This window comes from Catenulispora sp. GAS73, assembly GCF_041262085.1.
Classification (GTDB): Bacteria; Actinomycetota; Actinomycetes; order Streptomycetales; family Catenulisporaceae; genus Catenulispora.
The window spans coordinates 1-57,671 of sequence record NZ_JBGCCM010000051.1; the positions used below are offsets into that span (position 1 = coordinate 1).

The 57,671-nt window shown below is 71.5% G+C and carries 37 protein-coding genes (1 of these 37 running past the window's edge); 15 read left to right on the forward strand and 22 right to left on the reverse strand.

The genetic code is table 11. The annotated features are described in order from the left end of the window. Positions 1–531: 531 nt before the first annotated feature. Positions 532–1,197 (reverse strand): response regulator transcription factor, encoded by a 666-nt coding sequence (locus ABH935_RS45765; protein ID WP_370384284.1) that lies wholly within the window; start codon positions 1,195–1,197, stop codon positions 532–534. 163 nt (positions 1,198–1,360) lie between these two features. Here ABH935_RS45765 and ABH935_RS45770 point away from each other — a divergent pair, with 163 nt between their 5' ends. The 6 genes from ABH935_RS45770 to ABH935_RS45795 all read left to right on the forward strand — a co-directional run bounded on the left by ABH935_RS45770 (position 1,361) and on the right by ABH935_RS45795 (position 10,219). Continuing rightward, positions 1,361–3,643 carry a fibronectin type III domain-containing protein gene (locus ABH935_RS45770; protein ID WP_370384285.1) on the forward strand — a complete coding sequence of 761 codons (2,283 nt, stop codon included), beginning with the start codon at positions 1,361–1,363 and terminating at the stop codon, positions 3,641–3,643. 143 nt (positions 3,644–3,786) lie between these two features. Next, entirely contained in the window at positions 3,787–4,716 is a 930-nt protein-coding gene (locus ABH935_RS45775; protein ID WP_370384330.1) for an AAA family ATPase, read from the forward strand. 2 nt (positions 4,717–4,718) lie between these two features. Further along, positions 4,719–5,879: a DUF58 domain-containing protein gene (locus ABH935_RS45780; RefSeq protein WP_370384286.1), complete on the forward strand. Its 1,161-nt coding sequence runs from the start codon at positions 4,719–4,721 to the stop codon at positions 5,877–5,879. Beyond that, positions 5,855–8,062 (forward strand): DUF3488 and transglutaminase-like domain-containing protein, encoded by a 2,208-nt coding sequence (locus ABH935_RS45785; RefSeq protein WP_370384287.1) that lies wholly within the window; start codon positions 5,855–5,857, stop codon positions 8,060–8,062. The genes ABH935_RS45780 and ABH935_RS45785 overlap by 25 nt, the downstream gene beginning before the upstream one ends. Positions 8,063–8,069: 7 nt before the next feature. Then, positions 8,070–8,930, forward strand: coding sequence for an SseB family protein (locus ABH935_RS45790; RefSeq protein ID WP_370384288.1), 861 nt, complete (start codon positions 8,070–8,072; stop codon positions 8,928–8,930). Between the two features lie 8 nt (positions 8,931–8,938). Continuing rightward, positions 8,939–10,219, forward strand: coding sequence for a S8 family serine peptidase (locus ABH935_RS45795; protein ID WP_370384289.1), 1,281 nt, complete (start codon positions 8,939–8,941; stop codon positions 10,217–10,219). Between the two features lie 52 nt (positions 10,220–10,271). Here the strand turns inward: ABH935_RS45795 and eccB are convergent, their stop codons facing one another. Both eccB and eccD read right to left on the reverse strand, forming a co-directional pair. Then, positions 10,272–11,660, reverse strand: coding sequence for a type VII secretion protein EccB (gene eccB / locus ABH935_RS45800; RefSeq protein WP_370384290.1), 1,389 nt, complete (start codon positions 11,658–11,660; stop codon positions 10,272–10,274). 1 nt (position 11,661) lies between these two features. Next, positions 11,662–13,077 carry a type VII secretion integral membrane protein EccD gene (gene eccD, locus ABH935_RS45805; RefSeq protein ID WP_370384291.1) on the reverse strand — a complete coding sequence of 472 codons (1,416 nt, stop codon included), beginning with the start codon at positions 13,075–13,077 and terminating at the stop codon, positions 11,662–11,664. 167 nt (positions 13,078–13,244) lie between these two features. Between eccD and eccCa the strand changes: the two genes are divergently transcribed. Next, a complete protein-coding gene (eccCa, locus tag ABH935_RS45810) occupies positions 13,245–17,303 on the forward strand; it encodes a type VII secretion protein EccCa (RefSeq protein ID WP_370384331.1) in 4,059 nt (1,352 codons plus the stop codon). On the opposite strand, the gene ABH935_RS45815 is transcribed toward eccCa, so the two are convergent. The 3 genes from ABH935_RS45815 to ABH935_RS45825 are packed head-to-tail and all read right to left on the reverse strand — an operon-like array spanning position 17,245 to position 21,061. Next, positions 17,245–18,267: a hypothetical protein gene (locus ABH935_RS45815; RefSeq protein WP_370384292.1), complete on the reverse strand. Its 1,023-nt coding sequence runs from the start codon at positions 18,265–18,267 to the stop codon at positions 17,245–17,247. The two genes, eccCa and ABH935_RS45815, sit on opposite strands and share 59 nt — an antisense overlap. After that, a complete protein-coding gene (locus ABH935_RS45820; RefSeq protein WP_370384293.1) occupies positions 18,264–19,454 on the reverse strand; it encodes a type VII secretion protein EccE in 1,191 nt (396 codons plus the stop codon). Before ABH935_RS45820 ends, ABH935_RS45815 begins: the two co-directional genes overlap by 4 nt. Then, entirely contained in the window at positions 19,454–21,061 is a 1,608-nt protein-coding gene (locus tag ABH935_RS45825) for a serine/threonine protein kinase (RefSeq protein ID WP_370384294.1), read from the reverse strand. Before ABH935_RS45825 ends, ABH935_RS45820 begins: the two co-directional genes overlap by 1 nt. A gap of 180 nt (positions 21,062–21,241) precedes the next feature. On the opposite strand from ABH935_RS45825, the gene ABH935_RS45830 reads away from it, so the two are divergent. Beyond that, complete coding sequence (locus ABH935_RS45830) at positions 21,242–22,942, forward strand: right-handed parallel beta-helix repeat-containing protein (RefSeq protein WP_370384295.1); 1,701 nt, start codon at positions 21,242–21,244, stop codon at positions 22,940–22,942. Between the two features lie 422 nt (positions 22,943–23,364). On the opposite strand, the gene ABH935_RS45835 is transcribed toward ABH935_RS45830, so the two are convergent. Together ABH935_RS45835 and ABH935_RS45840 are read right to left on the reverse strand one after the other, a co-directional pair. Beyond that, positions 23,365–25,221: a hypothetical protein gene (locus tag ABH935_RS45835; RefSeq protein ID WP_370384296.1), complete on the reverse strand. Its 1,857-nt coding sequence runs from the start codon at positions 25,219–25,221 to the stop codon at positions 23,365–23,367. Continuing rightward, complete coding sequence (locus ABH935_RS45840; RefSeq protein ID WP_370384297.1) at positions 25,218–26,420, reverse strand: hypothetical protein; 1,203 nt, start codon at positions 26,418–26,420, stop codon at positions 25,218–25,220. Before ABH935_RS45840 ends, ABH935_RS45835 begins: the two co-directional genes overlap by 4 nt. A 162-nt stretch (positions 26,421–26,582) precedes the next feature. Between ABH935_RS45840 and ABH935_RS45845 the strand changes: the two genes are divergently transcribed. From ABH935_RS45845 to ABH935_RS45875, 7 genes are all read left to right on the forward strand, one after another. Beyond that, a complete protein-coding gene (locus ABH935_RS45845; RefSeq protein WP_370384298.1) occupies positions 26,583–26,930 on the forward strand; it encodes a WXG100 family type VII secretion target in 348 nt (115 codons plus the stop codon). A 38-nt stretch (positions 26,931–26,968) separates the two neighbouring features. Then, complete coding sequence (locus ABH935_RS45850) at positions 26,969–27,295, forward strand: WXG100 family type VII secretion target (RefSeq protein ID WP_370384299.1); 327 nt, start codon at positions 26,969–26,971, stop codon at positions 27,293–27,295. Positions 27,296–27,368: 73 nt separating this feature from the next. Further along, positions 27,369–27,782, forward strand: coding sequence for a YbaB/EbfC family nucleoid-associated protein (locus ABH935_RS45855; RefSeq protein ID WP_370384300.1), 414 nt, complete (start codon positions 27,369–27,371; stop codon positions 27,780–27,782). Beyond that, the gene (locus ABH935_RS45860) at positions 27,775–28,134 is read left to right on the forward strand and encodes a hypothetical protein (protein ID WP_370384301.1); all 360 of its coding nucleotides are present in this window, start codon (positions 27,775–27,777) and stop codon (positions 28,132–28,134) included. The genes ABH935_RS45855 and ABH935_RS45860 overlap by 8 nt, the downstream gene beginning before the upstream one ends. 34 nt (positions 28,135–28,168) lie before the next feature. Then, complete coding sequence (locus ABH935_RS45865) at positions 28,169–34,738, forward strand: hypothetical protein (RefSeq protein ID WP_370384302.1); 6,570 nt, start codon at positions 28,169–28,171, stop codon at positions 34,736–34,738. Positions 34,739–34,764: 26 nt separating this feature from the next. Next, positions 34,765–35,991, forward strand: a complete 1,227-nt coding sequence (locus ABH935_RS45870) for a sensor histidine kinase (protein WP_370384303.1) — start codon at positions 34,765–34,767, stop codon at positions 35,989–35,991. After that, positions 35,988–37,232 carry a hypothetical protein gene (locus ABH935_RS45875; RefSeq protein ID WP_370384304.1) on the forward strand — a complete coding sequence of 415 codons (1,245 nt, stop codon included), beginning with the start codon at positions 35,988–35,990 and terminating at the stop codon, positions 37,230–37,232. Before ABH935_RS45870 ends, ABH935_RS45875 begins: the two co-directional genes overlap by 4 nt. A gap of 103 nt (positions 37,233–37,335) precedes the next feature. Here the strand turns inward: ABH935_RS45875 and ABH935_RS45880 are convergent, their stop codons facing one another. The 14 genes from ABH935_RS45880 to ABH935_RS45945 form a co-directional block, all read right to left on the reverse strand. Next, positions 37,336–37,923 carry a hypothetical protein gene (locus ABH935_RS45880; RefSeq protein ID WP_370384305.1) on the reverse strand — a complete coding sequence of 196 codons (588 nt, stop codon included), beginning with the start codon at positions 37,921–37,923 and terminating at the stop codon, positions 37,336–37,338. Beyond that, a complete protein-coding gene (locus tag ABH935_RS45885) occupies positions 37,920–38,189 on the reverse strand; it encodes an ATP-grasp domain-containing protein (RefSeq protein WP_370384306.1) in 270 nt (89 codons plus the stop codon). The genes ABH935_RS45880 and ABH935_RS45885 overlap by 4 nt, the downstream gene beginning before the upstream one ends. A 187-nt stretch (positions 38,190–38,376) precedes the next feature. Further along, positions 38,377–39,681, reverse strand: a complete 1,305-nt coding sequence (lysA, locus tag ABH935_RS45890; protein ID WP_370384307.1) for a diaminopimelate decarboxylase — start codon at positions 39,679–39,681, stop codon at positions 38,377–38,379. 6 nt (positions 39,682–39,687) lie between these two features. After that, on the reverse strand, positions 39,688–40,962 hold the full coding sequence (locus ABH935_RS45895) for an acetyl-CoA carboxylase biotin carboxylase subunit family protein (RefSeq protein WP_370384308.1): 1,275 nt from the start codon (positions 40,960–40,962) through the stop codon (positions 39,688–39,690). Positions 40,963–41,009: 47 nt separating this feature from the next. Next, positions 41,010–42,518, reverse strand: coding sequence for a class I tRNA ligase family protein (locus ABH935_RS45900; RefSeq protein ID WP_370384309.1), 1,509 nt, complete (start codon positions 42,516–42,518; stop codon positions 41,010–41,012). Continuing rightward, entirely contained in the window at positions 42,515–42,877 is a 363-nt protein-coding gene (locus ABH935_RS45905; RefSeq protein ID WP_370384310.1) for a cupin domain-containing protein, read from the reverse strand. Before ABH935_RS45905 ends, ABH935_RS45900 begins: the two co-directional genes overlap by 4 nt. After that, positions 42,874–44,280, reverse strand: coding sequence for a lysine N(6)-hydroxylase/L-ornithine N(5)-oxygenase family protein (locus ABH935_RS45910; protein ID WP_370384311.1), 1,407 nt, complete (start codon positions 44,278–44,280; stop codon positions 42,874–42,876). The genes ABH935_RS45905 and ABH935_RS45910 overlap by 4 nt, the downstream gene beginning before the upstream one ends. Before the next feature lie 32 nt (positions 44,281–44,312). Next, entirely contained in the window at positions 44,313–44,744 is a 432-nt protein-coding gene (locus ABH935_RS45915) for a cupin domain-containing protein (RefSeq protein WP_370384312.1), read from the reverse strand. Continuing rightward, positions 44,741–49,003, reverse strand: a complete 4,263-nt coding sequence (locus ABH935_RS45920) for an amino acid adenylation domain-containing protein (protein ID WP_370384313.1) — start codon at positions 49,001–49,003, stop codon at positions 44,741–44,743. The genes ABH935_RS45915 and ABH935_RS45920 overlap by 4 nt, the downstream gene beginning before the upstream one ends. Before the next feature lie 107 nt (positions 49,004–49,110). Then, positions 49,111–54,003, reverse strand: a complete 4,893-nt coding sequence (locus ABH935_RS45925) for an amino acid adenylation domain-containing protein (RefSeq protein WP_370384314.1) — start codon at positions 54,001–54,003, stop codon at positions 49,111–49,113. Beyond that, positions 54,000–55,298, reverse strand: coding sequence for a hypothetical protein (locus ABH935_RS45930; protein ID WP_370384315.1), 1,299 nt, complete (start codon positions 55,296–55,298; stop codon positions 54,000–54,002). Before ABH935_RS45930 ends, ABH935_RS45925 begins: the two co-directional genes overlap by 4 nt. A gap of 481 nt (positions 55,299–55,779) precedes the next feature. Next, complete coding sequence (locus ABH935_RS45935; RefSeq protein WP_370384316.1) at positions 55,780–56,028, reverse strand: hypothetical protein; 249 nt, start codon at positions 56,026–56,028, stop codon at positions 55,780–55,782. Between the two features lie 272 nt (positions 56,029–56,300). After that, the gene (locus ABH935_RS45940; protein WP_370384317.1) at positions 56,301–56,459 is read right to left on the reverse strand and encodes a hypothetical protein; all 159 of its coding nucleotides are present in this window, start codon (positions 56,457–56,459) and stop codon (positions 56,301–56,303) included. A gap of 271 nt (positions 56,460–56,730) precedes the next feature. Then, positions 56,731–57,671, reverse strand: the 3' portion of a protein-coding gene (locus ABH935_RS45945; RefSeq protein WP_370384332.1) for an ROK family protein. Its footprint extends 325 nt past the window's final position; only the last 941 of its 1,266 coding nucleotides appear in the window; the start codon falls outside the window, past its right edge — the gene reads right to left on this strand; it ends in the stop codon at positions 56,731–56,733.

Here is a 57,671-nt window from a genome sequence, read left to right on the forward strand (position 1 = left end):
GTCGGGTTTCGTGCGACTTGACACCACCGGCCCGATCAGCTTGGCTACGCCCGCCGACGCGACGGGGAACCCGGGACAACCCCGCCTGTGGGAAGGATTCCCGCACGTCCCGCGCGCCGACTCACCGCCGCCTGTGGTCACCCAGTGGACCCCGTCCACATCACAGGCGGGGTTGTCCCGGATCCCACAGGCGACCAACACCCAAACCGCCACCGACGCGGGGGTTGGGGATCCCTCAGAGCCTGGAGTGCCCCCGCCGGAGGCGCCCGCTCTTGACTTCAGGCACCCACCACACCCGACGATTGCCGCCCACGCAACGCGTGCGCAGTGACTCGGACCGGTGCGCGGTCGTGCCCAGCACCACCGCCGGCCGCCAGCGCGACACCAGGCACACCACCGAACTGCGCCACCCAGCGGATCCTTCTTAAACCCATGCGAAGCCGTCAAAAAACGCCCTTGACTATCAACCCACAAACAAACCGCACCCACCACCAACACCCACACACAGGCCAGCAGCGCCGAAAACATCCGTCACACCGGCGGAATCCGAAGCGCGGCGAGCGTCAGCTCCGCCTTGTTCCCCAGCTGAAGCTTGGTCCGGATGCGGGCGATGTAGGTGTCGACCGTGCCTTTGGAGATCCCCATCCGGGTGGCGGTCTGCTGGTGGGTGAAGCCGCAGGCGATGAGGCCCAGTGCCTCCTGCTCGCGCGGCGAGAGCGTGTCCTGGTGGCCGGTGGCTCCGCGCAGTGTCGCCGCCTGGATCAGGTCCGCGAGTTGGGCCGACAGGTAGAAGGTTCCCGCGGCGACGGCGCGGATCGCGGTCGCGTAGGCCGATTCCTGCGCGGCCTTCGTCAGGAAGCCGGCCGCGCCGGCGCGGACCGCCGCGAGCGCCACGGCCGGGGAGCGGGAGGCGGACAGGACCAGGACCGGCCGCTGCGCGGACAGTTCCGCGATGACCGGCAGGGCCGGGTGGCCGTCGGCCTGGTACAGGTCCAGGACGACGACGTCGGCGTCCACCTGGCCGTCTTCGCGCCGGGGCAGGTCGCGGGCTTCGGCGGCGGTCGCGACCACGTGCAGGTCCGGGAAGGCCGCGATGATGGCGGCGATGCCGCGCAGCGCCACCGGGTGGTCGTCGACGACCGCCACCCGGAGCGCGCTGTTCGCGGCCTCGGCCGGGTCCGTCTCCACGGTGTCCACGTCAACCCCTGCGTCAGTATCCTGTTATCGCTCACATCATCGTCCCGCGTGCTCGTCGGCCCGTCAACGCCCCTGGCGTCGGCCGTTGAGAGCCGCGCGAAACCCCGCGTCTGCTTTTCACACGACTAGCCCGTCGCCTCGCCCCGCCGCGACGATGTCCACCATGCGAAGAGCTCTGATTCGCACGCTCCGCCGCGACCGCACCGCCGCGACGGCGGCTTTCGCGGCCCTGGCCTTGCTCGCGGTCGCGGTGTTCTCGGCGGCCGGGGCGTGGCGCGCGGTCGTGCCGGCGGTGCGGGACGCGGGGGCGTGGCTCACCGACACGCCGCGAGGTGCCGTCGTCCACGCCAACGGGCCGGCGGGAGTGGCCGACGCGCGCGTCGCGGTCGCCGGCTCCCAGGGGCATCCGCTGCACGTCGTGCAGGAGGGCGGACAGGTGGTGGTGGTCGACTCGGTCACCGGGCGGGTGAGCCGGATCGATCCGTCGCAGCTGACGGTGACGCAGTCGGTGGACTACGACACCGCCGGCGTCCAGATCGTCGCCGGGGCGGGGCTGGCGTACGCGATCGACCCCGAACACGGTGTGGTCCAGCAGATCGACCTGGCCCGGCTCAGCGCGATCGGCGCCCCGGTGCGGCTGGGCCGACAGCTCGGCGCCGCCGGGATCGACGGTCAGGGCACGCTGTGGGTGCCGGTGCCCACGCTGGGACAGCTGGTCCCGGTCGCGAAGGGGACGCCGGGCCCGGCGGTGACCGTCGGGCTGCCCGGGGACCCGGTGGCGCTGACGATCGCCGGCGGCACCCCGGTGGTGACCGACGCGGCCCGCGGCACCATGACGGTGCTGGGCCACGACGGTGGCCGCACGACGGTGAACCTGCCCGCGGCCGCCGGGACGGCGCCGGGCGGCTGGCTGGCGCCGCCGTCGACCGAGGGCACCGTGGTGCCGGTCGTGGTGTCCGGAGGCGGCGAGCTGATCGTCGTGGACACCAGGAGCGGCGTGCCGAGTTCGGTGACGCTGGCCGACGCGGTCGGCGACGACCTCGGAACACCCCAGGCGCTGGGGTCCCGGGTGTATCTGCCCGATGACACCACCGGGCAGCTCATCGTCTACGACACCGCCTCCGGGCAGCTGCTGCCCAGGATCCAGGTGACCGACCATCCGGCCAAGCTGCTGTTGTTCGTCAAGGACGGCATGCTGTGGATCGACGACCCGGACGGTCCGGACGCGGTGGCCGTGGAGGCCTCCGGCGCCGTGCACCACATCGGCAAGGACGGCCCGCATCTGCCGGGCGACAGCACGCCGACCCCGACGTCGGCGAGCGGCTCGGACAGCCCCGCCAGCGCTTCGGCGCCGACGACGACCGGCACCACGTCGCAGGGACCCTCGGCCGGCCAGGGGCCGCCGTCGATCCCGAAGCCCTCCGGCGACTCCGGGACACCGTCCGCCCCGGACCGGCCCAGCTCCCCGTCGCAGCCGCCGAGCGATTCGAGCCGGTCCAGTTCCGTACCGCCGCCCCGGCCGGTCTCGCACGCCTCGACACCGTCGACCCCTTCGAAGCCGTCGACCCCCTCGACGTCGAGCTCGGCTTCCAGTCCTGCGAAGCCCTCGACTCCCCCGGCGTCCTCGACCTCTTCGACCCCGCCGCCGCCGGTGGTGGCTCCGCAGTCGGTGACCGAGACGCCGCAGGCCGGCTCCATCCGCGTCACGTTCACCCCGGTCGGCGCCGGCGTCACCGACTACACGCTGACCGGGCTGCCGTCCGGAGTGTCGGTGCCGCCGGTACCCGCCGGCGGAGCCTCCTACTTCACCGTCAGCGGTCTGACTTGCAGCAAGCCGTACCGGTTCGGCGTCTCGGCGAACTACCCGACCGGGAGCGCGACCACGCAGGCCACCGCCGGCGCGCTGCCCTGCGTGGCGCCGAACGCGCCGCGGAACTTGACGTTCGACACCGCGACGCAGCATCAGATCGGCGTGTCCTGGAGCGCGCCGTCCAGCGACGGCGGAGCATCGGTGACGTACGAAGTCTCCTGGGGCTCGGCGAACGACACCGGGCTGACCGGCACCTCGGACACCATCAGTGGCCTGACGAACTTCCAGAGCTACCTGGTCACCGTCGCCGCGCGCAATCCGGCGGGGCTCAGCCAGCCGCCGGCCGGCGGATCGGTCCGGCTGACGGCCGGACCGTGGCCCGGACACATCACGAACAACTCGCTGTACCCGGTCAACGAGCGCCGGACCCCCCACCTTTCGGCGCCGGTGGTCAACCAGTACCCGGCCGGCAGCAACGCGTCCGTCTCAGTGTCCTGCATCGGCCCGGGCGACACCTGGCAGGACCCGGTGGACAAGACCCTGACCGGCTCGACCTGGTATCAGATCGCCGGCTCGAACGGCTGGGTGGCCAGCGGTTACATCAGTACGGCGACAGGAGTGTGGTCATGTACGTAGCCCCGGAACAGGACACGGCCGGGTCGGTGCGGCCGCCGGATCAGGATGCGCGGGCGTGGCCGGCGAAGCCGCTGGAGCCGCTGAAGCCGGGACAGACGGCACCGACGATCAGCGGCACGGACTTCGCCCTGCGGTTCGCGACGATGGCCGACAGCGTGGAGCGCGTCATCCGAGGCAAGCGCGAGGTGGTCGAGCGCGCCCTGACCTGCCTGCTGTCCGGCGGCCATCTGCTGGTGGAGGACGTGCCGGGGGTCGGCAAGACGACGCTGGCCCGGTGCCTGGCGGCGGTGATCGGCGGCCGGCTCCAGCGCGTCCAGTTCACCCCCGACCTGCTGCCCTCCGATGTGGTCGGGGTGTCGATCTTCCATCCCGGGGAGCGGGTCTTCCAGTTCCACCCGGGGCCGGTGTTCGCGAACATCGTGCTGGGCGACGAGATCAACCGCGCCTCGCCCAAGACCCAGTCGGCGCTGCTGGAGGTGATGGAGGAGCACACGGTGACCGTGGACGGCGTCAGCCGGCCCGTGCCGCGGCCCTTCATGGTGATCGCGACACAGAACCCCGTCGAGTTGGCCGGGACGTATCCGCTGCCGGAGGCACAGCTCGACAGGTTCCTGATGCGCGTCGCCGTCGGCTACCCGGACCACGCGGCCGAGGTCGCGGTGGTGCGCGGGGCGAGCAGCGAGTCGCTGCTGGAAACCCTGAGCTGGCCGCCGACCTCGCCGGCCGACATCGCCGCGATGGCCGAGTACGCCGCCGGCGTCCACGTCGCGGACACGCTGTACGACTACGCCGTCCACCTGGTCGCGGCCACGCGCTCGCTGCCCGAGTTGCGCCTGGGGGCCTCGGCGCGCGCTTCGGTGGCGCTGGTCCGGACCGCGCGGATCCGCGCCGCGGCGCGCGGGCGCGCGTACGTGGTGCCGGACGACTTCAAGGCGCTGGCCGAACCGGTGCTGGCCCATCGTCTGGTGCTGGCTCCCGAGGCCGAGCAGAGCGGCCGGACCGCCTCCGACGTCGTGGCCTCGGTGCTGCACAGCGTGCCGGTCCCCCGCACCGCGGCGCCGGTCGGGGTCTGAGCATGCCGACCGCACGAGGCTGGGGCGTGGCGTGGGCAGCCGTGGTGTGCTGCGGCGCCGGGTGGTGGCTGGGTTATCCGGAGCTGGCGGTTCCCGGGATCGCCGGGATGCTGGCGCTCGCCGTCGCGCTGTTCTGGGTCGTCCGCTCGCCGGGAGTCGAAGTACTCCGGGATCTGGCGCCGGAACGGGTTTCCCGGGGCGACGCGGCGATCGCGGTGCTGACGTGTTCGCAGCGGGGACGCCGGGGTTGGGCCGGCATCCGTGCGGTGGACTGTTTCGGCACGACGGAGGTCTCGGTGCCGCTGCCGGCGCCTCGGCGCGGCGAGTCTTCGACGAGGAGCTACCCGGTGCCCACCACGCGGCGCGGCGATGTGGTCGTGGGGCCGCTGCGCCTGGTCACGGAGGATCCCTTCGGGTTGCTGAGCCGGTCCCGCACGCGGGGCGGAACCCGGACCCTGCGGGTGCTGCCCAGGACGGTGTCCCTGGCCGCCGCGCCCTCGGGGCGCCTGCGCAGCCCGGACGGCCCCGGGGCGGACCGGGCTGCCGGATCAGTGGCCTTCCACACGCTGCGCCAGTACGAGTTCGGCGACGATCTGCGCCAGATCCACTGGCGCACCTCGGCGCGCACCGGGACGCTGATGGTGCGCACGCTGGCCGACACGAGCCTGCCCCGCACCGTGGTCGTGCTGGACACCCGCGCGACCGCCTACGCCCACCCCGACGACTTCGAACTCGCGGTGGACGCGGCGGCCTCGGTGCTGCTGGCCGCCGCCCGGCCCGGCTTCCCACTGGTGCTGGCCTGCGGCGACCAGGTGTTCGTCGAGGGGCACGCGGCCCCGGCGGCGGTGCTGGACCGGCTGGCCGAGGTTCGGCTCAGCGACGCGGCCGACGACCGGTCGCCGATGGCTCTGGTCCGCTCCGCTCGGGGGCGCGGGGCGCTGACGTTCGTGACCGGAGACGCCCACCCGGCGGCCCTGGAGAACCTGGCGGGGATCCGGGCGGAGTTCGACGCGGTGACCGTGGTGACGGTCGGGAGTGCACAGAGGCCGGATTCGCGGGCCGCACCCGGTGCATCACCGGCGGGCGGCCGACAGTCAGACGTTCTGCACGTCACGGATCTGGCCGAGTTCGGATCGGCATGGCAGCGCAGGACGGCGCGATGAGCGTGCTCACGACGCGGCAGCCGACGGTCGGCCGATGGTGGCCGCGCCTCGTGCTCGGGGCCGTTCTCGTCGCCGCCGCGGCCACCGCCTGGGAGCGTGTCTTCCCCGCCGCGGCCGTGCTCCGGATGACCGCGGCCGCTGTTCTGGCACCGGCCTTGCTGGTCGCGCTCGCTCGGGCGCGTCGCGTTTCCCTGTGGCTGACGTTCCCCCTCGGCGTCATCGCGTATCTGGCACTCATCCCGCTCGTGCTTCCGCGCCTGCCCGGGGCGGCCGGACCCTCGCCGAACCCTGTCTGGGTCCTGACTTCCCTCCGGAACTGCTGGTCCGGACTGCTCGCCACGCCACCGCCGATCCCCGCCGATCCGGCGCTGACGATCGGCGTTTACAGCCTGGTGTGGTGCGCGGCCTGGGCGACCGGCGAGGCCCTGACGCGACGCCGGCGGGGGCTGCCGACGCTGGCCTCGCTGGCCTTCAGCTTCGCCGTGCTGGCCGGCGGTGTGGCGCTGGGCACCGGCGGCCGGGGCGTCAGCCTGCTCGCCGCCGGCCTGTACACCTGCTGCGCTCTCCTGCTGCTCGCCGAGGACCGCACCTGGACCCGGCCGGCCGCCCTCGGCGGACCGGCTGCCGTGGCCATCGCCGCGAGCGCCGTGGTCCTGGCCCCGGCCGCGCTCGGCGGCAGGCAGCCCTACGACCCGCGGCACCTTGTCCGCCCGCAGGCGCAGCCCGCCGCGGTCACGGATCTGCTCGACCAGGTGCCGGGGTGGCTGGCGCATCCGGCCACCCCGCTGTTCCAGGTGGCCGCGACCAGCGGGCAGGACTGGCGCCTGGCCGCTCTGGACCGGTTCGACGGCCGGACCTGGTCGAGCTCGGACATGTTCTGGCCGGTCGACACCCGCTTGCCGGGCTCCGGCACGGCGACGGCGGGACATACGCTGGCGCAGCGGTTCACCATCGACTCGTTATCAGGACACTGGCTCCCCGCCGCCCCCACACCTGTCTCACTGAGCTCGGCGAGTCCGTTGGGAGCGCTCGCGGGCGCCACGACCGGAAGCCTTCTGAGCCGCGACCCGGTGCAGCCGGGCCGCTCCTATGACGTGGTGTCACAGATGCCTGACCTGACCGCCGCGGAGTTGCTGGGCGCGGTGCCGGACCCGGCGGCCCGAGCGGACACGGTCCTGCCGGCCGGCCTGCCGCAGACCGTCGGCGACGCCGCCCAGCGGGCGGTGGCCGGGGCTACGTCACCGTTCCAGCAGGCGAACCAGCTCGAACGCTATCTGCGGACGACCGAACACAACGATCCCGGGGCCCCGCCCGGCCACACCTACGGCCACCTCGCCTACTTCCTCGGCGTCAGCCACAGCGGAAGATCGGAGCAGTTCGCGACGGCCTTCGCGGTGATGGCGCGCAGCGTCGGCCTGCCGTCGAGGGTGGTCGTCGGCTTCCAGGAGGGCAGCCAGACGGCGCCGGGCCGGTGGCAGGTCAGCGGTGCGGACGCGTTCGTGTGGCCGGAGGTCGACTTCGCCGGGATCGGCTGGGTCCCGTTCTATCCGACGCCTGGTGCTTCGGCGTCCAGTGCTGACGCCGAGGCACCGGCCCAGGGGCAGACGCCGGAGCGCGCGAAGCTCGACCAGGCGCTTGACGCCGCGCCGTCGCCGGCCCCGCCGGCTGTGGTGGCGAAGGCGGCGGGTAAGGCGGGGGCGGCTTCGGTTGCGCACCGCGGTCGTTGGGCGGGTCTGGCGGGTTGGGCGGGGGTGGCGGTCCTGGTTCCTGTCGGGTATCTGGCTGCCGTACTGGCGGTGCCGCCGCTGCGGCGGCGGCGGGGCCGGCGGCTCGCTTCGGCTTCGGCCAGTGTCGGCGTCGCTTGGCGAGAGACCGTCAATCGGCTGCGGTGGGTCGGCGTGATCGATGTGGAGGCGCTGACGAATGCCGAGGTGGCCGATCGTGCCGGGGTGCGGCTTGGGGAGGCTGCGCTGGCCCAGCACCTGGCGCCGCTGGCGGGGATGGCTGATGCGGCGGCTTTCGCGGGGCCGGGCAGTGGGTCCGGCGTGGGGTCGGGGACGCGCCGGGACGTCCGGGCGTCGGCCTGGGCCCACCACGATCAGCTGGCCGCCCTGATCCGGCGCCAGATCGGTGTGCGCGCAGCCTTGTGGCACACATTACGACCGCGAACTTTGCGGGATTGAGGAACTGATGACGCTTTCGGACCCCCGTCGTCCGACCGGCTCCTGGAAGCCTGCCAACGATGTCGAGGAGTCGATGGCGCAGGCGGCGGCAGCCGGGGACACCGCGGCCTACTTCCGGCTGGTCGAGTCGGCGCCGCTGTATCTGCCCGGCTCTACGGCCGACCGGGCCGCGGGTGTGCAGCGGTTCGTGACCCGGGTGGTGTTCGGCCACACCTACGTGCTGGCGTTCACATCCGTCGAAGGCCTCATGGCCCACGTGGGCGTACTCGCCGACGCCTCGGTGGCCACGACCTATGAGGAGTTGCGCCGCCACTGGCCGGACGCCGGCTGGCGCCTGGCGGTGAACCCGGGGACGCCGGTGGACGCCTATGTGCGGCTGGAATCGGTGGCCGAGGCGGCACGCGGCGGTGTGCGCGTCGCGAGTGCGGCCACGATGGTGGCGCAGGCGCAAGCCGACTTGGCCGGTTCCGGCATGGCGGCGCCGGAACTCGAATCGGCGCTGACTGAGGCGATCCGTACGGCTGACGTCGACGCTTATGTGCACTTGCTGCTCGGCGCGGTGGTCGTGGTGCCCACCACGGAGCCGGTCGCCGGGCCGGCCCAGATCATGGAGGCGGGGTTCCCTTGGCGGATCACGGGAGGGCCGGAGTCGCCGAGTATTGATGTGTTCACGTCGCGCGCTGCTTTCGCGCGGGCTTTTCCGGAGCCGGTGCCGCATGTCGTGGCGGCTTTCCGGTTCGTGCTGACGGCTTGGCCGGACGACTGTGGGCTGGCGGTCAATCCGGACAGTCCTTCGGGGATCTCACTCACGCATGAGATTTTGCAGATGCTGCGGTTGTGGCCCACGTCTGCGTGGGCTGCGAAGTGAGTCGCGTCATGAAGCGCAGAATGGCCATGGTTCTGGGGCCGGTTGTCGCCGCTCTGGGCATTGCCGCGCCGTCGTCGGCGCGCGCCGACGTCCAGTGCGCACCGCCCGGAACGCCGTGGCCCGGAACGCCGTGGCAGCAGCAGGTCCTGACACCCGAGCGCGTGCGGCCCTTCGCTGACGGATCAGGGGTCGTGGTCGCCGTGTTGAGCACCGGGGTGGACGCTACGCAGCCGCAGCTGGCTGGATCGGTGGAGCCGGGGTACGACGCGGTGGCGGGGCACGGGGCGGCCCATGACGACTGCGTCGGCATCGGGACGGCGGTCGCGGGGGCGATCGCGGCACACGCCGGGTCGGGTTCTGGATCCGTGGCAGGCATCGGCGGGGTCGTCGGGCTCGCGCCGAACGCCCGGATCCTGCCGGTGCGGGTGTCGGATGGGAGCGGACAGGCGGATCAGGGCACGGATCCAAGCGTGCTCGCGGCGGGGATCACCTTCGCGGTCCTGCACGGTGCCGCGATCGTCGATGTCGCAGAGCCCGCGTACCGGTCGAGTCCGGAGTTGTCGGCGGCCGTCGCGCTGGCGGCTCAGCGGAATGTGGTCTTGGTGGTCGCGGCTGGTGTGGCGGCGGCTTCGGGGCGGCCGGCGGTCACGCCAGTCCCCGCCTGGTCCGCCGGGTCCAGCGGGATCGGTGGAGCAGGCGGCACCCTGGTCGTAGGTGCGCTGGACTCGAACGGGCGGCGCTGGAGCAGCTCGCCGGTCGGCAGCTTCATCGGACTCGCCGCTCCCGGTGTCGCCACGGTCTGCCTCGCGCGTGGCGGCGGCGTGGCCGCGATCGACGGCACGGATGTGGCCTCCGGCTTCGTCGCGGGCACCGCCGCGCTGGTCGTCCAGCGGCGGCCGCAGGCCTCGGCGGGAGCGGTCGTGGGACAGCTGATGGGAACGGCGACCCCCGTCGCCGGACCGGGCAGTACCGAGTACGGGCACGGCATGGTGAACCCGTATTCCGCGGTCACCGCGGCACTGGTCCCGGCGCGCACGGGCTCGGTGGTGGCGGCCGAGCGCACAGCCCCGCCGCCACCGGCACCCACCGACCGCCACACCCTGGCGCTGGCTCTGACGGCGATCGCCCTCATCGCCGCGCTGACAGTGGCCCTCGGCCGGCCGGTGGCCCTGCGCGGACGACGTAGCCGCTGGCGGGCGTCGACGGCGGGTGGGGAGGCGACGTGGGCGGCGCCCGGGCAGGCGGGGGCGCCGGTGGACCTGTTTCAGGGGTTGGATACGGAGTCCTGATACGAATCCTGATACGAAGTCCTCCGAGGTCTCTTCATGGGACCGCCGCCGCTCACGACCCGCCGGCCACCGCCATCCGCACCGGCTGCACCGCCGCGGTCGGGTCGAGCGCGGGGCCGGAGGGGATGAGCGTGAGCAGCGATGCCGGGACGTCCACCGCGCTCGCCGGGTCGTATCCCAGTGTCCTGAGGACCGTGTCCGACGGGACGAAGTACCGGACGCCGATGTCCGTGATCACGTAGTACGCGCCGGAGGCGGCGTCGGGTGAGGGCAGGGCTCGGACCACCGCCACGTGGCCGGAGGGCACCAGGATCCGGTCGGCGATGCCGGTTCCGATGCCGGAGGGGCCGGTCGGTACCGCGGCGGCGGCGCTCGTCGGCAGGCTAGCGAATGCCAGGGTGGGTGGGGTGTGCGCGTCCCGCCACTGTGCGCAGATCGGGTCTGCGGGTGCGGGTGTTCCCAGCGTCGGTGGGCTCTGCGGCATGTCGGTGGCTGTGGTGGTGGGACCAGGAGTCTGCGATCGAGGCAGGCCGGCGATGTCCGACAAGGCCGCGGCGCTCGGTTCTCCCGGGTATTGCGCGAGGAGGATGTCCTTTTGCAGGGCCGTGATCGGTTGCAGGCCGTCGGGGCGCACGAGGTAGTACTGCGGGCCGGCGCCGGTTGTCGCGACCAGGAGGTCGCCGATGCGGCGCCCCGGAACCGCCGGTGAATCAGCGCCCTGGCCCGGTACGGCGAGCGGCGCGATGTCCGTTCCGGCCGGCAGCGCGTTGAGCCAGGCCGTGGTCACGGGGGTCGGGGTCACGAGTGCGCCGAACAGTGCCGGGACCACGGTCTGCGGCTTCTGGACGGTGTAGCGGCGGCCGTGCCAGAGCAGGAACTCCTGGGTTCCGGCCGGGTCGCTGACCAGCAGCGCCTGATCGGTGGCGGTCTGGGCCGAGCCCACGAACAATGTCAGGGTCCTTGTGCCGGCACCGTCGGGTCCTGAGCACGCCGTCCACGGCATGCCGACGGCGCGGCCGGGTGCGGGCAGCGAAGCGGGGGCGCCGGCGATGCCGATCGTCGCGCCGAGGGGTATCCCGGCCAGCTTCTTGCCGCTGACGACGGACGCCGCGGGTGCTTCCTTTCCGGCGGCGAGCAGGGCGGAGGCGTAGTTCAGGACGGGGTGCAGTCGTCCGCCGAGGAACACATAGTCGGCACCGGTCTCCTTCTCGACGACGACGGTGCCCTCGGTCTGAACACTGGTGGGGGCTGATTTGGTCACCAAGCCGTAGACCCCGAAGCCGGCGGCCGCGAGGACCGCGGCCATCACTCCGGCGAACACCGCGCCGACGCCACGGCGCAGGGGGGAGGTCGCGGGGTCGGTCTCGCGCATGACGAAAGCGGCAATCGTCCGGTGGACCAGGAACTGGTAGGACTGGAGCTGGTCCCGGCGGGATGCCATGTCAGCCGCCGATGCCCGCGAACACGTCCCGCACGGCCTGGTAGACGCCCAGCACCGCGCACGCCAGCGGCACCAGGGCGACGACGGCCGCGACGTCGACGAGGTCCGCGACCCGGCCGACCCGGGGTGTGGGCCGGCGCCTGCTGTACACGAGCCCTGAGGCGAGAACCACGGCCGCCACCACGGCCACGGCGGCGAACTGCCCCAGTCGCCCGGCCTGGTCGTGGGTGGTCCTGGCGATGGCCAGCAGTACGGCGGCCAGTCCCGCGCCCCCGGCTGCCAGCAACGGGATCCGCTGGACCGGACTCGGGAAGAACCGGCCGCGCAAGAGCAGCGCCACGCATCCGGCGGCACACAGCCAGCGCGCTCCCGGGCCCGCGTCGACCAGCGCGATCATCGCGGCGAGGCTGGTGGTCGCGGCGGCGAGGAGCAGACCGGACAGCAGATCGGTGGCGCGCACGACTGTCGCGAAGACATCCGCGCGGGCCGGCAGCGGCTGGTCCTGGACGATGGCCTCGGGCCGGTCGGGAAGTTCTGGCATCGGCAGCCGTCCCAGCCAGGCGGCGGTCAGGGGGTAGCCCGGCAGCAGCCCGATCGCCAGGGCGAGCACGATCGCCGCGGCGCCGGCGGGGGACACCCCGGCCACCGTCAAAGCGGCGCCGCCCGCGGCGAACAATCCGGTGGCGGTGCCGGCGGTGAACATGCTGGTTCCCGCGGCGACGCCGACGTATCCGACGACGCTGAACAACACCAGGGCGCTCGCGCCGAGCAGGAGATCGTGGGCGGTTACCGGGGGGAACGCGAAGCCCCCGGTGGTTGTCTTGGGCTCTGCTGCCAACAACCCGCCGATGAACGCATAAGGCAGAGCGCAGGCCGCCGGCACCGCTCCGGCACCGGCGTCGCCGAACGAGCGCGACACCAGGACGCCGGTCAGCTCCGCGACCAGCGCCACGGCGAGCGCCACCGCGCCGGGGACCCGCCAGGGCGGCCCGGACCAGGCGAGCAGGATCGATCCCAGGGTCAGCACCAGTGCTGTGACGGTCAGGGTGCACAAGCGGGTCGCGGCGCCGTCCCAGGATCTGGCGGCCCGGCGGGCGTCGGCGGCGATGAGGTCCACCACGTCGTCGTAGGCGGGCTCGGGCCAGTCCGCGCGGCGCGGCACCAGGTACAGCACCTCGCCGTCCCGGACCTCCTGGGTACTCAGGGTCCTGCTGTCGTCCAGCGTCGCTCCGGGGCCGCGGCGCAGCGCCCAGCCGCCGTGCGTCTCGCCGGTGTCCGCGAGCTCCCCTCCCGCGTGCCGCAGCAGGTGCGGCAGCAGTTCGCCCACGGTCACGTCGCCCGGTACCGCCACGTCGAGGCGTCGCCCGTCGGTCGCCACGGTGACCCGCGTCAGGCTCAGTCCGGTCGCGGCCACCACCGCCATCACCTCCCGCCCGCGGCCCGGACGGCCGCCGTCGCGGTCACGGTAACACCGCGCGGACCAGGTCCGAACGGCTCCCGGGTGTCCTGTTTTCTCAGGACCTGCGGCGGGGCGGGGATGCGGATTAGCGTGAGAATCCTGACATGGCACGGAGGTGGCCGCTGGTGTCCCTGGTCGTCGTGAAACGCCCGCCGCGCCGGCCGGCGCCGCCGTTGCCGGCCGGCGAGATCCTGCTGGAGGCGCCGCCGGAGCTGCCGGACGCGGCCGGCAAGAGCTGGGCGCGGTTGCTCAGCATGCTGCCGATGGCCGCCGGCACCGCCGCGATGGGCTTGATGATGAGCCAGGGCCGCGGCGGCCCGATCACCTATGTGGCCGGCGGGATGTACGGGGTCTCCACGCTGGGCATGATGGCGACGATGGTCGCCGGGAACAGTGGCCCGGGCAAGCGGGAGATGATCGAGGCCCGTCGCCAGTACATGCGGCGGCTGTCCACGCAGCGCGCGCAGGTCCGCGACGTCGTGCGGCGGCAGCGTGAGGCGGTCCACTACCGGCATCCGGACCCCGGGGCGCTGTGGTCGACCGTGAACAGCGGCCGCCTGTGGGAACGCCGGCGCGGCGACGGCGACTTCGGTGTGGCCAGGCTGGGGCTGGGGCCGCAGGAACTCGCGACGCCGCTGATCCCGCCGCGGACCCGGCCGGTCGATGAGCTGGAACCGTTGTGCGCCAAGGCGCTGCGCACGTTCGTCGCCTCCTATTCGGTGGTTGCCGAGCTGCCGGTGGCGGTGGCGCTGCGCGACTTCTCCCATGTCTATCTGCGCGGCCCGCAGGACGGCTGCCGGGGCCTGGTCCGGGCGGTGCTGGCGCAGCTGGCCGCCTTCCACTCCCCCGACGACCTGCTGGTCGCCGTGTGCGTGTCCGACGAGCACCGCGCGGACTGGGAGTGGGCCAAGTGGCTGCCGCACGCGCTGCACGCGACGAAGTCCGACGCCGTCGGGCAGGTGCGGCTGTTCACGCCGTCGGTGACGGCGCTGGAGGCGATGCTCGACGACGTGCTCGCCGGCCGCGGCAGGTTCACCCCGGCCGGATCGCCGGCCGCGGGCCGGGGTGCCGTACCGCACGTCGTCGTGGTCGTCGACGGCGGCCGGACCGAGGGCTCGGACCACGTGCTGGCCGACGGCGGCGTCGAGGGCGTCACCCTCCTGGACCTGTCCGGCGTCCCGCCGCGGCTGCTCGACGGGACCTCGGTGATCCTGAATCAGGATCTTGACGGCCGGCTCCGGGCGACCACCGCGGAGGGGGGAACGGACCTCGGCCGCGCCGACAGCCTCGGCGTCGGCGCGGCCGAGGTCCTGGCGCGCCAGCTGGCGCCCCTGCGGCTGTCCGCCTCCTCGGTCGCCGACCGGCCGGCCCTCGGTGCGGACCTGGGCCTCGGGCAGCTGCTCGGCCTGGCCGACCCCTACGGCTTCGACCTCGCGGCGCTGCGCGCCGGCCGGCCGACCCGGGACCGGCTGCGCGTGCCGATCGGCGTGGGCCCGGACGGCCGGCCGCTGGAACTGGACCTGAAGGAGTCGGCGCAGGACGGCATGGGCCCGCACGGCCTGCTGATCGGCGCCACCGGCTCCGGCAAGAGCGAGCTGCTGCGCACGCTGGTCCTGGCGCTCGCGGTGACGCACAGCCCGGAGATCCTCAACTTCGTCCTCGTCGACTTCAAGGGCGGCGCCACGTTCGCCGCCCTGGACCGGCTCCCTCACACCAGCGCCGTCATCACCAACCTCGCCGACGAGCTGTCGCTGGTGGACCGGATGCTCGGCGCCATCTCCGGCGAGCTGGTCCGGCGCCAGGAGCTGTTGCGCGACGCCGGCAACCACGCCTCCCAACGTGACTACGAGCGGGCGCGCGCCGCCGGCGTGCCGCTGGAGCCGCTGCCGAGCCTGCTGATCATCTGTGACGAGTTCAGCGAGCTGCTCACCGCCCGCCCGGACTTCATCGACATGTTCGTGCAGATCGGCCGGGTCGGACGCTCGCTGGGAGTGCACTTGCTGTTGGCGTCGCAGCGCCTTGAGGAGGGTCGCCTGCGGGGGCTGGAGACGCATCTGTCGTATCGGCTGGGGTTGCGGACCTTCTCGTCCATGGAGAGCCGCGCGGTGCTGGGCGTTCCGGACGCCTACGAGCTGCCGCGCGCTCCGGGGCACGGCTTCTTGAAGGTGGGCACGGACACGCTGACCCGGTTCAAGGCCGCTTATGTCTCCGGGGTGCAGCACAGCGGCGGCGGACCGGACGACTCAGAGCTCGGGCAAGCGCCCGAGCTCGTCCGGCCCTACGGCACGCACTATGTGCTCGCGGCCGAGGATCGGCGTGCCCTGGAAGCCCCTGAAGCCTCCGCCGCCGAGCAGGCCGCTGAGCAGGCCACCGAGCAAGGCGGACAGGAGGCGGTCCGCGGCGACACACTCATGGACATCCTGGTCAAGCGTTTGGAGGGCCAGGGGCCGGCCGCGCATCAGGTCTGGCTGCCGCCGCTGGCCGAGCCGCCGACCCTGGACCGGATGCTGCCGCCGGTCGCCGTCAGCGGCCGCGGGCTGACCGTCGAGGACCCGGCGGCGCAGGGCGCGCTGCGGGCCGTCACCGGACTCGTCGACCGGCCGTTCGAGCAGCGGCGCGAGGTCATGACGCTGGACCTGGCCGGAGCCGCGGGCAACGTGCTGCTGGCCGGGGCGCAGCAGAGCGGCAAGAGCACGTTCATCAGGTCTCTGATAACGAGTCTGGCCCTGGCCCACACGCCCCGCGAGCTCCAGGTGTACTGCCTGGACTTCGGCGGCGGCGCGCTGCGCGCCCTGGCCGGGCTGCCGCACGTCGGCGGGGTCGGCGCGCGGCGCGAGGGCGACGCCGTCCGGCGGACCGTGGCCGAGGTGCGCGGAATCCTCCAGCAGCGGGAGGCGCGGTTCGCCGAACACGGCGTGGACGGGATGGCCGCCTACCGGCGCGCGCGGCGCTCGGGGCGGTTCGCCGACGACCCGTTCGGCGACGTGTTCCTGGTGGTGGACGGCTGGTCCACGCTGCGCTCGGAGTTCGAGGACCTCGAACCCCTCGTGGTGGAGTTGGCGGCGCGCGGACTCGGCCTCGGGGTGCACGTGGTCGCCGCGTGCGGACGCTGGACGGACATCCGGCCGCAGCACCGCGACTTGTTCGGGACGAAGGTCGAGCTGCGGCTCGGCGAGCCCGGGGACTCGGTCCTGAACCGGCGGGCCGCGGTCAACGTGCCGGAGCTGAGCCCGGGCCACGGGCTGACGCCCGAGGGGCTGCACTTCCTGACCGCGCTGCCCCGGCTCGACGGCCGTCAGGACCCTGAGAGCATCGCCGAGGGGCTGACGGAGCTGGTCGCCCGGGTCCGGGACGCCTGGGACGGGGATCCGGCGCCGGCTGTGCGGCTGCTTCCGGACGTGCTGCCGTACGAGGCGCTGCCGCTGCCCGGCCCCGGCCCCGGCCCCGTCTCACAGGGTCCTGTGACCTCGGCGGTCCCGGTGCGGCGCGGGCGCCTGCCGATCGGCATCGCCGAGATCGACCTGCAGCCGGTGCACGTCGACTTCGACGCCGATCCGCATCTGCTGCTGTTCGGCGACATCGAGTGTGGCAAGAGCTCGTTCCTGCGCGGCCTGGCCCGCGGTATCACGCGGTCCCACACCCCGGCCCAGGCCCGGGTGATCCTGGTCGACCAGCGGCGCAGCCTGCTGGGCTGCATCGACACCGAGCACCTGGCCGGCTACGGTTCCTCGGCCCAGGTGACCGCCGAGCTCGTCGCGGGCGTCGTGACCGTGCTCAGGGAACGGCTGCCCGGACCGGACGTCACCGCCGAGCAGCTGCGCACCCGCAGCTGGTGGAAAGGCGCCGAGGTCTACGTGCTGGTCGACGACTACGACCTGGTGGCCGGAGCCGCCACCAACCCGCTGGCGCCGCTGGTGGAGTTCCTGGCCCAGGGGCGCGACCTGGGCCTGCACCTGATCCTCACGCGGCGGATCGGCGGCGCGAGCCGGGCCATGTTCGACCCGGTCATCGCCCGGATCAGGGAACTGGCGGCACCGGGCATCATGATGTCCGGCCCCCGCGAGGAGGGCGCGCTGTTCGGGAACCTGAAGCCCCAGCCGCTGCCGCCGGGCCGGGGCTGGCTGATCACCCGCCGGGACGGAGCACGGCTGGTCCAGCTGGCGTGGTGCCCGCCGGCCCAGTGAGCGGCGGCCCAGTGAGCGGCGGCCCGAACGCACGGCGCTCGACCGAGGTGGGCGTGAGGTGGACGCGGCGGCTGTCGCCGGCACTGACCAGCAGGAGCGTGTCGTCGAGGTCGGGGCTCTCCAGGAGCAGGAAGCGGCACTCGCCAGCGAGCGCGCGAGCGGACTTGGTCAGGGTTCTGAGTACGGTGAGCCGCGTCTGCCACGCCCCCTGGGGCCCGACCGCGTCAGGACCGCTCGCGCCCAGGTCGTCGACGATCAGCGCGGGCTGGTCGGCCGTGCCGAACGCGGTCACCGGGCGGCCCGCGGGAAGCACCACGACGCGGTCCGCCTCGCCGGTCGCGACTCGCCCGAATCCCTGCCAGGCCCGCGGGTCCGCGGCCGTGATCACGGCGGCGGCGCCCAGGGCGAGGGCCCGGATCAGGATGATCTGGGCCAGGCGATGGCCGCCCACCACGGTGACGCGCGCCGGTTCGGCGGTGAACATGGGGACTGCGACGGCGTGGCCGGCATCGTCGCGGCCGAGGATCAGGCCGCTGTGAAGGGGCGGGGGGCACAGGGCGGTCGCGGCTTCGGATGCCGAGGGCGGCGGGGCGTTCCGCAGTCCGGCGCTCGCCCGGACCGACAGGCGCATAGTGTGCCAGCCGAGGCGCAGGCGCGGCGGACGGCCGTGGCGAGAGGATTCGCCGTCCTCGGGCGAGGCGGGGAACCGGTCGTCGTGTGAGGGACCGGCGCCGAAGCCGGGTGGCGCCGGCGGGACAGCGGCGGCAGCGGCGGACGCGCGAGCCGGCGCGGCCGCGGTCAGCGATGCGGTCGCGGCGCGGCCAGCCGTCGTGATCGCCGGGCCAGCCGAGGTCGTCGAGGGCTGATGCGGCCCTCGCGCGTCGGCCCGGTCGAGGTCCTGGGCGGCTAGTGCCGGGGGTTCGGCGGGGTTAAGCGCAGCCGGGTTCGGCGTGGGGACCGTCATCGCGGACCTCCTCCGGTCGGTGCTGAGGCGTAGACAGCGGGTGCCTGTTCGCCGTCGAGTGCAACCACGACGGCGTCCATCGAGTGCGCGGTGGCTTCGAGGTCTTCCGAAGCGTTCGCCAGGTCGCCCGGCTTGGCCGCGACGCGGATCAGGCAACAGATGTCGACGCTGTCGTCTCCGGCGGTCAGAGTGAGAGCGAGGCTGGTCAGGACGGCTGGTGCGGCGGCCAGGCGGTCGAGGAGGGTTGCGACGTCGCGGGACCGCGGCCAGTTTCGGAGCCAGTAGGTGCGGTGGGTCAGAGCCTGGTTTCCAGCTCCGTGGTCGGCGCTCGACGGGCGCCCCGAATGCCAGGCGTCCCACTCTTCGTGCGGTGCCGTGCCGAGTCTCGTCGAGTGTGACAGGGCTTTGACGAGGTCGTCGGCGTCCAGAGCCGTCGCCTTCCAGCCGTGCCGGCTCGCCGCGCGCGCGGCTCGGCGGGCCAGGCCGGCGACGACGGCCGGAGCTTGATCGGCCTGCCGGACTCCGGCGCGGGCCAGGGTTTCGGCGTCGGCGCGCACCGCGAGCCGCAGCGAGCGTTCGGCGGGTACCGGTCCCACCGATCGGATCAACTCGCGGTAGGACACGACCGCGGCGCAGTCCGGGTCGAGGGCCGGGGCCGGAGCGGGAACAGTGTGCGTCACGAGCTGCACGGCCGCTCCGGGGACGCCGCAGTCACGGAGCATCGCGGCGAGATCCGGGAACAGGTGATCGCCGGGAGCCGAGCCATCCGGGTCGTGCAGACCTGCTGGCGACCCGATCCGTATCGGCTGGCAGAACTCTGCGACCGCGAACCAGGCGTCGCCATCGCAGGCCACGCCGATGCCGATTCCGTTAGCGGCGACGGTGCTCACGGTGAGCCCGGGAGCCAGCGCCCTCAGGGCCGTGATCCGGGCGTCCCGATGCGACTGTGGTCGGGCGGCGCGCCGCCGGCGGTACCCGCGCGCCACGATGCGGTGGTCGAGCCACCAGCGACCGTTCCGCCGTGCCAGCGTCACAGCGAGAAGCAGTACCGCGACCGCGCCGGCGGGGCGGGTGCGCCCGGATGCGGCCAGGCCGCCGACGATCGCGGCCTCGGCGACCGCCAGGCGCAGGAAGGAGGAGGTGGGGAAGAAGCCGGGTTGGCGCTTGGGCGCCGGGCGGTCGGACATCAGCGGCCTCCTGAGCCCGCCGCACCCGAGGTGCCCGCCGCACCTGTCGCACCCGCGGTCCCCGCCGCGACCGCGCCGCGCACGCAGGCCGGCGTCGACCACACTTCGGTCGGCGGGTGCCCGGCGTCGCCGAAGCGCAACAGCAGGCCGATCTGGAAGCAGTATCCCGCGCCGGGATCGAGGCTGGTCACGCTGTACGCGCCGGTGGCCGCCGGCAGCGGCAGCGGCGCCGGCCGGGCACCGGAGGCCGGCATCACCTGCACGAGCACCGGGTACAGCTCGACGCCCGGCGGCAGCGTCCAGCGCAGATTCACGGTCGCGCCGGCGTCGACCGCGACGACCGCGGCCGGGGCCGCCACGGACGGCGGCGCGCTCTGGGCCGGGGCGCCGGCCGCTCCGGACGGATCGGCGGCTGCGGCAGAGGTCGAGGACGTGCTCGGCGCCGTGGTGGTATTCGCCGATCGGCTGAACAACAGCGGTGCTCCGACTGCTGCCACCGCTACTGCGCCGACGCCCACAGCGGTCGGCCAGCGGCGCCGGTTGGTTCGTCGGGCCGCGATGGAGGTTCCGCTTAGCGCGGGGCCGCGCGTTTGGAGAAGACCGGCCATGCCAGCGGGTTCGGGCTGGGCGGCGACCCTCTCGAAAGGATCATCCGGAGCGGCCGGTCCGATCGCCATGATCGCGGCGCCGGGTGTCTCAGGCCCCTGTTCCACCGCCCCCGGATCCCCTGCCGGCAGCCACCCGGGATCGTCCACCTCGGCCAAGCCCAGTTCCGCCTGCATCGCCCGCAGGGCGGCGGCGACCGTGAAAGCATCCTGATACCGCTCCCCCGGCTCGCGCGCCATCGCGCGTGCCACCACGGCCGCGACCGCCGGCGGCACATCGGCGCGCACCAGCCGCGGCGGTTCCTCGCTCTGCATCCGCAGCAGCAGGTTCGCGACGCCGCCGCCGGGCCGATACGGCGGGCGGGCCGCGAGCAGCTGGAACAGCGTCGAGCCCAGCGAATAGACATCTGTCGCCACACTCGGCGGCTCGCCGCGCAGCCATTCCGGCGCGCAGTGCGCAGGATCCTCGGCCTGCGTGGGGGCCGGTGCCAACGCCGGGATGACGAAATCCGCCAGTGCGATGCCGCCGTCGGCCGCACGCAGGATGTTCTGCGGTTTGACGCCCTGATGCAGGAACCCCAGCGCGTGTGCGGAACCCAGCGCGGTGGCCGTCAGGACACCGATGTACAGGACGTCGGTGAGCGGCAGCGGCCCGGTCGTCTCCAGCAGGTCCAGGAGCGATCCGTCCGCGAAGTACTCTCGGGCGACATAGGGCAGGCCGCGGTCTGTCAGGCCCGCGTCCAGTGGCGCTGCCGTGTTCGCGTACTGCGCCAGTCGCTCCAGCGCCTCCGCTTCCCGGGCGAAGCGTCGCGCCACCGGTGTCGGTGCGGGCGTGGCCGCGATCCTCAGTGCGACCTGACGCCCGAGGTGTTCGCTGTACGCCTTGAACAGCGTGCTGGTCGCGCCGTGGCGGACCGGCTCCAGGTCGTGGTAGCCGGCCGGTGCCTCGTCACCGGGGGCCGGCGACGGGGCCGTGCGCCGGCTGCCGAGCCTTTGGGTCATGGGAGTCCTCACCGAGCCGCGCCGGAACGCCTGCCGCTCCGCTTGCACGGCACCGTTTCCACGGTAGGCGCGTGAGCGGAGCCGTGGACGCTCGCGGTTGTCCTGTATTTACCTCTCACACCCGGACCGGCCGCCCCCGCATGATGGATGCGATGTCTGCCCACGAGATCCGGCGGAGCCATGACCCAGACCTTGACCGTCTCCCAGGAACCCGGCGCCTATCCGACGATCCAGGACGCGCTGGAGATGGCACCGGACGGCGCCGTCGTGTCGATCGCGCCCGGGCACTACGCCGAGGGCCTGCGGCTGGCCGGCCGGCGCATCAGCCTGGAGGCGGCCGGAGAGGCGGGCACGGTGACGATCGACGCCGGCGCGGCCGGGCGGCCGGCGGTGAGCTGCGTCGGCGGCGCCGTCGTGCTCCGGCGGCTGGTGCTGCGCTCGGCCGGATACCCGGCGGTGAGCGCCCGGGCCGCCCAGCTGTCGCTCGACGACTGCGAGGTCGGCGCCGAGGACCACACCGGGGTGTGGGCGGGGGACGGCACGCGGCTGACCGCGCGGCGGGTGAAGGCGGTCGGCGGGCAGACCGGGTTCGTCATCGAGGACGCGGCCGGCCTGCTGGCCGAGTGCGAGGTCCGGGACAGCGGCGGTGACGGGATCATCGTGCGGCTCGGCGCGGACCCGGTGCTGCGCGACACGATCGTGGCCGGCTGCGGCGGCCGCGGCGTCTACGTGTACCAGGGCGGCCGGCCGACCATCGAGCGCTGCGAGGTCTCCGGCGCGGGCGGCGTCGGCATCGCCGTGGCGCACCAGAGCGCGCCGGCCGTCACCGGCACCTGGGTCCACGAGACCGCGGGCGTCGGGATGCACTTCGGCCGCGGCTGCTCGGGCCTGGTCGAGGGCTGCCGCGTCGAGCGCTGCGCCGAGCCGGGGATCCTGCTGGACGAGGGCGCCACCCCGACGGTGCGCGAGGCCCCGGACGAGGACGGCGCGGCGGGCGTCGGGATCCGCACCGGCGGCGCGGCCCAGGACGCGGACACCGTCGATCAGCTGCTGGCCGACCTCGACGCGATGGTCGGGCTGGCGGCCATCAAATCGGAGGTCCGCGCCCTCATCGACGAGATCCACGTCGACCAGTGGCGCCGCGAGGCCGGCCTGTCGGTCGGCGCGGTGAGCCACCACCTGGTGTTCACCGGAGCGCCCGGCACCGGCAAGACCACCGTGGCGCGCCTGTACGGGCAGCTTCTCAAAGCCCTGGGAATCCTGCCGCACGGCGAGTTCCACGAAGTGGCGCGCCGCGACCTGGTGGGACAGTACGTCGGCCACACCGCGGAGAAGACGACGACGGTGTTCACCGCGGCCCTCGGCGGCGTCCTGTTCATCGACGAGGCCTACACCTTGTCGCGCCCCGGAGGCGGCGGCGCGGACTTCGGCCAGGAGGCGATCGACACCCTGGTGAAGCTGATGGAGGACCACCGCGACGAGGTGGCGGTCATCGTCGCCGGCTACACCGCGGACATGCGGGACTTCCTGGACGCCAACGCGGGCCTGGCCTCCCGCTTCGCCAAGAGCATGGAGTTCGCCAGCTACACCCCGGCCGAACTCGTGGCGATCATCGGCCGCATGGCCACCGCCGGCGACTACGAACCGGCCCCCGGCCTCGACGACGCCCTCCTGCAGTGGTTCGGCCACCTCAAGCGCGACGAGGGCACCTTCGGCAACGCCCGCGAGGCCCGCAAGCTGCTGGAGGGGATGCGCAAGGCCCAGTCGGGACGGCTGCGCACACTCGGGCGCGCGCCCTCGGTCCGCGAGCTGCGGGGGCTGACGCTGGCGGATCTGCTGGCGGCGACGCGGTCGCATGAGGCTCGGGGCGGGGAGTGGTGAGCACGCGACAGGGGCGGTGCGCTGGACCGGCGGGCGCACGCGAGGACGGCCGAGCCCGACAGGTGAACACGCGCGAAGGCGGCCAAGCCAGACTGGTGCGCACGCGACACAGCGGCGGGCTGGACCGGCGGGCGCACGCGAGGACGGCCGAGCCCGACAGGTGAGCGCGCGCGAAGGCGGCCGAGCCGGACTGGTGAGCACACGACACGGCGGTGCGCTGGACCGGCGGGCGCACGCGAGGACGGCCGAGCCCGACAGGTGAACACGCGCGAAGACGGCCGAGCCGGACAAGTAGGCAGGCGGCGCTCGGACGTGAGCTTCGGCGGCGGATCTGCCGGCCGCCACGCGGTCGCATGAGGCTCCGGGCAGGTAGTGGTGAAGCCGGGCGGCGGGCGGCCCCGATACCCCCGCCGTCCCACCGGTCAAGCCTGACCAGCCCGCAGCGCGGGTCCCGGCTTGTCGTCGCCGACGCCGGCACCCTGCGTCGCGAGCACCCCGCCGCCCGGCGTCGGCACGGTCCAGGCCTCCTCGCCCGGGGGCGCCGTCTCCGTGTCCTGATCCGCCGCGCGCCGCCTGGTCCGCGGCAGCGCTGCTTCCGCGTCGAGCGCCGCTGTCCGCAGGCCGACCGAGGTGTCCTCGCTCGCCACGATCTGCGGAGCCGCGTTCAGGACCGGTTCCGACACCCCCTCCAGCGTCTCCTCCAGGCCGAGCCACTCCATCCCCGGTTCGCCGGGCGCGATCGTGCGCTTCTTGCGAGTCGTCTGCCGTCGTCGCGGGTTCCGGCCGGCCTCAGCACCACCGGCCCGCACGGCCGGCGGCTCGCCGAACCCGTCTCCGAGCCCGGCCCTCCCCGGACCCGCGGCACCAAGCCGCGGGCCGGACAGCACTCCCGGAACCGTCCCGGCAGGCGGAACGCTGAACTCCTCCTGCTCCCCCGGCGTCGGCTGCCATACGCGCCGCCGACCGCCTTGCTCGGTCGCGCCCTGCCCACGCGTAGGCGGCGGCTCCTCCATCCCCGCGCCCGTTCCCGACACGGGACGCCCGCCCGCCGCCGTCGCCGACGGAGAACGCAGCGAGGCGACCGGTTCCGTCCCCTCGCCGGGCGCCGCGAGCGGATCCCGCAGAGCGCTGGCGTCAGGGGTCTGCGACCGCCCGAGCCCGCCAGGTTCAGCCAGCCCCAACCCCTCACGGGACAGCACCGCCGGCAGCGCGTCGCCTGTCAGACCTTTGAGAGCATCGACACCGCGCCTGCTCAGACCGGCCGGCTTCGGCTCCGCCAAGCCCCGGCGCGCCGCGGACAGCCCGGGGACCAGCCCCGGCACCAGCCCCGGTGCCAACCCGGCCGCCAGCCCCGGCAAAGACCCGGGTACCCGCGGCGCGCCCAACCCCGGCGGCAGCACCGGCAGCCCCCGCGGAGCCGGAGGCGCAGGCACGCCAAGCACCGGCGGCGGCGCGATCTGCGGCCGAGGCGGCGCGGGAGGCATCGGATGCGGCATCGGAGGCGGCACGGGAGGCGCAGGAGGTGAACCAGGCATCGAAAGCGGCGGTACCCCGATGGCCGACAGCCGCGCGTTCATCGGCTGGAAAGAAGGACCGATCCCGAGCCCCTGGCCCGCGACCCCGTGGTGGTTCAGGATGTCGAAATACGACTCCGCGACCTGCCAGGCCAGAACCCGTGCCCGCTGGCTGTAGTCGTCGTGGACGGCCGCCACCTTCTGCTTCTCGTAGTCCGCCAGCTCGGAGTGGTTGAACGGTTGTGCCGCCCAGTGAAGCAAGTCCTGGAAGTTGGAACGGACGTGGACCCACTTGGCGTAATCGACGTCGTTCAAGTACTGCGACCACAACTTGTCCATGTCGCTGCGCGCCTTCGTCACCATCCCCACCAGCGACCGCAGCGCGTCCCGGTTCGCAGCCGCCGCCGCCTTCCACTGGTCCAGCGCCGCCAGCGTGGTGCCAGGGCCCCGCTTCAGGAACTCCGCCGCCGCCTGAGGCGACTTCCACGCCTCGTCGTGCAACGTCTGGCTCTTCTGCCGGATCTGGTCGCCGAGGCCCGAGAGGAAGTCGTGAAGGTTCTGCCACTGGTCCGCCGCCGCCGACATCTGCTCCGGATGCTGGCTCAGAATCTTCTGGCGGACGGCCTCGATCGGCGTGTTGGGGTCACTCTCCGGCCGCGGTGTGAGCGTCTTCGGCAACGGAGGGAAGGGGTAATAGCCAGCCGTCGGGTTGTGCGGCAGACGCGGTACCGACGCACCCCAATAGTCCGGCGTTCCCATGGTCATTCCACCCCGTAATAGTTGTTGACCGGCATGTTCACGAGCCAGGAGTTGGTCTGGTCGATCTGCTTGTCGGCGTCGTTGATCGTGCTGTCCGAGCCGGCCGGAGCGCTCGCGGTCGGCGTGCCGGTGGTGACCTCGCTGAGCAGGTTCCCCTTGGCGTCGTACTCGGCGGTCGTGGTCGACGGCCCCTCGGGCCCGGTGTACGTCGTCACGACCGTCCGGTGCTCCACCGCGCCGGTGTCGTCCAGCTTCGTGGTGGTGACGACGTGCAGCATCCCGTCGCCGCCGGGCGCCTGTTCGTCCGACGTCACCACTGTCGTGCTGCCGATGATCCGGCCGTCCTGCCGATCGACCGTCGTCTGCGTGTTCCCGACTATCCGCACTTGCGACGTCGTGGTCGTCGTGGTCTTCTTCCCGTTGACGTCATCGACGATCACCATGGTGCTGCCGCCGTCGGGATTGGTGGTGACCGTGATGGTTTGCGTGTGCCCCTGTCCGTCGTCGTTGAACGTGATCGTGGTGTTCCCCGACTGAGTCTGGTGGTGCGTCTTCCACACCGGCGGCATCGCGCCCTGGGTGGCCTGCTTGTTCTCCGCCTGCGCCTGCAGCCAGGTCTTGTCATCCCCGGCGTACCAGCCGGCGGGCCTGGGGACGTTGTCGCCGAAGGCGTAGTCGACGGCGTTGACGTCCGCCGCCGACCAGCCGTCCGTGCCGTTGTAGCAGTCGGCGACAGACTTCGCGGCGAAGGCGATGTTGTAGACCGCGTTGTAGAGGTTCTGCAGGTACTGGACGAACTCCTCGGCGTTGTGCTGGAACTGGTCGAGCGCCCAGGACCCCTCCGGCAACAGGGGCCCGCCCGTCCACGACTTGGCGGTGCTGTCCATCAGCAACTGCATCTGCGCGTGGTCGCGCTCGAAGTCGGCGATGTTCTTCATGTCGATCGCGTAGTCGCCCAGTTTGTGGATGTCGACGCTCACCGGCTGCCGGCCGCCGCCCCACCCGAACTGCGTGGTGGCGTCGGTCTGCGTCGCGTACGGGTTCGGGTCGTGGGACCCGCCCTCCTCCGGGTAGTTCACCGGCTGCGGTTTGGTGGGCACCGCGGTGGGGGCCGGCTGGTAGGCGGGGTAGTCGCTGGTCCCGTTGCCGTTGCCGTTGCCACCACTGCTGCCGTAGCCGTAGACCATGCCTTCCACGGTAGTCACCACGCCCGTGCGACAGCAGGCCCGGCGTCGCGGAGCCCTGTCATGTATTTGCAGGAGTCGTGCCGGCGCGAGGGGACGGTTAGCGTCGAAGTGTCCCGCCGGAGACGGGACCGCCGCGGCGTGGCGATGTCGCCGGCGACGACGTGGATCGGGGTGAGAACCTTGGCATACCTCTCCGGGCTGAGCGCGTCCCAGCAGGCGCTGGACGCCACCGCGCGCAAGTGCGAGACCACCGGGCAGAGCCTGGCGCAGGGCATGGCGCAGCTCATCGGGAAGATCGAGGACCTGGGCGGCGGCGGTATGGCCGGCGCCACGTACGGCGCGCTGTCCGGCGTCTCCGGCCAGCTCGACGACGGCCTGAAGAAGATCCTGCAAGCGCTCAACGACCTCGCCGGGAAGATGAGCGACGCCTCGCTGAAGTACGGCTCGCACGACAGCGACGCCGCCCAGGAGATCAACTCCGTGGCCGCGGGCGCGGGCGGCGACATCGCCAGCCTGCTGCGCGGCTGACCGGCCCCGGCCACCCCTCATCGGAAGGCGACTCACCCGTGACCGGACCCAGCTACGGCAACGACGGCCAGATCACCTACGACTTCGGGCAGATCACCGACGTCGCGCACGCGATCATCACTTACGAGGGCGCCATGGACGGCTCGCTCGCAGACCTCTACAACTCGTTCAAGGTCCTCTTCCACGCCCCCACCGACGGCAGCGCCTGGACCGGCAAGGCCGCGGACGCCTGCGACGCGGCCCAGCAGGCCTGGCAGAAGGGCGTGGACGAGATCAAGCAGGCGCTCGGCACGCTCGGGCAGAAGCTGCACGCCTCGGTGGACAACATGCAGCAGCTGGAAGCGCAGATCGCCGCGAACATGTGAGGCGGCGCGAGGAACCCGGGCACGCCGCCCGCGCGAGACCTCGCGCCTGGAATCCGAGACAAGGAGCCGGCAGATGGAGCGTCCGGACTGGAGCGTCGTCGGCGGCATGCTCGACGAGCTCAAGCGGGCTTACGCAGGGCTCGACGACACCCAGCGCCGGATGGCGGCGGTCACCGGCGCCGCGCGCTCGCCGGACCGTCTGATCAGGGCGACGGTCGGTCCGCGCGGCCAGCTCCTGGACCTGGAGATCGACCCGCGCACGCTGCGCGACCCCGACTCCAGGGCACTGGCGGCCACGATCCTGGCCACGGTCCGCGCAGCCGTCGAGGAAGCCGCCGGCAAGAGCCGCGCCGTCCTCGACGCCGCCGTGCCCGCCGATATGAGGATCGGTGAGACGGGGATGGGGAAAGCCCTGCTCCACGTTCACGACACGGATTTGATGCGGGAGACGGACCCGATGCGGGAGGCAGGCCGGACCGATGGGTGAGTCGATCGGTGTCGACGGCGTGCCGCAGGCCATCGCGTCCGGCGCCAAGCTGGTGCTGCGAGCCGAGCAGCTCCAGGCGGACCTGGCCGCCAAGGTCGCGGAGATCAAAGCGAAAGAGCACCGACAGGACCTGTTCCCGACCCCCGGCGACGAGTTCTCGACGCCCTTCGCCCCCACCTACACGAAGAACTCGCACTCTCTGCAGGAATTCCTGGCCAAGCCGTCCGCCAACCCCGAGGCCGACCCCGATATCGGCGGGGCGATGGTCAACATCGGGAACTACATCACCGACACGTTCTCGGCCGTGTGGGCCACCGACCAGCAGAACAGCCGGAACATCGGTTCCGTCTGACGACCGGCGCGGGGTGGGGTGGGGGTGACGGGCGATGAGTGAGAGCGACCACGCACTGGCAGAGATCCTGGAGTACATCTCAGAGCTCGAAGCCGACATCCCGGGCGTGCGGAGCTGGGTCGGCGGGATCCTCATCGGCAAGATCCCGCTCACCGACGAGGTCACCGTCTACGAGCTCGCGGACTTGTGGGGCGACGTCCAGAACCTCCTGGTAGCGGCGTCGACCGACGCGCAGAACCTGATGGGTCCGGTCCTCGAATCATGGACCGGCGACGCGGCGGCGAAGTTCGGCCTGTGGTGGGAGGGCTACCTGAACGGCCTGAACGGCCTGGTCGACAACGCCGCCCAGACCCAGCAGGGGGTGCAGGACTTCGGCCTGCAGATCGAGACCATGAAGTTCATGGCGGTCCTCGGGCTGATCATGATGCTGATCACGATCTTCCAGCTGATAGCGCTGGCCTGGGGGACGCTGGGGATCTCGGCGGTCGGCATCTGGCCGACCATCAAGGCCACCGGCGTGGCGATCGCGCAGGTGGCGAAGAACGTGCTGGCGAGCATCGCGAAGATCACCTGGAAGGCGATCGGCGAGTTCATCTGGGATCTGATCCGCCTGTCCCCCAGGCAGATCGTGGCCCGCTCGATGGCCGACGCCCTCCTCGCCCAGGCCGGCGAGTTCCTCCCGGACGAGGTCCTCACCGTCCTGAAGGAGATGGCGCCGGAGGGGGTCGGCGACGTGATGGCGCCGGCCATGGCGCAGGTCCGGAACGAGCTCCGGGACGCCCTGGTCCAGGCCCAGCTGCGGGCCTGGACGGACGCCGGCACCTCGCTGGCCACCACCGCCGGCGACGACGTGCTGGGGCAGTGGGCCGGCCGCCAGATCGGCGAGCAGACGTTCGCCAAGGCCATGTGGCTGTACCTGCGGCCGCGGATCCTCAACGGCATCGCCTTCATGGGCGGCGGCAACCTGCTCGCACAGTTGTTCGAAGTGGCCGGCGGCGAGCGCACGGACCTGAACCTCGGCGAGCTGACGATGAGCACGGCGCAGGGTGCGGTGTTCGGCGCCGCCATGTGGGGCAGCCCGGCCGGGCACGTGCTCGGCAGCACCGCGGCCAGCGCCGCGTTCGCCCTGGTCGACGACGCGCTCAAAGGCGGCGTGGACGACAAGGGCAAACCGGTCGACTGGTGGGGCGACGTCTTGAGCGGGGCACGCTCGGGCTTCGAGGCCGGCGTGGTGTTCGGCATCCACTCGGCGCTGCCCGAGATGAACCTCGGAGCCGACCCCGTGATGCCCGAAGGCGGCCGCGTGACCGGTTTCGGCGAGCTCGACGGAGTACTGACGATCAACGTCGAGCGCGACGGCGTGCAGGTGATGGCGCGCCCGGACTACGTGACGGTGTCGGACGCGAACTCGGGCGCGAAGCTCGTGGTGCGCAACGACGGGACGTTCGACAAGCAGGGGGAGTTCTCGGGGAGCACGCCGGAACCGACGGCGGAGCCGGTGGTGGAGAGTGTGGTGGAGGCGGATCCGCCGGGCACGACCTATCAGCGGCCGGCGGCGGCGGAGCCGGTTCTTCAGGAGACTGAGACGCCGGTCGAGACACCAGCCGGAGCTCCGGCCGAGGCGCCGAGCTCGGAACCCGGGACGCAGGCCAAGCCGGTCGTGGTCGAGGCCGACGCACAGCCCAAGCAGGTCGTGGTCGAAGCCGACACACAAGCCGAGCCCGCCCACTTCGACCCCACCAAGCTGACCAGCCAGGCGCGGGTCCCGGTGATCGAGTCGAGAACCGATCCGCCGCACATCGTGAACCAGGCCGAACCACCGCGCAGCGAACACCAGGCCGAGACGGCGCCGATCGGGAACGAGGCCGAGATCCCGGCGTCCGGGCACGGCCCCCTGAAGATCACGCTCGATCCGGAGACCGTGGCGCATCTGGAAACCGTGCTGGGCAGCTTCGACCCGCAGGCGATCTCCGAGCTCGACATCAAGTCCGAAGGGCCGATGATCAGCTTCGGCCCCAAGAGCGGCGCCAACCGCTGGCACATCGTCATCCACACTGAACCGAACCAGCCGGCCCGTATCCTGGAGACCGGCGCGGGCCTCGCCGACCTCTGGCTCGGACTGCCGACCGACTTCGGCCAGACCGGACCACACCCGGATCGCGCGATCCCGGATCCCACGTTGGTGGCCGTGACCCGTACGGACGTCAACGGCGCGGCCAACCGGGTCTACCTGAACGCGGAGGAGAAGATCCCCGAAGAGTTCCAGGGGAATCAGGATGCGATCTTCGTCATCAACAACCGCGGCTACAAGATCAGGATCGGCCTGCTGGGCGAAGCCCTGCGGGACGGCGGCGTGCTCGTCGTCGAGAGCCGGACAGCCGAGGGCAAAAGCGGGGCGAACCCCGACTACAAGGAGTTCTTCCAGGCGATGCTGCGCGAGCAGGCCAACCCCGGCTCGGAGCTGCCGCCGGGCTACCGACTGGTCGACATCAGTCACTGGCCGACCCATCCCGTCAGTGCGGGCAAAGGCAAGATACTCCCGGCCGAGATCACCAGAGGTCCGCGCCCGGAGGAGGTCCTCGGCGACGGGTTCCACACCGCTGATGCCAAGGATCCCAGGGCGCTGGGCTGGCCGAACTCCCGCATCGTCATCGAGAGGGTGGACCAGGGCCGCTCGCCGATCCAGGCCGTCTTCACCTTGCTCGAACACGGATACTCCGCCGACCTGGTCGGCGAGATCGGCACCAAGTACGGCGACCAGAGCTTGGCGGCGGCCGCGACCATGGTCGAACACGGCGTTCCGCAGGACAAAGTCCTGTCGATCATCGCCCGGGCCGCCAACGCGGACGTGGCGCTGCGCGAATACGTCAAGACCGGCATCGCGGAGGGCACGCTCGGGCCGGTCCACGTCGACGTGGACCGCCAAAGCTTCACCAACCTCGTGCGGCGGGCTTTCGACAGCGGCACCATCGTCAACCTGCGGCCACAGCGGGTGGAGGGGCTGGCTCGGGACTTCGCCGCGAACTCGGACGAGGTCGCCAAGGTCCAGGACCTCGGACACCACGCCGAGCTCCGGCGGGCCGTCGAGTTCGCCGAGCAGGGCAAGGCCGTCGGCATCGCCGGGGTCGACTCAAGCCCCTACGACATCAACGGCGTCCGGGCGAAGCTGACCCCGGGCAAAGCCGACGTCACCGTCTATGAAACGCACACCAGCGGAGAGGCGATCCAGCGTAAGACGCCGCCGACACACGATCCGGAGAGCCTGCTCAAGCACCTGAAAGAGGGCATCACACAGATCCGGGGAGAGAAGAAGGAGATACCTCCGGAGAAGTTTCGTCGTGTTGTCGATCTGGAGGTACAGAACCCCAAGAACCCCTTCTACAGCGTCGACCGTGAGGGTTTCCTTCACACGATGGGCCAGTATCCGGACATCGAGATCTCCAGCGAACTGCTGACCAAGAACGGCGAGCCGATCACCATCCGGGTCTTCAACGGCCACGGCACGTTCGAGTTCGGCCCCGCCGACCTCGGCCCCCGGCCGGCGCACGCAGGGGGCGACGTCTTCGCACGCATCGTGGACGTCGAGACGGCGCTCATCGCCGCCCCCGCCCCGGGCGACATCGATCCGCACCTCGTCGACCAGCTCCGGGACACGGTGGACGCCGTCTTGACCGCAAACCACGACCTGACGCCCGAGCAGGTCGGAAGACTGCAGAGCCTCAAGCTCGACCTGGAGGCCGTCAAGGGCGAGTTCACGAACGACCTCGGCCAGAAACTGCGCCCGCTGGACGGCCTGGAGCGCAACCTGCTCTCGGGCACCATGGTCAAGATCGCCCACACCCTGGCCGGCGGCGTCCCCGAAGCCGCCGACGTGTCCTCCTCGCCGCATCAGATCACGTCGATCACGCCGGACACCGAAAAGTTCGTGAACCAGTTCCAGGGCTTCGAGCACGACCACGCGGCCGAAGCCCAAGCCTTCTTCGACGCAGAGAAAAGCCGCATCGAGGACGCGGCGGCCGCCGAAGTGAGGCGCATCGAGAACAGGGCCGCCGCCGAGGTGGCTCATGCAGAGCAGACCATGCACGAAGTCCTGCAACAGGCCGAGAACAACCTCCCCGCGATGAAAGCCGCCCGGGACCAGAGCGACGCGGAGCTGCGTCAGCTGCGGCTGCGGATGTTCGGTGAGGCCGTCCCGCCGGAACCGAAGGTGCTGGCCGCCGAATTGCAGGGCCAACGGACGGCACTGAGTCGGCTCGACGCTCAGCATGCTGCTTCGCTCCGGTTCTCGGCGACGCTCAAGGAGGCCGGCGACGCCTTGACCTTCATGGAACAGCTGGCCCACGCCTACCAGGCCCGCATGGAATCCGCTCGCCAGTACGTGGAACAGTACGACGCCGAGGCCGGGGTGACGCCGAGCAGGGGGCTGTTCCAGGACTCCGAGACACGATGGCGCCAGGTCCTGCTCGACCATCTCGCCGATCAGGCCACCCGCGCGGTCCAGGACGCCCGGGAGCTGCACGCTCTGGTGGAAGAGGCGCTGAACCAGCACCAAGGCGGCACCCCGGACAGACGGCTCGCCGGCCTGTTCGCGGATTTCACCCAGAGCTCGCATCGCGACCAGGCGGTCGCAGCCGTCCAGGACGCGCTGCTGGTTCACCAGCACTTCACCGACAACGGCCTCACACCGCTCCTGGAGGACTCCGATCGTCTGATCGACGCCTGGACCGAGCAGCGCGACGCCCTGGCGCACAGCGTCCGCGGGCTGCGCGCGCAGCTCATCGATCTGGACAGCCGCCGGGACCTGGCAGGCCGCCAGAGAAGGATCACGCAGGTCGGCACCAGCCTGGAGCAGGCGACTGAGGCCCTCCGGGGCAAGGAGAGCGCGCTTCGGGAACGGTGGCTGAAGGACCCCGGCTCACTGCCGACGCGGAAGGCGGTGTTGGAAAGCCAGATCTCTGATCTGCGCGTCGCCCTTCCCGAAGCGTGGCGCCGCGGCGACCAAGCCGCCGTCTGGTCGATCAGCGACGACCTCAACCGGGCCCAAGCCCACATCGCATGGATCGACCAGCAGCCGGCGCATACCCCGACGATTGGCCCTGCCGGGGATCCGACCGCGGCCCGCCAGGCTCTCAGCGCGGCGGCGGCCCCCGCCTTCCAGCAGCGCTACTCCGGTCTCACGGCGGAGGCGCTGCGCACCCATCTTGACGACCAGCTGTCGGCGCACGGCTTGCAGCAAACGTGGCACATCTGGGAGCAGCGCCGGCGCGAAGGCTACGTCACCGGCATCACCGACCTCACCGAAGCCCAAGCCAAGCTCCACGCCCTCCAGAACGACCACGCGACGCCGCCGTCCGACGTCCGGGCCCAGCAAGCTGTCGTGAACGACCTCGCCGCCCGACACGCCGCCTGGCACATCGGTCAGCCCGGCGACGTCCCCGAGCACCAGGTCGGCGCCGGCTTCCGCGACGTGGCCGTCCCCGGGCAGGTGGAAGACCTCACCGCGCTGGGCAATCCGAAAGACTGGCCGGTGACGGTGAGCGTGGAGAAGCTGGAGACCCCCTCGGCGACCTACTACCACGCACATCGCAATGTCCTGAAGGACTTCTTCACCGCGAAGACCGCCGCACCGGACGTCATCGGCGGCCGGCTCCCGATCGAGCTGACCCAGGAGACCGGGCACTGGAAGGTCCAGCTCAACGACGGGACAGTCCTGGACGTGCGAGCGCACAAGCCGGTCTCACTCGTCATCGACAGCGGACCGGCCTGGCGCGGCGGCCTTTCCATGCTGCGCCTGGACGGGGGGCTCGGCGCCGTCGGCCTGCCGGGCCACCTCCCACCGCTGGTCGGGAAGGTGGGGCCGATCGCCGTCATCGGCAGCCTGAGCGGCCGCCTGGGAAACGTCGATCTACAGTACAACCCGGTGCTCCGCCGCGACTTCTACACCTATGAGCACATAGGCGCGCAGACCATTGACATCAAAGTCCTGTCCGATCCGGGCCACAGGTTCCCGAAGAAGTGGCAGATCCAGACGCCGAGCCAAGGCACGGTGCTCGCCGGCGTCGAGAGGACCCTGCAGTTCTACACGAAATGGGGCGTGCAGGCGATCGCCGTGCCGATGCTGCAGTTCGCGTGGGGCGACCCGGCGCACGGGCTGGACTCCCTCGTTCCCTTCCTGCAGGTCGGTGGCGTGGGTGTCGTGCAGATCACCGGGGAGGCGGTGAAGGTGAGGGACGCGGCCACCTTGCGGCCGCTGCGCACCGAGTTGTCGGTCGGCGCCGAATGGCTCGTCGGCGACTTCATCAGCTTGCCGAGCCATATCGGTGGAATCCGGCTGCACCCGGACGTGAGCCGGCTGGCCGGCTGGGACCCGGGACCGGGCACAGTGATGACGAACCATGTGAAGGGCATCGACCTGACGCCTTTCGTCAAGCACCACGGCGCTGCGATCCTGGCCAGGACGCCCTGGCTCGGCGAGACGATCCAGCGGCGCGCGATCGCCCGGCAGCAGGCCGAAGATGCTCGGCTCGCGGCAGTCGCGCAGCACGACAACGAGGTACGTCGGCATTTGGAGATGCTGAAGTACGGATCCGGAGAGCACAGGTGACCACGTCCGGCGGCACGGCGAGGCCCGTGACGGCTTCCGGCCCGCGGTCGGCGGGCACCGCCGCCGCGCGTACCGCCACCGCGCGCACCGAGACGACGTTGGCGTGGGCGTGGAGCGGCTTCCGGGTCGGGGCCGCCATCGTCCTGCTCGCGACCGTCGCGACAGCCGTCCCGCACGGTGCGCGGGTGATACCGGAGACGGCGCTGACCCTTGTGGTCGTCGCCGACTGCGTCCTGATCAGCGCTGTGTGCCTGCGGTCGGGACTGATACCGCTCGTCTGGGCCGGAGTCGACGCGGTCTGCGTCATCGCGGTGGTGGGCATGTCGTCGTGGCCCTCGGTGCTGCCGGGTCCCGCCGGCCAGAGCTACTTCTACAACTTCACCGTCATCGCGGCACCGGCGTTCGGCCTGCCCGCGTGGCGCTCATCGGTCACCGCGGCCGCCGCGGCGGGTCTGGCGTTCACGGACTTCTTCCCGTCTTTGCGACCCGGTTCCTCCTACCCTCGGTGGAACGCACTGCCCGACGCCGTGACGATCGTCGGCGTGGCGGTGCTCGCCGCCGTGCTCGCCCGGCTGCTCCGCAGCTCGGCGGCCACGTTGGACGGGCACCGCCAGGCCGCTGTGGAACGCGCGTCGCTGTTGGCACGGCAGCGAGAACGCCTGCGTCAGCAGGCTGATCTCAGCACGCATCTGACGGCCACGGTCGAAGCCCTCGCCGCCGACGACGCGATCGGCGATCCGGCCATCGCCGAGCGGCTCCGCGTCGAGGCGCGAGCGCTGCGGCGGCTCGTCGAGGCCGGACATTCGGCACCCGGTTCCGGACTGCTCGCCGAGTTGCACGAGGTCGTGACCGAGAAGGCCGCGACCGGCCTGCACGTCGCGTTCGAACCCGGCCAGGACGCGGCGGTGCTCGCGGACGCACTCGCTCCCCCGGTCGCCGGCGCGCTGGCCGCGGCGGCTCGCGAAGCACTGACCAACGTGCGCAAGCACTCCGGTTCCGATCGTGCGGAGCTCATCCTCGCGATCGCCGACGGCGGCGTACTCCTGACGATCGCCGATCGCGGACGCGGTTACGACGCGTCGGCCACCGCCGAGGGCTTCGGTCAGCGCCGCTCACTGCGGCAACGGATCGCCGGCGTCGGCGGAGAGGTCGAGATCGATTCGGCCCCGGGTGCCGGGACCCGGGTCCGGCTGTGGGTTCCGCTGGCAGCCGAAGGCGCCGTGGCGGCGGAGGGAGACACGGGACCGCGATGACTCTGCGATTGTTCCGGCTCTGGTGGCTGCAACGTGTGCCGCCTTTGCATGCCCGGCTCGTTCTGTTGCTGGGCTTGGCGATCCGCTTCTCCGGCATCCTGATGCTCGCCTTCACCCTCCCGGCGATCTGGGGCCACATGGCCCACCCCTGGTGGAGCGCGCTGCTGGCGCTGGTACTGGCCGCCGAGAACGCCGCCGTCGCCGCCTGGTGGCTCGCGCGCCGCCGGCCCGACCCCCGGGTGCTGTGGCTCGATCTGCCGACCGGCGCGGCCGCGATCCTGATCGGCACCTGGCTCGCGCCACGGCACGGCGCCCAGAGCTGGGCACTTTTCGTGTACCCGAACACGGTGCTGCTCAGCTTCGTGACCGGCATGCTCTGCCGCGGCGCCGCCACCGCCTTCGCCGGCGGCGCGCTGTGGGCCTCGGCAGACGTCGCGGCCACGCTCATGTTCCGCGACGCCGCCGTCGCCACCGCGGTCGAGCCGGCGCTGGCCTACCTGGTGAACCCCCTGATCGGCTGGCGCGGCGGCAGTATGCTGCGCCGCAACGAGGAAGCGCTGGCGACCGCCCTGGCCGCCGAGGTACGCGACACCGCGGAACTCGCCGCCACCGCGCAGAAGTGGCGCCTGGCCACGGCGCTGCACGACGGAGTGTTGCAGACTCTTGAGACGCTGCGCCGCAGTACGGACCTGGTCGACCCGGGCCTGCGCGAACAGGTGACCGAACGCGCGACCTGGCTGCGCCGCTACATCGAAACCGGCCACGCCGATCAGAGCTCTGATTTCCGAGTCGACCTGGACGCGGTGGTGACGGCGGCCCGGCAGGCCGGAATCGTCGTCGAGATGAACGCCGCGCGGCTGCTCGCAGCCGAGGACGTCACCGAACACCCGTCCACAGAACCGTCCGCGCCGACGACCGACCGTCCCGACCCCGCCGCCACCACACAGGCCGTCCCACTGCTCGCCGCCCCGCAACGCGAAGCAATGGTCGAGGCGTTGTTCCAGACCATCAGCGCCTTCGGCACCCACCCCACCGGGGTGATCATGGTGCGGGCCGTCCCGGACCGCGGCGGCGTGTTCATGACCGTCCTGTCCACCGGCGACACCACACCCACCGCCTCGGACATCGCGGACGTCGGCACCCGGCTGGAGTCCGCGGGCGGCTGGCTGAAACTGGCGCCGGTACCGTGCGTCGAACTGTGGGTGCCCGGGCCGGACCAGGCAGCGGCGGCAGCGGAGTGACCGCGGCAGACACCCAGAGCGGGCGAGCAGGGGTTATCTGGACTCAGGCTCCCCCCGTGTGACTGACCAATTGCGCTGAGGCGTATCACGATGGAGGGCGCCGTCACCGCCCGGAGGGCCAGCCGTTCGGGGTGTAGGTGAGATGCAGGCCGGTGGGACCGATCCGCCGTGTTCGGCCCGGCTTCCAGCGCGAGGGCCAGATCTCGACGCATTGATACCGGCCCGTCCCGGCGGCATCCCGGTCGGCGGCCGGGAGCTCCTCGACGAAGTGCCGCACCCAGGCGCCTTCTCGCTCGAACGCCGGGCCGCTGCCGACGACGAACAGCGTCTCGGCCGCGGTGGCATAGCGCAGGTGATGAGGGAAGTCCCGGTCGCGCGTCCACGCCGACACGCGGAACTGCATCGAGGCGTGGACGAAGACGACGTCGAGCGGTCGTTCCCGCCACGGATCAGCCTGCGGCGGCCGGTTCGACCGGACCGGTAGGTAGACCAGCGACCGCGGGGACCGCATCGCCAGCGCCCACGCGGCGGCGAAGTCGAGCCCGGCTCCGAGATCCGCCAGGATCTCGTAGTAGGAGCGTCCGGCGTGCACGTAGAGATGCCGAGAGAGCCGCTCGGCACGGATCACCCGAAACTCGCGGCCACCCGAGGCGACGCGCGAGATCCGGGTGCTGAGCGTCAGAGGTCTCATGCCGGGCGCACGAAGTGCAGGTCGCACTCAGCGGTTTCCCAGGCGGGATGCGCCGCAGCCGGCATGACGTCGAGCACGCGGTCCGGGTCGGCGGCATAGGAGTCGGCGAACACCGCGTACCGCGACGCGGTGCGGACCTCGCCGTCCAGCACGAACAGCCGGTGCTCGCGCGCGAAGGTGACGATTTCGCTGACCTGTACCGGGGTCTGCGCCGGGAGCTTGTCCGGTCCGGGCAGACGGGTCCCGTCGGCGTAGACGCCGGCCACGCAGCGTGCGGCTCCAGCACGGCGAGCCCGAGCGCCGGAGCCACCTTGTCGGCGAACAGCGGTCCGCCGTAGTAGTGACTCGTGCCGCCGAGCCTTTCCGGGACGGGGTACGAGACGTCAGCCGTTACCAGCGGGCGGACTGCGCAGCCCAACGTTGAGTCGCCCTGTTCGTCAATTCCGCAGCGCGCTAATCCATCGCCATTTCGGCCGCGAGCAGCTCGGAAATGGTCTGCCGTCGCCGGATCAAGCGGGCCTGCGGACCGTCGACCAGGACTTCCGGAATCAGGGGGCGGGAGTTGTAGGTCGAGGACATGCTGGCGCCGTAAGCACCGGTGTCGTGGAAGACGAGCAGGTCGCCGACCTCGGTGCGGGGCAGCGGGATCGGCTCGACGTCGCCTCCCGCGTTCTGGGTGAACACGTCGCCGGACTCGCACAGGGGACCGGCCAGGACCGTGTCACGCAGGTCGGTGGTGCGCACCTGTCCGCGCGGGTCCAGGACGGACACGCGGTGGGCGCTTCCGTACATCGCCGGGCGCATCAGGTCGTTGAAGCCCGCGTCGCCGAGGACGAACCAATTGGTCCCGACCGGCTTTTGGGCTCGGACCTCGGCGAGCAGGACGCCGGAGTTCGCCACCAGGAAGCGGCCCGGTTCGATCTCCAGTCGGACCGGGTGGCCGAGTTCGTCGGCGAGTTCGCGACGCGCGGCGTCCCACAGGCGGAAGTACCTGTCGGTGTCGACCTCCGGCTGGCCCGGGGCGTAGGGGACGGACAGGCCGCCTCCGGCGGAGATCGCGCGCAGGTCGCGGCCGGCCAGGCGGACTTGCTTGACCATGGTTTCGCAGACGGATTCCAGGTGGCCGTAGTCCACGCCGGAGCCGATGTGCATGTGCAGGCCGATCAGGTCCAGGCCGTGGCGGTCCACCAACTCCAGGCTCTCGGCCAGGTGCTCGTGCCAGATGCCGTGCTTGCTGTGCTCGCCGCCGGTGTTGGTCTTGCGGCTGTGCCCGTGGCCGAAGCCGGGGTTGACGCGGATCCACACCGGGTGCCCCGGGGAGGCGGCCCCGACCTGCTCCAGCATCTGCGGCGAACCGGCGTTGACCGGGACGCGCGACTCGACCACGCGGGCCAGGGCGCCGCGGTCCAGCAGGTCGGCGGTGAAGACGACCGGCTCGTCGTCGGCGCCGACCTCGTAGCCGGCCGCCAGGGCCCGCTCGACCTCGCCTTCGGAGACGGCGTCGACCAGGACGCCCTCCTGCCGCATCAGGCGCAGGATGTGGATGTTGGAGCAGGCCTTCTGGGCGAATCTGATGACGTCGAAGGCCTGCAACTTGGCGATCTGGCCGCGGATGGTGGCGGCGTCGTAGACCCACAGGGGCGTGCCGTACCGGGCGGCCAGGCCGGCCAGGCGCGGTCCGTCGATCGCCCCCGGCAGGGCCGGCGGCTCGTAGTGCGGACCGACGAGCGCAGCCGCGGGCGTCACAGAGGAAGGCATTCGCACTCAGTCCTTCTCGCCGATCATCAGCTTCACGCCGAGATTCTGCTCCAGAGTCCGCAGAATCTGCTCGGCTGCCCGAACCACGGACGGATGATCTTGTTCGCGCAGGATGAACCGGGCCACGACCTGCCCGGCGGCCACCGCTCGGCCCGGGCCGGTGCGATAATCGGCGAAGTCCACGACCTGCAGCACCGCCGGGTGCAGTCGGACGCTTTCGAGCGTGGCGTCCGCACGCAGGGTGCCGGCCTCCAGGGCCATGACCTTGCGACCGCCCACACACCCGTTCGTCGGGCCCGGGAGTCCGACCTTGGCGGCCGGATCGAGGATGTCCAGCAGATGGGTGAAGATGTCCGTCGCGGTCGCGTGCCGGTAGATGGTGGGCAGGGCGCCGCCCATCACCCTCGGGTTGACCTCCACCAGGACCGGGCCCCGCTCGGTGAGGATGATCTCCAGGTGGAACACCCCGAGGTCCAGGCCGATGGCCCGGCAGACCGCGATCGCGTAGGTCTCACACGCCGCCCGTTGCTCTTCGGGAAGGTTGGCCGGGATGTAGGAGCCGAGTTCCACCACCTCGTCGCCGGCCCACCGGAACCGGCCGGAGACGCAGAAGGGGAAGAACTCGCCGTCCCTGACTCCCAGTTCCACCGACACCAGCGGGCCCACGAGGTACTCCTCGACGAGGACGCCGCGCCGGAACTGCTCGCGCCAGCCGGCCGGGACCGCATCCGTTCCCGTCAAGATGCTGTGGCAGGCCGCCGTCGCCTCGGACGGGTCGCGGGCCACGTGTGACAGCAGGCTGTCGCCTCCGGACGGCGGCTTGAGGATGACCGGGTACCCGATCCGCTCGGCCGCCGCCAAGACCTGTTCCTCGTCTTCGGCGAGGGCCCACTGCGCGGTGGCCAGGCCGGCGTGCTCCAGGGCCGCGCGACAGCGGTCTTTGCGCCGGGCGGTCAGGACGGCCTCCGGGCAGGTGCTCCGCAGCCCGAGACGGCGGGACGCCAGCGCCACGGCCTCGGTGCTCATCTCGTGCTGGCTGGTGACGACGTCGATGGCGTGGTCGGCATGACAGTCGGCGAGCGCCTTGGCGACGGCGTCCGCGTCGGTGGTCGCCACGTCGTCGATCAGCCGATCCGCCATGCCGAGGATCCGGAGGTTCCGTTCGGTGCGCGGATACAGCGGATCCGGGGACTGAAGGAAGGTGACCCGGTGACCGGCCTCCTTCGCGAGCCGGACGGCCTCCAGCGCGGCGGGGTTGGAATCTACGAACGCGATATGCATGGGGTCTGCCTTGCGTGGGTGATCGGGGTGCGGGCGTCGCCGCCGCGTCACAGTGCCGTGATGGTCAGGTCGGTCAGATCCGGCACGGTGTCGGCCGCACCGAGCAGGTCGGCGAGCTGTCGCGCCAGGTCTGGCATCACAGGCGCGGTCTGCTCGGCGAAGGCTTTGAGCCCGGTGACGGCAAGCGAGGGGTCGTCGGCGGCCCTGGCGGCCAGCAGGGCGAGCAGGTTGGCCGAGGTGTCGGCGGCCAGCCGCAGCGAGAAGGTCTCCAGGCTGTAGGCACGGCTCATGCGATCGCGATAGCGGACGAGGATCGCGTCGATGGACGGACTGCTCGACGTGCTCTGTCCGATTCGCGGGGCGAGTGCGCTTCGGATCGCCGCCAGCGGCTCGTGCAGACGGGTGCGCACGACGCTGACGAACTCCGGCTCCCTGAAATCAGCCGTCTGATGTTCGGGGTTGGCCAGAGTCAGGTAGAAACGGACGTTGTCCGCTCCGTATTTGCCGACAAGATCGCGCGCCCAGATCAGATGCCGCCTGCTCGTGGAGAACTTCGAGCCCTCCAGGTGGTAGAACTCGTTGGTGATGATCGCCGTCGGCTCGACGAGGCCGCCGTGGGCCCAGACCAGGCCCAGGTGGGCGAAGGCGAAGTAGAAGGTGTTGTCGTAACCCAGGAACTGCACGAGTTCGAAGCCTGAGTCGGCGGCCCACACGTCGGCCGTGCGGTCCGGGAGACGGCGTGCGCGAGCGGTTTCGGTCATGATCCCCAGGGCGGGCAGCATCTCCGCCCAGACGTTGAACACCTGGCCCTCGAAGCCCGCGATCCCGACGGGCACACCCCAGGCAGCCGGATACGTCACGGGGAAGTCCGGAAGCGGGCGGGACAGCATCTCCTCGACGAAGCGAAGCACGTGGGGACGCATGGTCGCGGCCCGGGCACGGTAGAAGTCGACGAACCGCTCGCGGTAGTCCTCCAGCGGCAGGACGAGGATCTCGACCGCGCGCGGCTCGGTCTCCGCGTCCGCGGCGGCGCCGGACGCGGTCGGGTACAGCAGCGAATTGACGTCGTTGGGGTGCCCGCAGCTCTCGCAGATCGCGCCGCAGGTCTCGATCAGGCACTCGGGGCAGTAGCCCGTGGCGAAGGCCTCCACGAGGAAGCGGTCGGTGTCCGCGCAGAAGGGGAAGCTCCAAAGACGCCGCTTCAGTTTCCCCTGGCGATACAGCCCGGCGAAGAATTCCCGGACTTCGGTGCGATACGCCTCATCGGGGCTGGTGAACGCGTCGATGTCGACTCCGGCGAGACCGAGCGTCTCGCGGATCTCCTCGGTGCAGCGTGCCGCGAGCTCTGTCGGCTCCTCACCGAGCCGCTGCGCGGTGGTGACCACATAGGTCTGGTGGTCGTCGCCGCCTGAGGCGTAGAGGACGGTGTGGCCGAGCATCCGCTGAGCGCGAGCGAAGACGTCGGCGCCGAGGTAGGGCCCCGACAGGTGCCCGACGTGCAGGTCTCCGTTGGTGGTGGGCGGGGTGGCGGTGACCAGGAAGTTGCGGGGGCTCACGAGCCACCCCCGAGCGGACCGAGCGACCAGACCGACAGCAGTTCGAGGTCCTCGGTGGTCGAGGTGTTGACGAACCGGTGGACCTGATCCCCTTCGACCACCAGCGCGTCACCTGGCTGGATATCAGCCCGGACACCCTCGACCTCGACGTATCCGCTGCCGCGGATCACATAGAAGTGTTCGAAGTCCTCGTGCGAGTGGGCCGTGGTGGCCGTGTCGGGAGCCACGGTGCAGACACCCATACCGGTGTCCGAGGGACCGGGTCTCCCCCATGGCAGGATGCGGCGGAAATCGCAGCCGTACTCCCGGGCCGTGGGTGCGTCGGCGCGCCGCTGGATTTGGATTCGCAGGTCGCTCATGCGTGGACTCCTTGCGGACGATGATCGGGGCGGGAGAACTCCGTGCCGCCCAGGACGGATGACGGCCCGGGAGGCACGGCGGTGGGACGTGCGGGATGGGACCGCAGGGCGTCGAGGATGTCGCCCGCGCGGTGGGCGAGCAGCGAGAGCAACGTGCTGGCCAGGCCGTGGGTGTGTTCGGCGGCTCCGTGCGCGAACACGCGCGGGGTGAACTCCGGCACCGTGCGGATCGAGTAGTCGCGCTCGATCACGAGCCGGCCCTCCGCGTCGCGTATCAGGTACCGGTCGATGCCGGCCAGCAGACCGCGTGCGTCGCGGAAGTCGTAGCCGGTGGCCAGGACGACGGCGTCGAACTCCTCGACATCGGTCACACCCTCGATGACGTCGCGCACGGTCGCGCGGACCGTTCGGCCCCGGGACTCGCACGCGAGCAGTTCGGTGAACCGGCGCACCTGGAGGCGCCGCGCGCCGGTCACCTGCTGCTCGTACAGCAGCCCGGCGATGGCGTCGATGTCCGCCTCGTCGACGGCCGCGTAGTTGGTGGTGCGCAAGTCGGCGAGGACGCCTTCGCGACGAGACGCCGGAGCCGCGTGGAACATGTCGACCGAAGCCGGGTCGAAGATCGCGTTGGCCAGGGCGCTGCTGTTCGCCGGCATCAGGGCGAAGCCGCGATGGATGAGCGTGACCGTCGCCCTGGGGAACTCCGCGGCCAGGTACTGGAAGATCTCCGCGGCGCTCTGTCCCGCGCCCACCAGCAGGAACCGCAGCGGTGCCTCCCGGCCGGCGTCCCGGAACGCCTGGACGCCGGTGAGGAAGGAACTGCTGTGGAAGACCGCTCCGGTGGCGAGTGCCTCGTCCTCGACGGCGGCCGGGATGACCGGGTCGCCGCCGGGTGCCAGGGACAGATGGTCGGCCGCGACGGTGCCCGGCGTACCGTCAGGGCCCTGGTAGTCCACCTCCAGATGGCTGACGCGTCCGTCCGGTCCGCAGACCGGACGGACGGTGTGGACGCGGCTGTCGTAGCTGACATACGACGCCAGTTGGTCGGCTGCCCACCGGAAGTACTCGACGAACTCGCTCCGGGTGGGGTTGAGCGTGGCCAGGTTGAGGAACTGCTCCAGGCGGCCGTGGGCCACCAGGAAGTTGACGAAGCTGAAGGGGCTGGTCGGCTCGCGGGGGGTGACCAGGTCCTTGAGGAAGGCGACCTGCATCCGGGCGCCGGGCAGCAGCATGGCGGGATGCCAGGCGAAGGACGGGCTGGATTCCAGGAAGTGCAGGTCGGCCGAGGTGTCGGCGGCTCCCAGGGTGGTGGCGTGGAGCGCGGCCATGGACAGGTGCGAGGGACCGAACCCGACACCCACCAGCCGTCGGCGTGGGAGTGCCGCGGTGGAAGCACTGGTCATCGTGGTCGTCTCCACTCTTCGGGGTGGTCGGCTCACGCCGAAGGCTCGGCGGGGCCGTCCGCGGCGACGGCGTTCGCGACCGGAACGGCCGGTCCGCCGGTGGGACGGTAGTGGGCGTAGAACTTCTTGGTCGGCTCCAGGACCTCCCAGGTTCCGGTGAAGCCGGCCGGGACCACGATGGTGTCGCCCGGCAGGAAGGTGCGCGCGTTGCCGTCCTCGTCGGCGATCACCACCTTGCCGTGGAGCATGTGGTAGAACTCGTCCTCCTCGTACACGGCCTTGAACTTGCCGGGCGTGCTCTCCCAGACGCCCGCCGTGAAGGCCCCGTCGGGGCTGGCGAACTGCAGGGTGTTGGTGATCGCGAGCTCGCCGGATATCCAGCGGTCCGGGCCCTTCTTGACGTGGCGCACCTCGCCCGCGGTCTCGCCGAACACCACGATGTCGTCGATCGTCTTACCGGTCACCGGTCTCTCGCCTTCTTGTCGATGTTGTGAATCGTCGGTTCCGACGGTCGTGCCGAAGTGCTGCGCGCCTTTGCCTCCAACAGATCGGCGAGGGTGTGCGCGGCGTTCTCGCGGACGATCGAGTAATGGGTGCCGGGCATCGTGACGACCCGCGTTCCGGACGGGACCAGGCCTGCCGGGTGCGCTGACAGCGGTGTCAGTCCGGGGAACGCATGGGCGTCCTCGCGCTCGGCCCGCACGTACGTCACGGGGCATCTGTCGGGGAGCGGCTGCGGGCGGTGCCGGAGCAGCATTCGGTAGAGGGCGCGGAACTGGCCGTACAGTTCGCGCAGCTCCGCGCTCGACTCGCCGGTCAGGCGTTCGGCGAGGTGGCCGAAGGGATCCCGATGCGCCGCGGGGAGGTCGATGTCGACGGCCGCTGATTCCAGGTCAGTGCGCTGACGCAGGTGGTCGGCGAAGAACGAGGCGGCGGCGGTCCGCTCGTCGGGTTCGGTGCCGGTTCGGCCGAGGTCGTCGGGAGCTGCCACGTAGCTGTCGACCACGGTCACCGAAAGGGGTGCGCGTTCGAGCCGTGTGGCGGTCTCCGCTGCCAGCACTCCGCCGAGTGACCAGCCGAGCAGGTGCAGCGGGGTGCCGAGCGCGTCCAGTGCGGCGGTGTACTCGTCCGCGAGCTCGCCCAGCGTGCCCGGGAGCTCTTCGGCCGGCGGGCTCTGCATCCCGTAGACCGCGAACGAGGCGGGCAGCGCCTCGATGAGCGGGCGATAGCCCAGCAGGTGACCGCCCACCGGATGGACGAGGACCACGATCGGCCCCTCGCCCTGCCGGATGGGCACCAGGGTCCGCTGCGCGCGCCGGTCCAGCAGGAGGCACTGTTCGGCGATCGTCCGAGCTTCGAAGAGGGTGGACAGCGGCAGTCGCACCCCGAACTCGTCGCCGATCAGCCGCAGCAGCCGAACCGCGGACACCGAACTTCCGCCGATCGCGAAGTAGTCGTCGTCGATCGAGCGGACCGGCGCGGTGCACACCTGCTGCCACAGGCGGAACAGACTTCGTTCGCGCTCGTTGCGCGGCGGGCGGCCGCCGGTCGGCGCGTCCTTCGGGCTTTCGGAGCCCGCTTCGGCGGCGAGGGCCAGCAGTGCCCGCGTGTCGCGCTTGCCGTTCGCGGTCAGCGGAAGGACTTCGACCATGTGGAAGACGCTCGGCACGGCGTAACCGGGCAGTACGGCAGCGAGACGGCTGCGCAGCATGCCCGGGTCGAGGGATCCGCCGGAGGCATCGGCGGGCTGGATGAACGCCACGAGGCGGCTGTCGGCACCGGTCCCGGTCACCACGCAGGCGGCGCCCTGGACGCCGGGGAGCAAGCCCGACTGCTGTTCGACTTCCAGCAGGTCGACCCGGTATCCACGGACCTTGACCTGGTTGTCGGAGCGGCCGAGGAACTCCAGGGTTCCATCGGGCCAGTACCTGCCGTGGTCGCCTGTCCGGTAGAGGCGCTCGCCGGTACGCGGATGCGTCGGGAACCGGGCAGCGGTCAGCTCAGGCTGGCCGTAGTAGCACCTGGCGAGTCCGTCTCCTGCGATGAAGAGGTCTCCGGGCACCCAGGTCGGCACGTCGTCGAGCTGTGCGTCCAGGACGTGGTAGCGCTGGTTGGCCAGGGGCAGGCCGTAGGGGATGGACTTCCAGGCGGGGTCCACGTGCTCGACGACGACGTGGTAGTTGGACCAGATCGAGGCCTCAGTCGCGCCGCCCAAGGCGATCAGCTTCGCTTTCGGGCAGGCGCGGCGGATCCGCTCGGGCAGGCCGAGCGGGATCCAGTCACCGCTCAGCAGGATCAACCGCAGTCCGCTGAGAGTCTCGGCGGCGCGCTCGGCCAGGTGGTCCAGCAGCATCTCCAGCAGCGCCGGCACGGTGTTCCAGATCGTCGCTCCGCTGTCGCGCACCCAGCGCGCCCACAGCTCGGGATCCGGCCGCGGTCCGCAGGGTGGTACGACCACGGCCGCGCCGGCGTGCAGCGCGCCGAACAGGTCGAAGGCGGACAGATCGAAGTGCAGTTCGGACAGCGAGAGCACTCGGTCGGCCGGGCCGACGTCGAAGCGTTCGACCATGTCCTGAATCGTGTTGTGCAGTCCGCTGTGCGGGATCGCGACACCCTTCGGCGTGCCTGTGGATCCCGAGGTGAAGATGACGTAGGCGAGGTCGTCCGGAGCAGTCACGGCGTGGACGTCCAGGTCGTCTCGGACTTCCGTCTCGACGCTGTCGACAGCGATGACCGTGACGGAGGATTCCAGCTGTGCCGCGAGCCGGACGCCTTCCTCGTCAGCCAGCAGGTGGCCGATGCCATGACGCTTCAGCAGCGCGTCCAGGCGAGCTGGCGGCCAGTCCACGCCCAGCGGCACATATGTGGCGCCGTGATCGATGACGCCGAGCGCTGCCAGGTATTGGGCAGGGCTTTTGCGGGCCAGCACTCCGACCAGCTCGCCCCGGAGAGCACCGGCGGATGCGAGCAGGACTCTGGTACGTGCGACGATGCCGCCGGCTTCGCGATAGGTGATCGGCCCCGCCTCACCGAGGAAGGCCAGGCTGTCAGCGGCGTCGCGAGCTCCGACTCGCAGACCGTCGAGCACCGAGCCGCCCGGGAAGGCGCGGTCGGTGCGGTTGGCCGCGCGGCGGGCGGCCACCAGAGCTTCGGGCAGCGGTGGTGCCTGAGGCGTCGTCCACTGCCGCGGATCGTCGGCGAGACGTCGCAGGAGATCGGCATGGGCCGCGGCGAGCTCTTCCACCAAGCCTTCGGGGAATGCCTCGGCGACGTAGTCGAAATTGCAGATCAGCTCGCCGTCTTCCTCGGAGACCTGGTGGTCGAGGAGGACTTGGGGAGTGTGCATGGACTTGAAGACCAGGTCCCAGCCGTCGAGCCGCAGGTGCGGTGGAAGCGGGGTCGCCGAGGCGTCCAGGCCCGAGGCGAAGACGAACGGACTGCCCACCATCGCCGGCGAGCCGGCGCGGCGCCGCGCGCGCCGGGCGACCTCGACTCCTGACACCCAGACATGCGAGAGCGACTCCATCAGGCGCCGCTGGAGCGCCGCTGCCCGCTCGGTGAATCCGTCCGCGTCGCCGTGGCAGTCCAGGAGCAGGGTGCTGCCGAAGTTGCCGACCGCCCCGTCCAGGACGTTCTCAAGGTCCTGTGATGCGGGGACGACCATGCCCCGGGTCGCGACCAGGACCGTGATCGTGAACGAGGGCTGACCGGACCAGCGCCGCAGGACTTCGGCATACGACGCGCACAGCACGGTGTTCGCTGACAGTCCCGCGTCTGTGGCGCGGGTGCGAAGCCGATCCCAGAGCGGCGCGGGCAGCCGGTGTCGGGTGCGCGCGAATCGTGCGCGCGCCGGAACGGCCGGCGCCGGCACGGTGGGCGGCGGCGGCATCTCCGCCTCACGACGCGTCCAGTAGGCGATCGCGTTTCGATACGCCTGGCTGCTCCGGTGCCGCTCGACCGCGGCGACGTAACGTCGGGCAAGGCCGGCCGGGCCGGCCGGTGCCGCGAAGTCGGCCCCCTCGTAGGCTGCTGCCAGATCGCGGCAGAGCAGCCCGATCGATCGCGCGTCCAGAACGAACAGGCGCATCGTCAGCAGGACGAACGCGGTGTCACGGGCCATGTACACGGCACAGCCCAGCTGTGGACCGTCCTCCAGCCGAGGGAGCAGGTTCGCGGCTCCCTCCTTCTGGCCCTGGAACGCGCTGCGGGCTTGTGCGGCATCCAAGTCCAGGTGCCGCCAGTCGACGACGGTGGGCTGCCAGTCTTCGGCGAGTCGGGTGACCTCCTGCCGTCCGGCGTCGTCGAGACGCACGCGGAGCATCTCGTGACGCTCCAAGACGGTGCGCAGCGCACGAGTCCACTTCTCGGCGTCCAGGTCGGGGACCTCGAACCCGTGGGCGATGTACGCGGGCGTGCTGAGCTGGGGGTAGGTCGACTCGCCAACGTGGTAGGCGCTCTGCAGGTCGGTCAGCGCGAACGGCTCAGCGGACTCCGGACCGGCGGCCAGGACGGGTCCCGGCTGGCCGGGGTTGTCGGCGATCGCGTCAAGCACAGTCTGTTCGGACGCCGCGAGCCGGTCCAAGAGCGCGACAGGAGTCTGCCGAGGCGCGTCGGCGACCATCCGGCCTCGGCGGGCGCGCACGATGACGCCGTGCTCGGCGAGCTCGCCGAGGAGGGCGCTGACGTCCTCGGCGCCGGTCACGGCGCCCGGCGGGTGCTCCATGGTGCTGCCTCTCTGCGAGCTGGACTGGTCGTCGCGCGTGGTCCGGGGGCGCTGCGGGATCGGGCGCCCTCGGACCACAGACGGGTCGGTGCCTGGCCGGATACGCGTTAGGCGGCGGCCAGGCTCCGGATCGTGCAGTCGGGCGTGAACAGCTCGCTGAGCTCGAAGTCGAAACCTTCGGCTTGAGCCAGGGACACCAGTCGCAGAGCGGCCAGCGAACTGCCTCCGAGCGCGAGGAACGAGGTGTCGATATCGACCTGCTCCACCTGGAGCACCCGGGCCCACAGCCGGGCGAGGGCGATCTCGTCCTCGGTGCTCGCCGGCGCGGTGACGGCCACGACCGAGGCCGTGCCGCGCGCGGGCCACGACGCGACGGCCGCACTCTCCACCGCGTCGGGCGCGGCCGACGGCGCCGGCCGGCCCTCGGCGATGTGGCCGATGAGCTTGCCCACCGAGTCGGTGCCTCCGTCGGCGATGGCGGTCAGCACCGTCCGGAAGGCGTCGAGGATGGCCTCGACCGAGTCCTGCGAGAAGAATGCCAGGTCGTACTTCACCTGGAAGAACAACTGCTCCTCGGGCATCGCCTCGATGGCGAAGGGGTAGTTGGTCCAGCCGACGTAGCGTTCCTGCCGGACGTCCAGCCCGGCCTGCCCGCTCCAGCCCGTGCCGCGCGGGAAGTTCTCGAAGATCAGCAGCGACTCGAACAGCGGCTGACCGCTGGGCAGATCGGTGCGCTGCTGGATGAGCGGGAGCGGGTAGTGGTCGTGGGCCCGGGCCGCGACCTGGTTCCGCTGCACCTCCTGCAACCACCGGCCGATCGGCTCTCCGGCGTCCAGCGCCACCCGCATCGGCAGACTGTTGATGAAGATGCCGACGATGTCCTCGACCCCGGCCAGGGCGACCGGCCGGTGGGTGATGGTGATGCCGAAGCAGACGTCCTGCTGCCCGCTGAACCCGCCGACCACCACCGCCCACGCACCCTGGACCAGGGAGTTGAGGGTCAGCCGGTGGGCACGTCCGTAGGCCAGCAGCCGCTCGGTCAGCTCCTCCCCCAGGTCCAGACGGGCCTCGGCGTGCATCTCCTGGGAACTGGCCGAAAGGCCGAGGCGCGCCGATCGGCCGATCACCGTGGGCCGACGGAAACCGGCCAGGCGTTCGAGCCAGTAGTCCCGGGCCCCGGCGACGTCCTCGTGCTCCAGGAACGCGACGTAGTCGCCGAAGGAGCGGGTCGGACGCAGCTCGGGCGAGCGGCCGGTCAGGGCCGCGTGGTAGATCTCCATCGAGTCACGCAGCAGCACGAACAGCGACCAGGCGTCGAGGATCAAGTGGTGGTAGCTCATCACCAGCTTGTAGGCGGCCGCACCGAGCCGGATCAGCGTCAGCCGGAACAGCGGCGCCCGATCGTAGGGGAAGCCCTGGCGGCGGTCGTCGTCGAGCCGGCGCTCCAGCATCTCGCGCTGCTCGTCGGCGGAGTAGCCGGTCCAGTCCAGGACGGTCCAGGACAGTTCGGCGTGGGACTGGACCGCTTGCAGCGGCTCGGCCAGGCCCCGCATCGCGATCCACACCCGCAGGATCTCGTGCCGGTCGACGACCCGCTGCCACGCGTGGTGGTAGGCGTCGAGGTCGATCTCGCCGTCGATGGTGTAGAGGAACTGCTCGAAGTACACCCCGGACCGCGGGTCCAGCAGCGAGTGGAAGAGCATTCCCTTCTGCATCTCAGTGAGCGGGTACACCGTCTCGATGCCGTCCGGGTCGACCGCCGCGGCTCGCACCGCGGCGAGATCGGCCTCGCTGACGGTGAATGTCTGCGGATCGAACGCGCCCGCGCGCTCGGGCTGAGTGCGGCGCTGTTCCTCGATCGAGGCCGCGGTTTCGGCCACCGTCGGTGTGGTGAAGACCTGCGTGGCGCTCAGCGAGATGGCGGCTCGGTTCGCGCGGGCGCTGATCAGGAAGCCCTGGATGGAGTCGCCGCCGAGAGAGAAGAAGTTGTCGTGGATGCCGACCCGCGGCACCGAGAGGAGCTCGGCCCACAGCTCGCACAGATATGCCTCAAGCTCGTTGCGCGGCGGGGTGTAGTCCTCGGTCAGCTCCAGGTGAGCGCCGCCGAGGTCCTGGAGCGCACGCCGGTCGACCTTGCCGTTGTGGGTGAGCGGGATGGCGTCGATGACGGTGAACACCGCCGGGACCATGTAGTACGGCAGTCGCTCGCCCAGACGCGCACGGAGCGCCGCTGCGGTCGGCGGGGTGCCGTCGCAGGTGAGGTGGGCGACCAGACGCTGATGCCCGCCGGCGTCGCGCAGTCCGGACGCCACGGCGCCGGTGACGCCCGGAATCTCGCACAGCCGGGCCTCGACCTCGCCGAGTTCGACCCGGTACCCGGCTATCTTCACCTGGTCGTCGGCCCGGCCCAGCAGTTCCAGGCAGCCGTCGGCACCCTGACGCGCCAGGTCGCCGGTGCGGAAGACCCGTCCCTGATCGGTCATGGCGAACTTGGCCGCGGTCAGCTCGGGGAGCCGGTCGTAGCCCTCGGCGATGCCGACGCCGGCCAGACACAGCTCGCCGACCTCGCCGGCCGGCACCGGGCGCAACCGCTCGTCCAGGACCCGGGGCGTCAGTTCCGCCGGATGGCCCACCGGCACGAAGCCCTCGTAGACCGCGCCGGGCAGGCACTCCCAGTAGGTGCTGTAGAGGGCTTCGGTGAGCCCGTAGACGTTGAACAGGCGAGCGCCCAGACTGGTCGCGAAGTACCGGTCCGGCAGCGATCCCGGCATCACGTCGCTACTGCAGAACACGTACTTCAGCGAGGTGTTCGCGGCGAAAGCCGGGTTGTCCAGGATCCCGGACAGCAGGGCCGGGACCACCATCACGGTGGTCACCGAGCCGGAATTGATCAGCTCGACGAGCTGGTCGGGATCCTTGTGCCCGCCGGGGGGCACGATCACGACGGCACCGCCGGACAGCACGGGCCAGAACACCTCGCGGACCAGGTTGGTGATGCTCAACGTGGTGCGGAGCAGCTGGCGGTCGCCGGGCTCCAGCGGGAACGTGCGCTGCAGCCACCGCTGGCCGGCCAGCAGCGCGCGGTGGGTCAGCATGACACCCTTCGGGGTGCCGGTGGATCCCGACGTGTAGAAGATGAAGGCCAGAGCATCCTCGGCCAAGGCCGCGGGCCCGCCGGACAGACCGGACCCCTCGGCGAGCAGGTCCTCCACGGCGAGCACCGGCACTCCGTCAGGAGCCTGCTCATCGGCCATGGCGCGCTCGGTGACGACGACCTTCACCCCGGAGAACGCCAGGATCGTCGCCCGCCGCTCGGCCGGGTCCTCGGGGTCGACCGGGACGCAGACGCCGCCGGCGCGCAGCACGCCGAAGACGGCGGGCAGCAGGTCCAGCGATCGCGACATGAGCAGTCCGACCCGGTCGCCGGGGTTGACGCCGTGGGCGGCCAACGCCGCCGCCACATGGTCGGCGCGGAGTTCGACCTGGCCGTACGTGACCGACGCGTCCCCCAGGAGCGCGACGACGCGCTCCGGGTTCGCCAAGCCCTGCTCGGCGAGCAGGTCATGCAGGAACGACATGCGGGACACCAACTTTCTGTCGGGTTCGGCAGGAAGATCGCCGGCGTCGGAGCGGTCGGCACCGGAGTCGTGGGTCGAGTCGCCGGCCGAGGCGGCGCGGGCCGGTGAGGCGGACGACGCCGGTGAGACAGACGACGCCGGTGACGGCAACAGGCCGGCGAGAAGCGGTAGCAGGCCGGCCACGAAGAACACCCAGTCGGTCGCGGCGAGGGCGGCGAGCGCCCCGCCCACCAATGCACCGACGGGGATCACGCCCCATGTCAACCAGCGATAGGCGGCGTTCACCCGGCCGAACAGCGCTCGCGGGATCGTCGACTGCCGGTAGGACACGACCGCGACGTTCCAGACCATGGACACGAAGCCGTAGCAGAACAGTGCGACCGCCACGACCAGGACGTTCGACACCGCGATGGCCATGAAACACAGTCCCAGCGCGGGCGCTCCCAGACGGCGCACCGTCTGCTCGCCCACCCGGCTCAGCACCCTGCCGGACAACGAGCCGGCCGTGATGCTGCCGACCGCCAGAGCCGTCAGCAGCACGCCGTAGCCCGTGGCCGTCAGGCCGAGCGGCCCGGGGGCCACGGCCCACAGCGGCAGCATGGTCAAGCACATCGCGTAGGACAGGTTGTTGACGGCCGCCGTGGTCGCGAGGCGGACCAGGTCCCTGCGGTCGCGGAAATACCGCAGCCCCTCGCCGATCTCGGCGACCATCGATCGCAGGACGCCGGATCGCCGGGGCTGCGCGACGGGTTCGGTCGCGGCGGAGGGTGTCGCGGCGGCAATGTTCGTGGCGGCGGTGGAGGCGGCCGACGAGGCCGACGAGGCCGACGGCAGGAGGCCGAGCGTGAACACGGTCACCAGGTAGAGGACCACCACGGCGCCGAGACCGCCGCCCGACCCCAGAGCCACCGCCACTCCCCCGAGCGCCGGGCCGAGCAGTTGGGCCACGAAGGTCTGAGTGGACTGCAAGCTGGCGTTGGCCCGGGTCAGCTGTTCCTCCGGCACCAACCGCGGGAGCTGCGTCTGCGCGGCGACGTCGACGAAACTTCCCGCGCAACCGATGAGGAACGCCGTCGAGGCCAGCATCCACAGCGGGAGCCGATGGAGCATGGCGAGAACGCAGAGCAGAGCCACCAGGGGCAGACGCAGCCCGGACGCCCACCGCATAACGGACCGCGGATGGCAGCGGTCGGCGGCCACGCCGGCCGGCAGGGTCGTGACAAGCCACGGCAGGCGGACGGCGAGCCCGACGAGGCTGACGCCGAAAGCGGATCGGGTGATGCTCAATGCGAGCAGCGGCACAGCGATCTTGTACATGCCGTCGGCGAGGTCCGAGGCGACGACCGCCGACTGGAACAGCCGGAAGTCCCTACCCAGCCGCTCCCCCCGGACGGGCGATCGGGCGCCGCGCGGACCCGTCATCGCTCCACCACGAGCGCGGTGCTCATCACGGCTCCGTGATGCGCGTTGAGCACCGGGCCTCCGCCGGGCACGCCGTGCCGCACCAAGACGCCGGACGGCTCGCCGTCGAACAGGTACGGACCGAGTACGAACGGCACGTCGGCGCTTTCCACCGCCCCGGTCGACAGGTCCACGAAGTCGAGCTTCAGGCGGTCGGGGACGACATGGCGTTGCAGGATGTGCCTGCCCTCGGCACGCGCGTCGATCAGCGCGCTGTGCCACTCGTCCCGGGACACCTCCGGCCCGAGGACGACACCGCTGCCCCCATAGCCGCCGACGGGCTTGAGCACCAGTTCGGACTGCCGCTCCAGGAGCTTTGACGGCACGTCCTGCCCGTCGTCCTCACCGGGGAACAGGGCGGTCCAGGGGATGTGCCGTTCGATGAGGTCACGGTCGGGGACCGGCAGCAGGTGGCGATCCTGCCACAACCAGGCCAGAATCGTCTTGTCGCTCAGCAGCCAGGTCGCCTCGGAGGTGTGCATCGCCACCCGACGCGCCCGGACGGCGCGGACCAGCGCGTCCAGCCCGGTCCCGGACGGCTGGTCGAAGGACAGGAAGAGGCGGAACACCGCGTCGACACGGCGTCCGTCCAGCATCAGAGTGCTGTCTTCGGCTTCGGCGGTCAGCTGGTCCATCAGACAGGCGACGGTGTCCAGTCCGTGGCGGCGCCCGCTCTCGCACATCGGCTCAAGCCAAGCGAGGAACGCCTGAGGATCCTCCAGCCCGGGAGCGGCGCCGTTGCGGAAAACCGGAATGGCGAGGCGTGATCCCTCGGGAAGCCGCAAGGACGCGCGGATCGCGGCGAAGCGCGCGTCGACCGCCGAGCCCGGACGATGGATGTTCTCGCCGCCGGCCACCGAACGGCACACGTCCAGAAACCGCTCGGCGAGAAGATCAACCTGGAGCGTTCCGCCGAGCGCCCCGTCGATGTTGAATTCGACGAAGCACGGCACGCCGCACCGGTAGACGATGTCGGGACGCGCGGCCACGAGCAGACCGTCGTCGAGCGGCTCGTCGCACACCAACAGCTTGACATCGTCGGCGGGAACGCCGAGCGCCGCGCGCAGCTCGCCCGCGGTCGCCGCCCTGCGTCGGCAGGCGTCCAAGGCCAGCCTCATCAGACGCGCCGAGATCCGACCGACCTCTGTGTAGTGGTCCCGGTCGAGGAACATCGGCCGCAGCGGTCGCCAAGCGCCGAGCGATCCGGCGACACCACCATGGATCAGCTCGGCTTGCTCCAGAGCGACAGCACCCATGGCCCTGGTGAACGCTACGGGAAAATCCTCCCAACGGTCGACGGAACTGAAGAGCACGCCGACACTTCGGCTTTCCATTCCCCCCTGCACTTTCTCTGGGCGCTGAGCCAGCAGAACAGTGACTGTATGAATATGCGAACTCGCCCCGCTCGCGCCGCTGCAGAACGTTACCAGCCATCAGGGTCCTGACAGCTTTGCCGACGTGGGTCGCCAGGGGGCGTTCCGCGATCCGCAGGCCCGGACCGGACAAATTCAATGCCGGTCCCGGCACGACCGGGTTTTCTCTTTCCGGAACATGGCAAGCCAAAAGATATTGGTTCTTCACAGCAACGGCTGCCGGGCTCCGTCGGGGTAGTCCCGGCACACCCAAACCGTCAGGGCCCCGGCCTCGGCGCCGAAGAGTTGTCGGTGACGAAGGCCAAGACGAAGAAGAGGCATTCGCGCCCCGGCCGGAGGTCCAGCACAGGCTCGGCGGCGATCATCACAGGACGGAGACACAGGCTCGCCCCGACGTCGCGCGGAACCCATTCCCGGTCGGCGCGAGCCGGCGCGCCACGGCGTCCAGACGGAAGACGCCCACGCCGCCGTCGGACAGCGCGTGGGCCTTCAGGCCCTCGAAGACCGCCGGGCCGTAGCGCAGGCCGACCGCGGCCGGGTCGAAGCTGAGCGGCCCGGGCAGGTGGTCGAGGTCGAAGGGAATCAATGGGAACAAGGTCACGACATCGTTCACGGTTCCACCGACCAAAGCTTTCCCACAGGAGAGATATGGAATGGCGGGTTTCGCCAAACAGGCGGGCACCCCTTGACCCCTGTACGTTTCCCTCATCGTGTCCGCCCCGCGCCTCACCGTCAAGGCGCTGCGATTCTCGAACAACACCGGATACCGCAGTGTCGATGGGCATCGTGGACGCCCACTGAGAATCGTTCGCAGGAAACACATTTCGCTTCACCCTCGGCATCGCCATCGCCGATCGCCATCCGCTAATCGTCGCCGTCCCCGTGTTATCGGTAAGCCTGCTGTTGGAGCCCGTACAACTCGGCGTAGAGCCCGTCCGCGGCGACCAGCTCCTGATCGCTGCCCGCCAACGTCACGCAGCCGCAGGCCGCCCGAGTCTCTGGCACGAAGTGGTACCCGGTCCCGAACTCGGTGAGCAGGTGCACCGGGTGCTACGGGTCGGCTTCGAGCTGCGCCGCAGCGCGCCATGTGAAAGCGCAGGTGGCCGGTGTCGCCGGCGGCCTGGCCCCATACGTCGCGCAGCAGGCGCCGTCCCTATCGGGCAGGCCGAGGTGCGTCCGCACCGCTGCCGCCGTCTCGACCTCGTACGAGCGGGCTTTCAAGGTGATGCGGAGAGCTCGCAGAGCTGCGGCTCAGCCGGCTGTGAAGCCTTCAAGGGCTGACCGGAAACGCCCGCGACGGCGCGCGGAGGGCCGATCAAAGCTCCGGGCTCCTCCCGACCGTCCCGACGGGGTCCTGGAACAGCGGTTCCAGAGCGAACTGTGCGCCGCCGCGGACCGTCGAGGTGTACCGGTACGTCGACGGCCGCACCTCGCAGCGGCCCGTGGACGGAGCCAGAACCCGTTCGTCGATCGTCCGCTGCACCGGTTCGAGCAGATAATCGGCGAACTGGGTGAAGTAGCCCCCGAGCACGACGAGTTCGGGGTCGAACGCGTCGACCAGCAGTGCCACGCCGCGTCCCAGGCCGGCGGCGACCTCGCGCAGCGCGGTCAGCGTGCGCTCGTCGCCGGCCTCGGCGCGGCTGTGCAGGTCGGCCAGGCGCCGTTCCCGGTCGGTCAGCGGGTCCCGGACGGCGTCCCCGGAGTCCGTGGCGCGTTCGAGGAACGCCCCCAGGCCGACCATCGTCTCCCAGCATCCGACCCGGCCGCAGGGGCACGGGACGGGTTCGGGGTTGATCGGCATGTGCCCGAATTCGCAGGCCCGGCCCCGAGAACCCTGATACGGCCGCCCGCCGCTGTAGACGCCGCCGCCGACGCCGACCTCGCCGGTCACGTAGAGCAGGTCGCGCACGCCGTCGCCGGCCACGGCCACGTACTCCGCCACCGTCGCCACGTGAGCGTCGTTGCGGATGGCGATCGGCGGGAGCGGGGCGTGCGGGCCGAAGCGTTCGCGCAGCGGCGCGACGATCGAGGCGTCGCGCCAGCCCAGGTTCACCGCGGTGGTGATCGATCCGCCGGCCGCGTCGGCGCCGCCGGGCGCCGCGATCGTCATGCCGACCGGGCGGACGCCCTGGGCGCGGGTCCGGGCGATGGCCTCGGTGGTGAGCTCGGCGACGACGTCGAGCGTTCCGGCCGGACCCAGCGCGGGAACGTCGGCGGCGGCACGGCGCTCGAAAACGGTCCGCCCCCGCAGATCCA

What these genes read in the sequence shown, in the direction of transcription:
- ABH935_RS45775 (WP_370384330.1), top strand. Translation starts at nt 3,787, where the DNA reads ATGGCCGACAGCGTGGAGCGCGTCATCCGAGGCAAGCGCGAGGTGGTC.
- ABH935_RS45795 (WP_370384289.1), top strand. Translation starts at nt 8,939, where the DNA reads ATGAAGCGCAGAATGGCCATGGTTCTGGGGCCGGTTGTCGCCGCTCTG.
- ABH935_RS45895 (WP_370384308.1), bottom strand. Translation starts at nt 40,962, where the DNA reads ATGCATATCGCGTTCGTAGATTCCAACCCCGCCGCGCTGGAGGCCGTC.
- ABH935_RS45860 (WP_370384301.1), top strand. Translation starts at nt 27,775, where the DNA reads ATGGGTGAGTCGATCGGTGTCGACGGCGTGCCGCAGGCCATCGCGTCC.
- ABH935_RS45790 (WP_370384288.1), top strand. Translation starts at nt 8,070, where the DNA reads ATGACGCTTTCGGACCCCCGTCGTCCGACCGGCTCCTGGAAGCCTGCC.
- ABH935_RS45825 (WP_370384294.1), bottom strand. Translation starts at nt 21,061, where the DNA reads ATGACCCAAAGGCTCGGCAGCCGGCGCACGGCCCCGTCGCCGGCCCCC.
- eccB (WP_370384290.1), bottom strand. Translation starts at nt 11,660, where the DNA reads ATGGCATCCCGCCGGGACCAGCTCCAGTCCTACCAGTTCCTGGTCCAC.
- ABH935_RS45880 (WP_370384305.1), bottom strand. Translation starts at nt 37,923, where the DNA reads ATGAGACCTCTGACGCTCAGCACCCGGATCTCGCGCGTCGCCTCGGGT.
- ABH935_RS45925 (WP_370384314.1), bottom strand. Translation starts at nt 54,003, where the DNA reads ATGACGGGTCCGCGCGGCGCCCGATCGCCCGTCCGGGGGGAGCGGCTG.
- ABH935_RS45780 (WP_370384286.1), top strand. Translation starts at nt 4,719, where the DNA reads ATGCCGACCGCACGAGGCTGGGGCGTGGCGTGGGCAGCCGTGGTGTGC.
- ABH935_RS45910 (WP_370384311.1), bottom strand. Translation starts at nt 44,280, where the DNA reads ATGACCAGTGCTTCCACCGCGGCACTCCCACGCCGACGGCTGGTGGGT.
- ABH935_RS45815 (WP_370384292.1), bottom strand. Translation starts at nt 18,267, where the DNA reads ATGACGGTCCCCACGCCGAACCCGGCTGCGCTTAACCCCGCCGAACCC.
- ABH935_RS45835 (WP_370384296.1), bottom strand. Translation starts at nt 25,221, where the DNA reads ATGACCATGGGAACGCCGGACTATTGGGGTGCGTCGGTACCGCGTCTG.
- ABH935_RS45830 (WP_370384295.1), top strand. Translation starts at nt 21,242, where the DNA reads ATGACCCAGACCTTGACCGTCTCCCAGGAACCCGGCGCCTATCCGACG.
- ABH935_RS45930 (WP_370384315.1), bottom strand. Translation starts at nt 55,298, where the DNA reads ATGGGTGCTGTCGCTCTGGAGCAAGCCGAGCTGATCCATGGTGGTGTC.
- lysA (WP_370384307.1), bottom strand. Translation starts at nt 39,681, where the DNA reads ATGCCTTCCTCTGTGACGCCCGCGGCTGCGCTCGTCGGTCCGCACTAC.
- ABH935_RS45820 (WP_370384293.1), bottom strand. Translation starts at nt 19,454, where the DNA reads ATGTCCGACCGCCCGGCGCCCAAGCGCCAACCCGGCTTCTTCCCCACC.
- ABH935_RS45905 (WP_370384310.1), bottom strand. Translation starts at nt 42,877, where the DNA reads ATGAGCGACCTGCGAATCCAAATCCAGCGGCGCGCCGACGCACCCACG.
- ABH935_RS45770 (WP_370384285.1), top strand. Translation starts at nt 1,361, where the DNA reads ATGCGAAGAGCTCTGATTCGCACGCTCCGCCGCGACCGCACCGCCGCG.
- ABH935_RS45865 (WP_370384302.1), top strand. Translation starts at nt 28,169, where the DNA reads ATGAGTGAGAGCGACCACGCACTGGCAGAGATCCTGGAGTACATCTCA.
- ABH935_RS45920 (WP_370384313.1), bottom strand. Translation starts at nt 49,003, where the DNA reads ATGGAGCACCCGCCGGGCGCCGTGACCGGCGCCGAGGACGTCAGCGCC.
- ABH935_RS45875 (WP_370384304.1), top strand. Translation starts at nt 35,988, where the DNA reads ATGACTCTGCGATTGTTCCGGCTCTGGTGGCTGCAACGTGTGCCGCCT.
- ABH935_RS45785 (WP_370384287.1), top strand. Translation starts at nt 5,855, where the DNA reads ATGGCAGCGCAGGACGGCGCGATGAGCGTGCTCACGACGCGGCAGCCG.
- ABH935_RS45855 (WP_370384300.1), top strand. Translation starts at nt 27,369, where the DNA reads ATGGAGCGTCCGGACTGGAGCGTCGTCGGCGGCATGCTCGACGAGCTC.